At 65.0% G+C, this 55,524-nt stretch carries 54 protein-coding genes and 1 tRNA gene (2 of these 55 only partly in view); 25 read left to right on the plus strand and 30 right to left on the minus strand.

The features are described 5' to 3' along the window. On the minus strand, positions 1-1,112 hold the 5' portion of the coding sequence (locus tag CAF53_RS11420) for a carbon starvation CstA family protein (protein WP_100238109.1). Its footprint begins 937 nt before the window's first position; 1,112 of the gene's 2,049 nt are visible here — the first part of the coding sequence; it begins with the start codon at positions 1,110-1,112; its stop codon lies beyond the left edge, outside the window. A gap of 198 nt (positions 1,113-1,310) precedes the next feature. Between CAF53_RS11420 and CAF53_RS11425 the strand changes: the two genes are divergently transcribed. Beyond that, complete coding sequence (locus tag CAF53_RS11425; RefSeq protein WP_046763570.1) at positions 1,311-1,865, plus strand: 2'-5' RNA ligase family protein; 555 nt, start codon at positions 1,311-1,313, stop codon at positions 1,863-1,865. Between the two features lie 7 nt (positions 1,866-1,872). Here CAF53_RS11425 and CAF53_RS11430 read toward each other — a convergent pair whose 3' ends face one another. The 9 genes from CAF53_RS11430 to CAF53_RS11470 form a co-directional block, all read right to left on the minus strand. Beyond that, entirely contained in the window at positions 1,873-2,175 is a 303-nt protein-coding gene (locus CAF53_RS11430) for an alkylphosphonate utilization protein (RefSeq protein ID WP_046763569.1), read from the minus strand. A 63-nt stretch (positions 2,176-2,238) separates the two neighbouring features. Next, complete coding sequence (gene yihA, locus CAF53_RS11435) at positions 2,239-2,901, minus strand: ribosome biogenesis GTP-binding protein YihA/YsxC (protein ID WP_046763691.1); 663 nt, start codon at positions 2,899-2,901, stop codon at positions 2,239-2,241. A 10-nt stretch (positions 2,902-2,911) separates the two neighbouring features. Further along, positions 2,912-4,615 carry a membrane protein insertase YidC gene (yidC, locus tag CAF53_RS11440; protein WP_100238110.1) on the minus strand — a complete coding sequence of 568 codons (1,704 nt, stop codon included), beginning with the start codon at positions 4,613-4,615 and terminating at the stop codon, positions 2,912-2,914. Between the two features lie 36 nt (positions 4,616-4,651). Beyond that, positions 4,652-4,864, minus strand: coding sequence for a membrane protein insertion efficiency factor YidD (gene yidD / locus CAF53_RS11445; protein WP_046763690.1), 213 nt, complete (start codon positions 4,862-4,864; stop codon positions 4,652-4,654). Further along, positions 4,861-5,337, minus strand: coding sequence for a ribonuclease P protein component (rnpA, locus tag CAF53_RS11450; RefSeq protein ID WP_232307508.1), 477 nt, complete (start codon positions 5,335-5,337; stop codon positions 4,861-4,863). Before rnpA ends, yidD begins: the two co-directional genes overlap by 4 nt. Positions 5,338-5,369: 32 nt before the next feature. After that, positions 5,370-5,504, minus strand: a complete 135-nt coding sequence (gene rpmH, locus CAF53_RS11455; RefSeq protein WP_013848777.1) for a 50S ribosomal protein L34 — start codon at positions 5,502-5,504, stop codon at positions 5,370-5,372. A 305-nt stretch (positions 5,505-5,809) separates the two neighbouring features. After that, complete coding sequence (locus CAF53_RS11460) at positions 5,810-6,580, minus strand: DsbA family protein (protein ID WP_046763567.1); 771 nt, start codon at positions 6,578-6,580, stop codon at positions 5,810-5,812. Beyond that, on the minus strand, positions 6,577-7,929 hold the full coding sequence (locus CAF53_RS11465; protein ID WP_046763566.1) for a M48 family metalloprotease: 1,353 nt from the start codon (positions 7,927-7,929) through the stop codon (positions 6,577-6,579). Before CAF53_RS11465 ends, CAF53_RS11460 begins: the two co-directional genes overlap by 4 nt. Before the next feature lie 163 nt (positions 7,930-8,092). After that, the gene (locus CAF53_RS11470) at positions 8,093-10,741 is read right to left on the minus strand and encodes a ribonuclease E/G (RefSeq protein ID WP_242443422.1); all 2,649 of its coding nucleotides are present in this window, start codon (positions 10,739-10,741) and stop codon (positions 8,093-8,095) included. Between the two features lie 500 nt (positions 10,742-11,241). Here CAF53_RS11470 and CAF53_RS11475 point away from each other — a divergent pair, with 500 nt between their 5' ends. From CAF53_RS11475 to CAF53_RS11495, 5 genes are all read left to right on the plus strand, one after another. After that, complete coding sequence (locus CAF53_RS11475) at positions 11,242-12,210, plus strand: N-acetylmuramoyl-L-alanine amidase (protein WP_046763564.1); 969 nt, start codon at positions 11,242-11,244, stop codon at positions 12,208-12,210. Between the two features lie 58 nt (positions 12,211-12,268). Beyond that, positions 12,269-14,806, plus strand: coding sequence for a transglycosylase domain-containing protein (locus CAF53_RS11480; RefSeq protein WP_100238111.1), 2,538 nt, complete (start codon positions 12,269-12,271; stop codon positions 14,804-14,806). Positions 14,807-15,256: 450 nt separating this feature from the next. Then, positions 15,257-16,384: a peptide chain release factor 2 gene (gene prfB, locus CAF53_RS11485; RefSeq protein ID WP_046763562.1), complete on the plus strand. Its 1,128-nt coding sequence runs from the start codon at positions 15,257-15,259 to the stop codon at positions 16,382-16,384. Then, a complete protein-coding gene (locus tag CAF53_RS11490; RefSeq protein ID WP_100238112.1) occupies positions 16,384-17,118 on the plus strand; it encodes a methyltransferase domain-containing protein in 735 nt (244 codons plus the stop codon). Before prfB ends, CAF53_RS11490 begins: the two co-directional genes overlap by 1 nt. Positions 17,119-17,239: 121 nt before the next feature. Further along, positions 17,240-17,539 carry a PilZ domain-containing protein gene (locus CAF53_RS11495; RefSeq protein WP_046763560.1) on the plus strand — a complete coding sequence of 100 codons (300 nt, stop codon included), beginning with the start codon at positions 17,240-17,242 and terminating at the stop codon, positions 17,537-17,539. A 9-nt stretch (positions 17,540-17,548) separates the two neighbouring features. Here the strand turns inward: CAF53_RS11495 and CAF53_RS27515 are convergent, their stop codons facing one another. From CAF53_RS27515 to CAF53_RS11505, 3 genes are read right to left on the minus strand one after another with little or no spacing between them, the layout of a single operon-like run. Continuing rightward, entirely contained in the window at positions 17,549-17,704 is a 156-nt protein-coding gene (locus CAF53_RS27515) for a hypothetical protein (RefSeq protein WP_197707394.1), read from the minus strand. Between the two features lie 34 nt (positions 17,705-17,738). Beyond that, a complete protein-coding gene (locus CAF53_RS11500; RefSeq protein WP_046763559.1) occupies positions 17,739-18,449 on the minus strand; it encodes a hypothetical protein in 711 nt (236 codons plus the stop codon). A gap of 4 nt (positions 18,450-18,453) precedes the next feature. Next, complete coding sequence (locus tag CAF53_RS11505; RefSeq protein ID WP_100238113.1) at positions 18,454-19,677, minus strand: toxic anion resistance protein; 1,224 nt, start codon at positions 19,675-19,677, stop codon at positions 18,454-18,456. Between the two features lie 220 nt (positions 19,678-19,897). Here CAF53_RS11505 and typA point away from each other — a divergent pair, with 220 nt between their 5' ends. The 3 genes from typA (at position 19,898) to CAF53_RS11520 (ending at position 24,314) form a co-directional block, all read left to right on the plus strand. Further along, positions 19,898-21,718 (plus strand): translational GTPase TypA, encoded by a 1,821-nt coding sequence (typA, locus tag CAF53_RS11510; protein WP_100238114.1) that lies wholly within the window; start codon positions 19,898-19,900, stop codon positions 21,716-21,718. Positions 21,719-21,880: 162 nt separating this feature from the next. Then, positions 21,881-23,203: a NupC/NupG family nucleoside CNT transporter gene (locus CAF53_RS11515; RefSeq protein ID WP_046763556.1), complete on the plus strand. Its 1,323-nt coding sequence runs from the start codon at positions 21,881-21,883 to the stop codon at positions 23,201-23,203. A gap of 61 nt (positions 23,204-23,264) precedes the next feature. Then, the gene (locus CAF53_RS11520; protein ID WP_100238115.1) at positions 23,265-24,314 is read left to right on the plus strand and encodes a DUF1176 domain-containing protein; all 1,050 of its coding nucleotides are present in this window, start codon (positions 23,265-23,267) and stop codon (positions 24,312-24,314) included. Between the two features lie 13 nt (positions 24,315-24,327). Here CAF53_RS11520 and egtD read toward each other — a convergent pair whose 3' ends face one another. Beyond that, a complete protein-coding gene (egtD, locus tag CAF53_RS11525) occupies positions 24,328-25,287 on the minus strand; it encodes an L-histidine N(alpha)-methyltransferase (RefSeq protein ID WP_046763554.1) in 960 nt (319 codons plus the stop codon). A gap of 4 nt (positions 25,288-25,291) precedes the next feature. Then, a complete protein-coding gene (egtB, locus tag CAF53_RS11530) occupies positions 25,292-26,560 on the minus strand; it encodes an ergothioneine biosynthesis protein EgtB (RefSeq protein ID WP_100238116.1) in 1,269 nt (422 codons plus the stop codon). Positions 26,561-26,767: 207 nt separating this feature from the next. Between egtB and CAF53_RS11535 the strand changes: the two genes are divergently transcribed. Then, entirely contained in the window at positions 26,768-28,045 is a 1,278-nt protein-coding gene (locus CAF53_RS11535) for an amino acid permease (protein WP_100238117.1), read from the plus strand. Positions 28,046-28,185: 140 nt separating this feature from the next. Here CAF53_RS11535 and dnaJ read toward each other — a convergent pair whose 3' ends face one another. Both dnaJ and dnaK read right to left on the minus strand, forming a co-directional pair. Beyond that, positions 28,186-29,319, minus strand: coding sequence for a molecular chaperone DnaJ (gene dnaJ / locus CAF53_RS11540; RefSeq protein WP_046763551.1), 1,134 nt, complete (start codon positions 29,317-29,319; stop codon positions 28,186-28,188). Between the two features lie 63 nt (positions 29,320-29,382). Continuing rightward, positions 29,383-31,281 (minus strand): molecular chaperone DnaK, encoded by a 1,899-nt coding sequence (gene dnaK / locus CAF53_RS11545; RefSeq protein ID WP_046763689.1) that lies wholly within the window; start codon positions 31,279-31,281, stop codon positions 29,383-29,385. A 176-nt stretch (positions 31,282-31,457) separates the two neighbouring features. Between dnaK and CAF53_RS11550 the strand changes: the two genes are divergently transcribed. Next, a complete protein-coding gene (locus CAF53_RS11550) occupies positions 31,458-31,931 on the plus strand; it encodes a copper chaperone PCu(A)C (protein WP_100238118.1) in 474 nt (157 codons plus the stop codon). Then, the gene (locus CAF53_RS11555; protein WP_046763549.1) at positions 31,928-32,398 is read left to right on the plus strand and encodes a hypothetical protein; all 471 of its coding nucleotides are present in this window, start codon (positions 31,928-31,930) and stop codon (positions 32,396-32,398) included. Before CAF53_RS11550 ends, CAF53_RS11555 begins: the two co-directional genes overlap by 4 nt. 33 nt (positions 32,399-32,431) lie before the next feature. Here the strand turns inward: CAF53_RS11555 and CAF53_RS11560 are convergent, their stop codons facing one another. From CAF53_RS11560 to gluQRS, 4 genes are all read right to left on the minus strand, one after another. Continuing rightward, on the minus strand, positions 32,432-33,307 hold the full coding sequence (locus CAF53_RS11560; RefSeq protein WP_100238119.1) for a GGDEF domain-containing protein: 876 nt from the start codon (positions 33,305-33,307) through the stop codon (positions 32,432-32,434). A 189-nt stretch (positions 33,308-33,496) separates the two neighbouring features. Further along, a complete protein-coding gene (locus CAF53_RS11565) occupies positions 33,497-34,066 on the minus strand; it encodes a cob(I)yrinic acid a,c-diamide adenosyltransferase (protein ID WP_100238120.1) in 570 nt (189 codons plus the stop codon). 4 nt (positions 34,067-34,070) lie between these two features. Next, entirely contained in the window at positions 34,071-34,304 is a 234-nt protein-coding gene (locus CAF53_RS11570; RefSeq protein ID WP_100238121.1) for a twin transmembrane helix small protein, read from the minus strand. Positions 34,305-34,313: 9 nt separating this feature from the next. Beyond that, positions 34,314-35,195, minus strand: coding sequence for a tRNA glutamyl-Q(34) synthetase GluQRS (gene gluQRS / locus CAF53_RS11575; RefSeq protein ID WP_242443423.1), 882 nt, complete (start codon positions 35,193-35,195; stop codon positions 34,314-34,316). A 123-nt stretch (positions 35,196-35,318) separates the two neighbouring features. On the opposite strand from gluQRS, the gene CAF53_RS11580 reads away from it, so the two are divergent. Beyond that, positions 35,319-35,885 (plus strand): HNH endonuclease, encoded by a 567-nt coding sequence (locus CAF53_RS11580; protein ID WP_046763544.1) that lies wholly within the window; start codon positions 35,319-35,321, stop codon positions 35,883-35,885. A 38-nt stretch (positions 35,886-35,923) separates the two neighbouring features. Here CAF53_RS11580 and CAF53_RS11585 read toward each other — a convergent pair whose 3' ends face one another. Continuing rightward, positions 35,924-36,661 carry a Crp/Fnr family transcriptional regulator gene (locus tag CAF53_RS11585; protein ID WP_046763543.1) on the minus strand — a complete coding sequence of 246 codons (738 nt, stop codon included), beginning with the start codon at positions 36,659-36,661 and terminating at the stop codon, positions 35,924-35,926. A gap of 286 nt (positions 36,662-36,947) precedes the next feature. Here CAF53_RS11585 and murA point away from each other — a divergent pair, with 286 nt between their 5' ends. Beyond that, positions 36,948-38,231 carry a UDP-N-acetylglucosamine 1-carboxyvinyltransferase gene (murA, locus tag CAF53_RS11590; protein WP_046763542.1) on the plus strand — a complete coding sequence of 428 codons (1,284 nt, stop codon included), beginning with the start codon at positions 36,948-36,950 and terminating at the stop codon, positions 38,229-38,231. After that, complete coding sequence (locus tag CAF53_RS11595) at positions 38,224-39,747, plus strand: PAS domain-containing protein (protein WP_100238123.1); 1,524 nt, start codon at positions 38,224-38,226, stop codon at positions 39,745-39,747. The genes murA and CAF53_RS11595 overlap by 8 nt, the downstream gene beginning before the upstream one ends. On the opposite strand, the gene CAF53_RS11600 is transcribed toward CAF53_RS11595, so the two are convergent. From CAF53_RS11600 to CAF53_RS11610, 3 genes are all read right to left on the minus strand, one after another. Continuing rightward, entirely contained in the window at positions 39,692-40,129 is a 438-nt protein-coding gene (locus CAF53_RS11600) for a response regulator (RefSeq protein WP_046763540.1), read from the minus strand. The two genes, CAF53_RS11595 and CAF53_RS11600, sit on opposite strands and share 56 nt — an antisense overlap. 90 nt (positions 40,130-40,219) lie before the next feature. Further along, positions 40,220-40,450, minus strand: a complete 231-nt coding sequence (locus CAF53_RS11605; protein WP_046763539.1) for a hypothetical protein — start codon at positions 40,448-40,450, stop codon at positions 40,220-40,222. Next, positions 40,451-41,068: a DNA-3-methyladenine glycosylase gene (locus tag CAF53_RS11610; RefSeq protein ID WP_100238124.1), complete on the minus strand. Its 618-nt coding sequence runs from the start codon at positions 41,066-41,068 to the stop codon at positions 40,451-40,453. Positions 41,069-41,147: 79 nt separating this feature from the next. Between CAF53_RS11610 and CAF53_RS11615 the strand changes: the two genes are divergently transcribed. Next, positions 41,148-41,465: a 2Fe-2S iron-sulfur cluster-binding protein gene (locus tag CAF53_RS11615; protein WP_046763537.1), complete on the plus strand. Its 318-nt coding sequence runs from the start codon at positions 41,148-41,150 to the stop codon at positions 41,463-41,465. A gap of 137 nt (positions 41,466-41,602) precedes the next feature. Here the strand turns inward: CAF53_RS11615 and CAF53_RS11620 are convergent, their stop codons facing one another. Both CAF53_RS11620 and rlmB read right to left on the minus strand, forming a co-directional pair. Then, positions 41,603-42,358 (minus strand): hypothetical protein, encoded by a 756-nt coding sequence (locus CAF53_RS11620; RefSeq protein WP_100238125.1) that lies wholly within the window; start codon positions 42,356-42,358, stop codon positions 41,603-41,605. A gap of 57 nt (positions 42,359-42,415) precedes the next feature. Further along, positions 42,416-43,156 (minus strand): 23S rRNA (guanosine(2251)-2'-O)-methyltransferase RlmB, encoded by a 741-nt coding sequence (gene rlmB, locus CAF53_RS11625; RefSeq protein WP_046763535.1) that lies wholly within the window; start codon positions 43,154-43,156, stop codon positions 42,416-42,418. 101 nt (positions 43,157-43,257) lie between these two features. Between rlmB and CAF53_RS11630 the strand changes: the two genes are divergently transcribed. From CAF53_RS11630 to CAF53_RS11640, 3 genes are all read left to right on the plus strand, one after another. After that, a tRNA-Tyr gene (locus CAF53_RS11630) sits at positions 43,258-43,344 on the plus strand. Between the two features lie 114 nt (positions 43,345-43,458). Then, a complete protein-coding gene (locus CAF53_RS11635) occupies positions 43,459-45,717 on the plus strand; it encodes a glycoside hydrolase family 3 N-terminal domain-containing protein (RefSeq protein ID WP_046763534.1) in 2,259 nt (752 codons plus the stop codon). 428 nt (positions 45,718-46,145) lie between these two features. Then, positions 46,146-48,005 carry an ABC-F family ATP-binding cassette domain-containing protein gene (locus tag CAF53_RS11640; protein ID WP_100238126.1) on the plus strand — a complete coding sequence of 620 codons (1,860 nt, stop codon included), beginning with the start codon at positions 46,146-46,148 and terminating at the stop codon, positions 48,003-48,005. A gap of 6 nt (positions 48,006-48,011) precedes the next feature. Here CAF53_RS11640 and CAF53_RS11645 read toward each other — a convergent pair whose 3' ends face one another. Both CAF53_RS11645 and CAF53_RS11650 read right to left on the minus strand, forming a co-directional pair. Further along, positions 48,012-49,124, minus strand: coding sequence for an AI-2E family transporter (locus tag CAF53_RS11645; protein WP_100238778.1), 1,113 nt, complete (start codon positions 49,122-49,124; stop codon positions 48,012-48,014). Between the two features lie 42 nt (positions 49,125-49,166). After that, complete coding sequence (locus CAF53_RS11650; RefSeq protein ID WP_100238127.1) at positions 49,167-50,426, minus strand: cytochrome b/b6 domain-containing protein; 1,260 nt, start codon at positions 50,424-50,426, stop codon at positions 49,167-49,169. 215 nt (positions 50,427-50,641) lie between these two features. Between CAF53_RS11650 and CAF53_RS11655 the strand changes: the two genes are divergently transcribed. Continuing rightward, the gene (locus tag CAF53_RS11655) at positions 50,642-51,079 is read left to right on the plus strand and encodes a thioesterase family protein (RefSeq protein WP_046763531.1); all 438 of its coding nucleotides are present in this window, start codon (positions 50,642-50,644) and stop codon (positions 51,077-51,079) included. Between the two features lie 6 nt (positions 51,080-51,085). Here CAF53_RS11655 and CAF53_RS11660 read toward each other — a convergent pair whose 3' ends face one another. Beyond that, entirely contained in the window at positions 51,086-51,469 is a 384-nt protein-coding gene (locus tag CAF53_RS11660; RefSeq protein ID WP_100238128.1) for a DUF983 domain-containing protein, read from the minus strand. 95 nt (positions 51,470-51,564) lie between these two features. Between CAF53_RS11660 and pabB the strand changes: the two genes are divergently transcribed. From pabB to msrA, 5 genes are all read left to right on the plus strand, one after another. Beyond that, positions 51,565-52,743, plus strand: a complete 1,179-nt coding sequence (gene pabB, locus CAF53_RS11665; protein WP_100238129.1) for an aminodeoxychorismate synthase component I — start codon at positions 51,565-51,567, stop codon at positions 52,741-52,743. Between the two features lie 24 nt (positions 52,744-52,767). Then, a complete protein-coding gene (locus CAF53_RS11670; RefSeq protein ID WP_100238130.1) occupies positions 52,768-53,391 on the plus strand; it encodes an aminotransferase class IV in 624 nt (207 codons plus the stop codon). Between the two features lie 136 nt (positions 53,392-53,527). After that, complete coding sequence (locus CAF53_RS11675) at positions 53,528-54,730, plus strand: pyridoxal phosphate-dependent aminotransferase (protein ID WP_100238131.1); 1,203 nt, start codon at positions 53,528-53,530, stop codon at positions 54,728-54,730. Positions 54,731-55,045: 315 nt separating this feature from the next. Then, positions 55,046-55,222 carry a hypothetical protein gene (locus tag CAF53_RS27520; protein WP_197707395.1) on the plus strand — a complete coding sequence of 59 codons (177 nt, stop codon included), beginning with the start codon at positions 55,046-55,048 and terminating at the stop codon, positions 55,220-55,222. Beyond that, positions 55,209-55,524: the start of a peptide-methionine (S)-S-oxide reductase MsrA gene (gene msrA / locus CAF53_RS11685; protein ID WP_100238133.1), read on the plus strand. The gene runs 356 nt beyond the window's last position; the window shows 316 of its 672 coding nt (coding positions 1-316); the start codon lies at positions 55,209-55,211; the stop codon falls past the right edge of the window. The genes CAF53_RS27520 and msrA overlap by 14 nt, the downstream gene beginning before the upstream one ends.

Consider the following 55,524-nt stretch of genomic DNA (forward strand, 5'->3'; position numbering starts at 1 on the left):
ACGAACGCCTCCATCAGCATCGCGCCATAGCCGATGAAGGGTGCATGCGCTTCGCTCGCGATCAGCTTGGGCGTGGTGCCGCTCGAAATGAGCGCATGGAAACCCGACACCGCTCCGCAAGCAATGGTGATGAAGAGGAAGGGGAACAGCCCGCCAGCCCAGACCGGCCCATTGCCGCTCGCAAATGGGGTGACAGCATGCATCTTCAAAGGCGGCGCCATGATGACGATGCCAATCGCCAGCGCCGCGATCGCCCCGATCTTCAGGAAGGTTGACAGATAGTCGCGCGGCGCCAGCAGCAGCCATACCGGCAGCACCGACGCGATCGCGCCATAGCCGATCAATATCCAGCAAAGCTGCACCGGGGTGAAGGTGAAGACCGGCCCCCAGACCGGCGACTGCGCGATGCTCTGCCCATAGACGATGGCCGCCAGCAACCCGACCAGCCCCAGCAGCGACACCTCGCCGATCCGTCCCGGCCTGATCCAGCGCGTATAGGCGCCCATCACCATCGCCAGCGGCACCGTCGCCGCCACGGTGAACATGCCCCAGGGACTTTCCGCCAGTGCCTTCACCACGATCAGCGCCAGCACGGCCAGGATGATCACCATGATCATGAAGGCGCCGAAGAGGGCAATGGTTCCGGCGACTTGCCCCATCTCCATGCGGATCAGCTCGCCCAGCGACTTGCCGTCCCGCCGCATCGAGATGAACAGCACCATGAAGTCCTGCACCGCCCCGGCCAGCACCACGCCCGCGATGATCCACAGCGTGCCGGGCAGATAGCCCATCTGCGCCGCCAGCACCGGTCCCACCAGCGGCCCGGCGCCGGCAATCGCCGCGAAATGATGCCCGAACAGCACTGTCCGGTCGGTCGCGACATAGTCCAGCCCATCGGCCCGCCGGATCGCGGGCGTGGGCCGCGACGGGTCGAGCCGCATCACGGTTCGCGCGATATAGAGTGCATAATAGCGATAGGCGACCAGGAAGCTGCTGACCGCCGCCACCACGATCCACAGCGCATTGACCGCCTCGCCGCGCGACACGGCCACCACCGACAGCGCCACCGCGCCGGCAATTGCGATCAAAATCCATGGGATATGCCGGGTCATCGCTCTCTCTGATCGCCTGTTCGTCCAAAGCCGCCACAGTAAGGCCGGTCCCGGCAAAGACAATCTTCTCTTGTCCGGCGTCTCTTGCCCGGACGGAACGAGGCCCGTCGCGGCGCCCGAAATTTCGGAAGGATTCGCTTCCCGCAAGAAAAGAACATATCATGAACAAAATTCGCCGATTCGCATGGAGACAAGGCCATGGAAAGCCGCCCCAGCCAAAGCCTCTTCCGTCTCTTCTATGCGCTCAAGCCCAGCCTGCTGATCGCGCGCCAGACCGATCATTTCGCGGAAACCATTGCGGGCGACGCCCGGCGCATCGCGGTCGAGCATCAGCATGTGACGCTCGCCATCAGCTGCGATTATGACGATTATCCCTACGCGGTCATCAAGGCGCTGCTGCGCGCGGGTACCGGGATAAAGGCCGAGCCCTTCGATCTGCGGCTGGACCGGCTCAGTATCGGCAATCGATCGGCGGCATTGCGCCCCTCGCATAGCGTGCCGTTGTTGAATGCGCTCCAGCGGCAGATCGCGACGGCCATGAAGGGGGCAGGGGTGCTATCCCGCCCCGGGTGGAGCTTCAGCCCGCATCAGACGCTCTTCTATCGCGATGGCCCGCCGGAGCAGCGGCGGGTCGAAGGCTTCAGCTGGCATGTCGACCAGTTCATGCTGGTGTGCAGCCATGTCGGCCGCACGCACCATGAAACGCTGGCGACCTGGCGCCTCAACGGCAGCGGTCAGTACAAGCTGTTCTGACGGTGCATCAGCGTTTGCGCACGAACTCCGCCCGCAGCACCAGTCCCTTGATGCCATCATGGCGGCAATCGATCTCCTGGGGATCGCCGGTCAACCGGATCGATTTGATCAGCGTCCCGCGCTTCAACGTCTGGCCCGCGCCCTTGACGACCAGATCCTTGATCAGCGTGACCTGATCGCCGTCGTTCAGCAGATTGCCGACCGCGTCGCGGACCTCGACCGTCTCGGCGGCACTGGCCTTCTCAGCGGCTTCTGCCGCGCTGATCCATTCGCCGCTCGCCTCGTCATAGACATAATCATCGTCGGTCATGGCAGCTGTCCTTGTTATCGCATTCCGCGAGCCGTTGGCTGTTCCAGCCAACTTCAGAATGCCTTATCCCTGTGTCACACTTTCCAGCACAGCCGCACGCAGTTCCGGCAGTCCCATGCCCTTCTCGCTCGATGTCGCGATGATGTCGGGATGCGCGGCGGGGCGCTTGCGGATCGCCTCGGCCACGGCCTGCTTCACCTCGGCCAGATGGCTGGCCTTCACCTTGTCCGCCTTGGTCAGCACGATGCGATAGCTGACCGCCGCCGCATCCAGCATGTCGAGAATATCGGTATCGACATCTTTGATCCCATGGCGGCTGTCGATCAGCACCAGCGTCCGCTTCAGCTTCGCTCGCCCGCGCAGATAGTCGTTCACCAGGAACCGCCATTTGCGCACCATGTCCTTGGGCGCGCGGGCGTAGCCATAACCCGGCATGTCGACCAGCCGGAACCGCAGCGGATCGCCCACATCGAAGAAGTTCAGCTCCTGCGTCCGCCCCGGCGTGTTGGACGTCCGCGCCAGCCCATTGCGATTGGTCAGCGCATTCAGCAGCGATGACTTGCCGACATTGGACCGCCCGGCAAAGGCGACCTCATTCACCGCCATGTCAGGCAGGAATTTCAAATCGGGCGCGGATTTGAGGAAGGCGATCGGCCCGGCAAAGACCTTGCGCGCTTCCTCGATAAGGTCGGCCAAATTCTGGTCGGTCGCTTCCTGTTCGTTCACCAATCCGGCCTTATTTCGCTTCTGCGGCGTTCAATTGCGGGTGGCGCTTGTAAAGCCACCATTGCTGCAACATCGACAGGCAGTTGTTGGTGATCCAGTAGACCAGCAGGCCCGCCGCGAAGGGCGCCATGATGAACATCATCATCCACGGCATGATCGCGAACACCTGCTGCTGCATCGGGTCCATCTGCGCCGGGTTCAGCTTGAACTGGAAATACATGCTGATGCCCAGAGCCAGCGCCAGCAGGCCGATGCCCAGGAAGGCAGGCGGCGTGAACGGCAGCAGACCGAACAGGTTCACGATATGCAGCGGATCGGGCGCGGAGAGATCCTTGATCCACAGCGCGAAGGGCTGGTGACGCATTTCGATCGTGAGCTGCAACACCTTGTACAGCGCGAAGAAGATCGGAATCTGGATGAAGATCGGCAGACAGCCGGCGAGCGGATTGACCTTCTCGCGCTTGTACAGCTCCATCATCTCCTGCTGGAGCTTCTGCTTGTCGTCCTTATGTTTCTCCTGCAACGCCTTCATCTTGGGCTGCACCGCGCGCATCGCCGCCATGCTGGCGAACTGGCGCTGGGCGACGGGGAACATCAGGCCCCGGACCACGAAGGTCAGGCAGATGATCGCCACGCCGAAATTGCCGATGACCGTGAACAGCCAGTGCAGCAGCGCGAAGATCGGCTGTTCGAACCAGTAGAACCAGCCCCAGTCGATCGCCCGGTCGAACAGCGGAATGCCCGCCCGCTCATAGGCTTGCAGCGTCTTCACTTCCTTGGCGCCGACGAACAGCCGGTTGGTCTGCGTCACCGCCTTGCCGGGCGCGAGCATCATCGGCGCGAGCGACACGTCGGTCTGATATTGCGTACCCTCACCCTTGCGCATCTGGCCGGTGAAGGCGGCCCTCTGGTCGGGCACCAGCGCGGAGAGCCAATATTTGTCGGTGAAGCCGATCCAGCCGCCGGTCGACTGGAAGCTCTGGGTCGCCGGACCCTTGGCGAGGTCCTTGTAATTCACATCATAATTGGCGGCGCCGTTGAACACGCCCATCGGTCCGACATGGATGGTCCAGGTGTCCGGATCGGCAGAGGGATGCGCCCGGCTGACATAGCCATAGCTTTTCACGCCTACCGCTCCGGCGCCGCTGTTCGACACCTTCTGCTGCGCGGTGATCATGTAATTTTCGTCGATGGAATAGCGGATTTCGAAGGTCTGGCCCGCGCCATTGCTCCACGTCAGCGTGACGGGGCTCGTCGGGGTCAGTTCCTTGCCGCTCGCGGTCCAGACGGCATTGCTGTCGGGGGTCTTGAGACCCTCGCCCTGCCAGCCGAAGCCCGCGAAATAGGCTTCCTTCGTACCGCTGGGGCTGTAGAGGCGGATCGCCGGCGAATCCTTGGCAATCGTCTCCTTGTAGGTCGGCAGCACGATATCATCGATGCGCGCGCCCTTCAGGTTGATCGATCCGGTGATCTTCGGCGTGCGGATGGGCACGCGCGGGCTGTCCCGCAGGACAAGCGCCAGGTCGCGGATCGCGGCGGGGCCTTCGGCGGCCGGAGCGGTGCCGGAAGCATTGAGCGGCGTGGTCTTGCCGCCCTCGATCTTGGTCGCGGGCGGATTGGCGGCGGGGAAGAAATGCTTGGCGACATAAGGCCAGCCGAACAGGATCGCCGCGGTCAGCAGCACCGCCAGAACAATATTCTTCTTGTCGTCCACGCTTATCGGCTCCGCCGTGTCTGTGAAATTCTTGTGTCAGGGGACCGGGTCGTAACCCGAACCGCCCCAAGGGTGGCATCGCATTAGCCGCTTCGTGGCCAGCCAGCTACCCTTCACCGCACCATATTTGCGGATCGCCTGGATCGCATATTCCGAGCAGGAGGGGGCATAGCGGCAACTGGGCGGCAAAATCCGCGAGGGACCAAGCTGCCAGAAACGGGCGATCAGGATGAGCAGGCGGCCGATCACGGCTTTTCCGCTCCGTGTTCCTGCACAGGCAGGAACCCAGTCCCGCCATTGCCTTTTGTCTCTGCCTCTGAACTGGGCTCCTGCCTGCGCAGGAGCACGTCGCTCTTCGGATGAGCCGCTTTCTTGCCGGGGCGGCCGCGAGTATCACCGGCTGGCCGCGACATGACCTTACCCAGCGCCTTCGCCATCTCGGCGCGCAGCAGGCCGAAATCGCGCTCAATCCCTTCGGACCGGCCGATCAGCACATGATCGGCGCCCGCCACGCCATGCAGGGGCAGCAACTCGCGCGCCAGAACGCGAAAACGGCGCTTCATCCGGTTACGGACGACAGCGCCGCCAATCTTTTTCGTGACCGTGATGCCGTAACGCATCGCCGGATCGCCGTCGCCACGTTCGCGCACCAGCAGGACAAAGCCCGGCATGGGGGCGCGCCGCCCACGATTCGCCGCCAGAAAATCGGCGCGCTTGCCCATGACGGCAGGCGCGCTGTTCAGCGGCGCGTCGTTCAGGCGCTCAGGCTCTTGCGGCCGCGCGAACGGCGTGCGCGGATCACATTGCGGCCGCCGGGGGTCGCCATGCGGGCGCGGAAACCGTGACGGCGCTTCCGAACCAGATTGCTCGGCTGATAGGTGCGCTTCATCGTTCATTCCTCAAAAAACTATAAGAATCGGGCGTGACAAAAAAGGGCCGCCGGTCGGGCGGCCGCATGTCAGGGGGCGTCCGATAGGCAAAAGGGGAAGCCGAGTCAATGGCGGAGGAGGGGGGAAGACGCTTTTAAGCATTGTCCACGGACGAGTGCGGTTCGGCCATTTGCGGACGTCGGCAACATCCCTCACCCCAGCGAAAGCGGGGATCCCCTAAGGGCTGGCATGTGCGTTCCCGCCCGCGATCGCAGCTTCCGCGGGGAAGACGGGCCAGAAGCAAGAATCCACCCGAAATCGCCGCTTACTTCCCCCGTGCGGCCGCCACGGCCGCCTTGAGCGCATCATATCCCACCGCGCCGTTCAGCACCTGCTTCCCGATCACGAAGGTCGGCGTGCCGGACGCCTGCAATTTTTGCGCAAGGCCGATATTCGACTGGATTTCCGCATTATATCTGCTGTCCGCAATGGCCGCTTCCGCCGCCTTCGCATCGATCCCGACCTTCGCCGCGGCAGCGAGGATCGTTTCCCGCGTCACCTTCCCCGCCGCATAGAGCGCGCGGTGATAGGGCATATACTGGTTCTTCTCCGCCGCCAGCAGCGACACTTTCGCGGCATCGATGCTCGCGTCGGACAGGATCGGCAGCTCGCGATAGACGACCTTCACCCCCTTGTCCTCACCCACCAGCTTCGCCAGATCGGGCAGCGACGCCCGGCAATAGCCGCAGGCATAGTCGAAAAATTCGACCACCGTCACATCGCCCTTGGCCGCGCCTTCCCACGCCCCCGCATAGGGCGTTTCGATGGTCTGGCGGCTGGCGTCGATCGTGCCCGTCATGCGCTTGGCCTGCAATTTCTCGACCGCCTGCGGAATGATCTCCGGATGCTCCAGAATATAGTCGTGCACGATCTGCTCGATCGCCGCCTTGTCGCTGGCATCGACGCGGCCGGTGCTCTGCGTGCCGAGCGCGGCGCCCGTCGCGGTCGCGGCGATGAAGGCGAAAACGCCAAGGGTCATCAATATGGTCCTGTTGGAAAGCGCCGCGCGAAAGCCGGGCCGCGATTGGTCTGTCATTTCTTCTTTCGCTTCTGCTCGACGGCGGCGCGGGAAACCATGGCGATATCCTGCGCGCGCAGATAGTCAACCGTTCCCGGCTTCAACCCCTGCATCGCCGCGTCCGCGCTGCGCAGCGCCATCTGGTCGTCACCCATCATCGAATAGCGTTCCGCCGTCGCCAGCGCCGCGCGGGGAATATCGCCGCGATGCTCGTAGACGACACCCAGTTGATACCAGGCAAAGGGATTCTCCCGATCCCGCGCGATGGCGTTGCGCAGCACCTTCTCCGCCTCCGCGAAATTGGCGTCATTCTCCGTCGCGATCAGCGCATGGCCGAGCAGCGTGGCGATCAGCGGCTGGTTGGTGAGTTGCACCGCTTCGCGCAAGGGCGGGATCGCATCGACAGGCTTGCCGCTTTCCAGCAGCACCTGTCCCTTCAATTCCAGGAAATAGGGATCGTGCGGCGCGGCGGTCAGCAGCGCGTCGACCTCGCTGAGCGCCTTGTCCGGATAGGCGCTCTTGTGCCAGGCATAGGCGCGCGCATAATGGGCCGGGATCGACTGGTCGCTTTCCGGATATTTGAGCAGGGTCTGATTGGGCTCCGACACGAAGCCGACCAGCTTCGCCTTGATCCGCTCGAACCGCGCCTCCAGCTTCGGGTCCATCGGCTTGTCCCAGGCGGGATCGACCGTATAGACCTCGCGCAGCACATTGATGCGCTCGCCCGACAGCGGGTGGGTGCGGCCATAGCTGTCGTCCTGCGGGATGGCGAGCCGATATTCCTGGTTCTGCAGCTTCTTGAAGAATTCCAGGCTGCCCTTGCCCGAAATCCCCGCCTTGCTGAGATAGCGCGCGCCGGCCAGGTCGGCGGAGCTTTCCTGTGTTCGGGAAAAGGCGAGGAACTTGCCCATCGCCGCCTGCTGTCCCATGCCAAGGATGCCCATGCCCGCTTCGGCACCGCCCGCCGCGATCGCCGCCGCGCCCAGGACCAGGCTGAGCAGCGTGATGCCGGTCGCCTCCTTCATCCCCTCGCCATAGCGAATGACATGGCCGCCCTCGATATGGCCGAGTTCGTGTGCGACCACGCCCTGCACCTGGTTAACGTTGTCGGCCGCCGCGATCAGTCCGCTATGCACCCAGACATATTGGCCGCCCGCGACGAAGGCGTTGATGTCGGGGTCGTTGATGACCAGCACCTGGACATTGCGGGGTTCCATCCCCGCGGCCTTGACCAGCGGCGCGGACATGTCGGCCATGAAGGCTTCCGTTTCCGCATCCCGCAGGATCTGCTGCGCCGCCGCCGGACGCGCCAGCAAAGCGAGGGACGTCAGGGCCACGGCGGCGAGACGAAGCCAGCGGGCATTCATGCCTGGGCGATCCGGCGTGGGAGAGCGGTCCGGGGCAGGGGGGATTGTCGCATCGATGCCAGGGGATGCCATGGCCGGGATGAACTGCCGCTGAAATGAAAACGCCGCCGTCTGACCGTTTGAACCGGCAAGACGGCGGCGTCCTTCATCATCCCGTATCCGTTTACTGACCGAAGGTGCGCTGCCACCAGCCGCGGCGCGGCGCGCCGTCCTCACCCTCGCCTTCACCGGCGGCCTCGGCATCGCTATTCACCGTGACCGATTCGGCCAATTCGGCGGGCGCTTCGGCAACCGGCGCGACTTCGGCGGCGGCTTCCTCGACCACCGGATCGGCTTTCTTGCGGCGGGTGCGCTTGGGCTTGACCGGCGCCTCTTCCGCGACCGGCACGACCTCGGCGACGGCGGCTTCCTCGACCACCGGATCGGCCTTCTTGCGGCGGGTGCGCTTGGGCTTGACCGGCGCCTCTTCCGCAGCCGGGGCTTCCGGTGCGGCTTCGACGGGCGTTTCCACCACGGCCTCTACCGCTTCAGCGGCGGGGGCGGCGGTTTCCTTTGCCTTGCGGGCGCGGGGACGGCGGCGGGTCTTGGGCGCTTCCTCTTCGGCAGGCGCTTCGGCAACCGCTTCCACAACGGGTTCCGGCGCGGCCTCGACCACCTCGGTCGCTTCCTCGGCTTCGGTCACGGCCTCTTCGGCCCCGCCTTCGCCCGCTTCGCGACGGCGGCGTCCGCCCCGGCGACCACGGCGACCACGGCGGCGACCTTCGCCCTCACCCTCGGCGGCAGCCTCGGCCGGTGCGGCTTCGGCTTCGTCCTCGATGTCGGCTTCCTCGTCGGCTGCCTCGGTTTCCTCGGCCCCTTCCTCGCCGGAAGCGTCGGCACGATGCTCGTCGCGCTGGCCGCCGCGACGGCGACGACGGCGACGGCGGCGGCGACCGCCTTCACGGTCCTCGCCCCGCTCGGCGCGATCCTCATGCGCGGCTTCGACTTCCTCGACCTCTTCCTCGTCCAGTTCCTCGACGATATCGAGATCATCTTCTTCCTCGACCATCGGCGTATAGTCGACGACGCGCTCCGGACGCGGCCCGCTGGCCTCGACCGACATGCGCGCGCCCTCGATTTCGCCATCGGGCAGGATCGCGATGCGCACGCCATAGCGCTGCTCGATCTCGTCCAGCTCGTGGCGCTTGTTGTTGAGGACGTAGAAGGCCGCTTCCTGGCTGGCGCGCAGGGTGATGAGGGAGCCGCGACCGCGCGCCGCTTCCTCTTCCAGCATGCGCAGCGCGCCCAGGCCCGCCGACGAAGCGGTGCGGACGAGGCCCGTGCCTTCGCAATGCGGACACTGGCGGGTGGAGGCTTCCAGGACGCCGGTGCGCAGGCGCTGACGGCTCATTTCCATCAGGCCGAAGCCCGAGATGCGGCCGACCTGGATGCGGGCGCGATCGTCCTTCAGCGCCTCCTTCATCGCCTTCTCGACCTTACGGATGTTGGAGTTCATCTCCATGTCGATGAAGTCGATGACGACCAGACCCGCCATGTCGCGCAGGCGGAGCTGCCGGGCGATCTCGCGCGCGGCCTCCAGGTTGGTGGCAACGGCGGTCTGCTCGATGCCATGCTCGCGGGTCGATCTCCCTGAGTTGATGTCGATCGACACCAGCGCCTCGGTCGGGTTGATGACCAGATAGCCGCCGGACTTCAACTGCACGACGGGATTGTACATCGCCGCGAGCTGGTCCTCGACGCTGGCGCGCTGGAACAGCGACACCGCGTCGGCATATTGCTTCACGCGCCGGGCATGGCTCGGCATCAGCAGCTTCATGAAGTCCTTGGCGGCCTTATAGCCATATTCGCCCTCGACGATGACCTCTTCGATATCCTTGTTGTAGATATCGCGGATCGCGCGCTTGATGAGGTCGCTGTCATTGTGGATCAGCGCGGGGGCGTCCGACTTCAGCGTCTTTTCGCGGATCTCGTCCCACAGCCGGGCGAGATAGTCGAAGTCGCGCTTGATCTCCGGCTTGGTGCGCTGGAGGCCCGCGGTGCGGACGATGCAGCCCATGGTCGAGGGCAGCGCCATCTCCGCGATGATCGACTTCAGCCGCTTGCGGTCGGCGGCGTTGGAAATCTTGCGCGAAATCCCGCCGCCATGCGACGTGTTGGGCATCAGCACGCAATATCGGCCGGCCAGCGACAGATAGGTGGTCAGCGCCGCACCCTTGTTGCCGCGCTCCTCCTTGACGACCTGCACCAGCAGCACCTGGCGGCGCTTGATGACGTCCTGGATCTTGTAGCGGCGGCGCAGCGCCATGCGCTTGCGGCGCAGTTCGTCGGCGGCTTCGTCGCCCTTGCCGCGACGGCCCCGGCCGTTCCGGCCAGTGTCGGCGGTTTCGCCGCCCGCTCCTTCGCCTTCATGCTCATCATCGTCATGATGATGGGTGGCCTCGACGACTTCCAGCCCGCCGTCGGACGCTCCGGCATGATCGTCGTCATCGTCATAATCGGCGCGCAGCGCGGCCTCTTCCTCGGCATGCTCGCGCTCCTCGCGCAGCAGCGCCTCGCGGTCTTCACGCGGGATTTGGTAATAGTCCGGGTGGATTTCGCTGAAAGCCAGGAAGCCGTGGCGGTTGCCGCCATAATCGACGAACGCCGCCTGGAGCGACGGTTCCACGCGCGTCACCTTGGCGAGATAGATATTGCCCTTGAGCTGCTTGTGCTCGGCCGATTCGAAGTCGAATTCCTCGATCCGGTTACCTTTGACGACCGCGACCCGGGTCTCTTCCCGGTGGCGCGCATCGATCAGCATACGCATTGTCATTCATTGTTCTCCGGCGTGGACGGCCAGCGGCGCTGGGCCGGGCTGCCACGCGATAGCAGGGGGGCGGCGCGAATTGCTGCATCGCCCGGTTTTGTAGGAAAAGCTGCGCGTCTGCTGCTGGGGCAGGGCCGGACAAGGTGCCGGACACCACCAACCACGCCGCATCGCCCGGAACCGGGGCAAGCGTGGATTGGAAATCATGCCTCATGCAGCGTCAACCTGTTCGTGCATCGTGCCGGACGCTTGGGCGGCCGCCGATGCCATCGTGAAATGCCCCGAAGGGCTGGCGCAATATGGGCGAGCCTCTCAGGAATGTGAATGGGTAGCAGTCAAAATGCACCGGGGCAACGGCCCCTTGAAATATTGTTGCCTGCTGGAACTTCACCGGCAACCGTTGACCATATCATGGTGAAGAAGGCGTTAACCCTCTATTCCGCCCCGCGAAAGGAAAGGATGCCCAACGCCGGCTTCCCCGCGCGAATGCCAGGCGGAAAGGCGGCATGAAATGGGGCTGGACGGCCATGGTCCATGCGTTGCACAAGCGGTTCATGTTCCAAAGTCTTGCGCTCGCAAGCATGATCCTCTCCGGCGCCCCGCTTTCCGCCATCCTTCGCGACGGCGATCGGACGGACATGCGCTTCGATCAACCCGCGCATATGGCGCCGCGCCCGGCCAGGCGTCTCCACAGCATCACCGTTCCGATCCCGCCGGTGGCACGCGGCCTCTCGCTGCCGCCGGTGGAGGGGCCGCGCGATGCCTCCCGGCCGCTGGTGGTGATCGATGCCGGCCATGGCGGCCATGATCCGGGCGCCGTCAACCGCGAAAATGGCGAACGGGAAAAGGATGTGACGCTCGCCATCGCCCAGGCGGTCCGCGATCAACTGGTGAAATCAGGCCGGGTGCGTGTCGCGCTGACCCGCAATGACGATCATTTCCTGATACTCCAGGAACGCTATGGCATTGCCCGCAAGCTGAATGCGGACCTCTTCATCTCCATCCACGCCGATTCGGCGGACGATGCCATCGCCCGGGGCGCGACCGTCTACACCCTGTCCGAAACCGCCTCCGACCGCGAAGCTGCGCGCCTTGCCGCGCGTGAAAACAAGGCCGATGTGCTGAACGGCGTCAATCTGGGTGGCCAGTCCAGTGACGTGTCCTCGATCCTGATCGACCTGACCCAGCGGGAATCGATGAACATCTCGGTCAGCTTCGCCCGCCTGCTCCAGCGGGAGGCGGCGCCCTATGTCCCGTTCCGCAATACGGCGCATCGCTTCGCCTCGTTGATGGTGCTCAAGGCGCCGGACACGCCATCGGTGCTGTTCGAAACCGGCTATATTTCCAACACCGCCGACGCGGCGTTCCTCGCGTCGAAAGAGGGGCAGGCGAACATTGCCCGCGGCGTCGCCCGTGCGATCGAGGTGCATTTCGCGCGCAGGCTGGCGGCGGGCGGGGATGGGGCAGGCGGTTGAATGGTCCGTCGATCCGCTCTGGCGCTAAACGATTTTTGACCCTACAGCCTCGACCATCATGGAAGAGGCTCGCCCAGAAAACGCCGCATCGTCCTTCAGCCAGCGCCTGCGCCGTGGCGCAAGCGACTTTCGGCAGCGTCTCCAGCCCCATTGGAACAAGCGCTGGTTCCGCTGGATCGCGGTCGGCTTGGGCGGGCTGCTGCTGGCCTATGCCGCCTTCTGGCTGCTCTTCGCGCGCGGCCTGCCCGATGCCGCGACGCTGCTGGAATATGAGCCGCCGCTGCCGACCATCGTGCGCGACACCGACGGCCAGCCGGTCCACAGCTATGCCCGCGAACGCCGGGTGCAGCTCCAGTATAGCGACTATCCGCCGCTCCTGATCCGCGCCTATCTGTCGGCGGAGGACAAGACCTTCTTCGAACATCATGGCGTCGACATTCCCGGCTTCTTCGGCGCGGTGTTCGACTATGCGACCAAGATCGGATCGGGCCAGCGCGCGCGAGGCGGCTCCACCATCACGCAGCAGGTGGCGAAGAACCTCCTTATCGGCGACGAATATTCGCCGACCCGAAAGGTGAAGGAAATGATCCTCGCCTATCGCATGGAGGGGGTGCTGACCAAGCAGCAGATCCTCGAACTCTATCTCAACCAGATATTCCTCGGCCGCAACGCCTATGGCGTTCAGGCAGCGGCGCGGGCCTATTTCGACAAGGATGTGGGCGACCTCAAGCTCCACGAAATGGCCTATCTGGCGATCCTGCCCAAGGGGCCGGCCAATTACCGGCCTGAAAGCCCGACCGGCCATGAACGCGCTCTGGAACGCCGCAACTGGGCACTGGGAGAAATGGCCAAGAATGGCTGGATCACGAAAGCCCAACGCGATGAGGCGCAGGCCCAGCCGCTCGGCACGGTGGCGGCCCATGGCTCCAGCTTCGACGCCCGCGCCGGCGGCTATTATATGGAGGAGGTGCGCCGCCGCCTGATCCAGCTCTTCGGCGAAAAGGCGGAAGATGGCCCCAACAGCGTCTATGCCGGCGGCCTCTGGGTGCGCAGCCCCTATGATCCGAAGATGCAGGATCTGACGACGACGGCGCTGCGCAACGGCCTGCTCCGCTTCGACGCGGGCAAGGGATGGTCCGGTCCGGTCGGCAAGGTCGACATGGCGCGCGGCTGGCAGCGCGAACTGGCGGCCAGCTATATCGACGTCGACTATGCCGGATGGCGCGTGGCCGTGATCGTCAACCGCGATTCCTCCGCGGCGCAGATCGGCTTTTCCGATGGATCGACCGGCACGCTGCCCGCCGACGCGGCGCAACTGCCCTATCGCAAGAGCGGCGGTCCGGCCTTCGCCGCGATGAAGCCCGGCGACCTGATCGTGGTGGCGCGCAATGGTTCGTCATGGGCGCTGCGCAACGTGCCCGAAGTCTCCGGCGGCATGGTGGTCGAGGAAACCCATTCGGGCCGCGTCCGCGCCATGCAGGGCGGCTTCGACAATCGCCTGTCCTCCTACAACCGCGCGACGCAGGCGATGCGCCAGCCGGGGTCGACCATCAAGCCCTTCGTCTATGCCGCCGCGCTGGACAACGGCATGACCCCGGCCTCGATCATCGTCGACGGCCCCTTGTGCGTCTATCAGGGCGCGGGCCTGGGCCAGAAATGCTTCCGCAACTTCACCGGCGGCAGCGCCGGGCCGCAGACCATGCGCTGGGGCGTCGAGCAGTCGCGCAACCTGATGACGGTGCGCGCCGCCAGCCAGACCGGCATGGACCGCGTCGTCCGCACGATCAAGGCGATGGGGATCGGGGATTACCAGCCCTATCTCTCCTTTGCCTTGGGAGCAGGCGAAACCACGGTCGAGCGGATGGTGAACGCCTATGCGATGCTCGCCAACCAGGGACGGCAGCTCAGCCCCAAGCTGATGGACTATGTGCAGGACCGGCGCGGCAAGGTGATCTGGCCGCTGCGCTGGCGCGCGTGCGACGGCTGCAACATGGCCAATTGGGACGGCAAGCCGATGCCCCGCTTCGGCTTTGAGGGGCGGCAGGTGATGAACCCGATGACCGCCTATCAGGTCGTGCATATTGCCGAGGGCGTCATACAGCGCGGCACCGCCACGGTCCTGGCAGACCTCAAGCGCCCGCTGTTCGGCAAGACCGGCACCACCAACGGCCCGACCAACGTCTGGTTCGTCGGCGGATCGCCGGACATCGTGGCGGGCGTCTATATCGGCTATGACCAGCCGAGGAGCCTGGGCGGCTGGGCGCAGGGCGGCCGCGTCGCCGCGCCGATCTGGAAGGCGGCGATGACCCCGGTGCTCGAAACCATGCCCAAGACGCCCTTCGTCGCGCCCGCGGGCATCCGCATGGTCACGATCGACCGCCGCTCGGGCAAGCGCGTCTACGGCGTCTGGCCGACCGACGAGCCCAAGCCCGCCGTGATCTGGGAAGCGTTCAAGCCCGAATCCGAACCCCGCCGCTCGATCCGTAAGGAAGAGGTGGCCGCGCAAGACAAGGCCGCCGCCCGCATCGAAGCCACGGTCCAGCGCCACCAGCGCACCGACAGCGACTTCCTGCAGGATCAGGGTGGGATTTATTGAACGCGGGTTAGGGCGGAGTGCTGCCTTCAGCTTTCCTTGAAGCACACGTGCTCCTGCCTCCGCAGGAGCACGTGTGCTGACTGGTGGCAACCGGCCATTCCCCGACCCTGACTCGGAAGAATAGGTAACCCAACCGCAACAGCGTTCCTCAAAAAACATCCTATTTTTCCAACAGCCGCCCATTCAGCCTGTCCTATTCCGCACCCACCGCTCTATCCCGCATCCCTCTTTGAAACGTCCGATAAAAACCCCGCCTCCGCCTACGCGCGGGCAGGCACGCGCGCGCATACAGTGTGAACTTCGCCATAAAATGGCCCATTCCAGCCAATCCTTCCGCGCACGCCGACAAGGATTGAATCTTCCCAAATCCACCGCCCTCGGATAGGGGCAGGGGCTTGATGCGTTTGCCTGTCCTGACGGCCAAGCGCCCCGACATTCTGGAGACCTCCCATGCGCGCCGAAGCGCAGCAATATATCGACCGCATCGACGCCGCGCTGGATCTGCTGCGCCGCTTCCTCGACTGGGACCGCGCCCTTCGCCGCCTTGACGAACTGAACGCCCGCGTCGAGGATCCGACGCTTTGGGACAATCAGAAACAGGCGCAGGAAGTGATGCGCGAACGCACACGGCTCGACGCCGCCATCGGCGCCACCCGCGCGATCGAGAGCGAGAAGACCGATACCGCCGAACTCATCGAAATGGCCGATGCGGAGGGTGACGAGGACATGGTCAACGAAGCCATCGCCTCGCTGAAGGCGCTGGCCGACCGCGCCGACGAGGACAAGATCAAGGCGCTGCTGGCCGGGGAGGCGGACGCCAGCGACACCTATCTGGAAATCCATGCGGGCGCGGGCGGGACGGAAAGCCAGGACTGGGCGGAAATGCTCAGCCGCATGTACCGCCGTTGGGCCGAACGGCGCGGTTACAAGGTCGAGCTGGTGGATTATCAGGCAGGCGACCAGGCGGGTATCAAGTCCGCCACCTTCCTGTTCAAGGGCGAGAATGCCTATGGCTATGCCAAGACCGAAAGCGGCGTGCACCGCCTGGTCCGCATCAGCCCCTATGACAGCTCGGCGCGCCGCCACACCAGCTTCTCCTCGGTGTGGGTCTATCCGGTGATCGACGATAATATCGAGATCGAGGTCAATGAAAGCGACCTCAAGATCGACACCTATCGCGCCTCGGGTGCCGGCGGGCAGCACGTCAACACGACGGATTCGGCGGTCCGCATCACGCACGTTCCTTCCGGCATCATCGTCGCCAGCCAGAACGACCGGTCGCAGCACAAGAACCGCGCCACCGCGATGAACATGCTGAAGGCGCGCCTCTACGAAGCCGAACTGCGCCGCCGGGAGGAAGCCGCTTCGACCGACTATCAGGCCAAGACCGAGATCGGCTGGGGCCATCAGATCCGCTCCTATGTCCTCCAGCCCTATCAGTTGGTGAAGGATTTGCGCACCGGCGTCACCTCCACCTCGCCCGACGATGTGCTGGACGGCGCGCTCGATCCCTTCATGGCGGCCGCGCTCAGCCAGAAGGTGACGGGCGAGAAGGTCGATGTGGAGGATGTCGACTGATGAAGGCTCCGGCGCTGCCGGCCGGAATCCTGCCAGCATGCTTGGCTTTGCTGGCGGGCTGCGGCCCGTTCTCGTCGGACAAGAACAGCGAGCGCCCGGCCGCCGCCCGCGCCTTTCCGCGCGCCGACCGCCCGGTGGCGCCGATCGTCTCGACCCGCTGGTCCAGTGAGGAAGCGCGCGATCGGGTGAACGAAGCCGAGGACATCATGGACCGCGCTGGCATCCGCTCCGGCATGACGGTGGCGGACATCGGCGCGGGCGAGGGCTATTACACCGTGCGTCTCGCCAAAAGGGTCGGCGACAGGGGCCGTGTGCTGGCCGAGGACATCATGCCCGAGGTGATAGAGGCGCTCAGCCGCCGCATCACGCGGGAGGACTGGCGCAATGTCAGCGTCAAGCTGGGCGCGCCGGAGGACCCGAAGCTGCCGGAGAACAGCTTCGACCGTATCCTCATGGTCCATATGTATCATGAAATTGCCGAGCCCTACGCCTTCCTCTGGAATCTCAGCCCCGCGCTCAAGCCCGGCGGCGAGTTGATCGTGGTCGACGCCAACCGGCCGACTGATCAGCATGGTACGCCGCCCCGCCTGCTCGCCTGCGAACTGGCGGCCATGGGTTTCCGGCTGGAGGAACTGGTGCCCAAGCCGACGGCAGGCGGCTATTTCGCCCGGTTCAAGCGGGCTGCCGCGCGCCCCGATCCGGCCGCGATCGTGCCGTGCGCCCTGCGCTCCTGACCGGCCACCGCATTCGGCGCTTTCCCTGATGTGGATTATGGTTAATGGCCAGCCAGCCATGATTCGGCGGACGCCTTAGCTCTCTTCGTGAAGAACAGGGCCTTCGGGAGAGGGACAGGAAATGGTTGAATCGACGGCCGCTGCCGGACAGCGGCGGCACGATCCGCGTCACAAGATGTTCGAGCCGGTGGCGCTGCACTTCGGCGGCATGGCGGCGCGGGCGCATTTCCTGGACCTGTCCTGCTCCGGAGCGCTCGCCCATTGCGAGACGCCGCCGGCGGCCGGCACCTTCCTGACCGTCGAGGGCCAGGGACAGGAAGCCAGCGGCCGGGTGATATGGGCCAATGGCAAGCGCTTCGGCATCCAGTTCAGCCAGCCGCTGACCCAGTCGGCGATGACCGCCTGGATCGAGGGCTACTGACCGGCCGCCTCATTCCCTTTGCCGCCATTTGCGGAACATCGCAGCACCTGTCAGCCCGCCGGCCACCAGAGCCGCAATCGCCCCTCCTGCCGTGGCGAGCGCCCATGCTCCGGCCGCCAGCAGGCCGGTCAGGAAGTCGACGATGATCAGCGTCAGATGGATCATGACGACAATAGAACGGTCCTGAAGGAAAAGGGTTCTACTGACCCAGTTCCTTCGCCTCCTGATATTTCAGTTCCAGGAAACGGTTCTGCACCGCCAGCTTGTCGAGATCGCCGCTCGCCAGTGTCTCGCTCATCCGGGCGATTTCCGCGTCGATGACGCTCAGCCCCTCGATCAACTGCTTTTCCGGCACACGGCCATTGCGTTCCTCGCGCCGCAGCGGTTCGGGGATGGATTGATAGCCGGTGACGAGTTCGGGCAGATGATCGGAGAGCAATTTCCGGATTTCCTGCGCCGCCGGTTCCTGTTCCCCCAGCCGTTCGAGTTGCGGCGCCAGCGTCTCCAGCTTGACGCCGATGCTGTCGACCAGCGTGACCGCGGGGGCGGGCAGGGCCTTGCGCTGGTTTTCCAGCCAGATTTCGGCCTGGAGCGGCAAGGCGGTGAGCGCGGTATCCGCCAGCGCCTCGGTGCGGACGCGCCGCTCGCCGGGCATCGCCCCGATCAGCAGCACCGCCGCCAGCATGACGCCCAGCGCGATCATCACCCCGGTCGTGCCGATCGGCGCGATGAAGCCGGCGAGGGTGCTCGCCACCAGCACGGCCATGATGGCCCAGAAGGCATATTTGACCTTGCGCATCAGCGCCGCGTTGCGCCGTTGCCGGGCACGCGCCGACAGGCTCTGTCCGCGCTCGCTATGGCGGCGCAGCACCGCTTCGGCATCGGCCAGCACGCGGTCGGAACGGCTCATCGCATCAGGCCTCGATCGCACTCAGCAGCGGATTGTCGGCACGGGCCTGTTGCGCGGCCTGCGCCTGCCCCTCGGCCCGTGCGATATAGCCCTTCGACTTCTCGACCTCGTTCGACAGCGTGTTCACCGTCGTCTTCATATTCTCCAGCGCCTTCATCTTGAACGTGTCGATATTGTCCATCGTGTCGTAGATATTCTGGAAGGCGCGTTGCAGCGTCTCGATGGGAATGGTGCTGGACGCCGCCTGCTCGTGGATCTGCGCGGTCTGGGTCTTCAACATCTCGCCGGTCGAATCGATCATGTTCGCGGTCGTCGTGTTGAGCGCGGTGATCTGTTCGAGGACGAGCTTCTGCCCCACCAGCGCCTGTGCCACGGTCACGGCGGTGCGCAGCGCGGCGACAGTGGTGGTGCTGGCGCGGTCCACGCCCTTCACCAGTTCGACATTGTTCTTCTTGACGAGGTCGAGCGCCAGATAGCCCTGCACCGTCACCGCCATCTGCGTCAGCAGGTCCTGCGTGCGCTGGCGGATGTAGAAAAGCGCGCTCTCGCGGATCGCCTTCGCCTTGGCCGGGTCGGTCGAATCCAGTTCCAGCGCCTTCGATTCCAGCCGGGCATCGAGCGTCTTGCTGATATGGATCATCTGCTCCAGACGGCCCATCGTCTGCCACATATTCTGCCGTTCGACATCGATGGCGGCATTGTCCTTGATCAGCACGTCCTTGCCGCTGGCCAGCGATCCCAGGATCGAATTGATGTGGCTCTGCGCGCTTTTGTAGCTGTCGAAATAATCGCGCATCCGGTTGCCGAAGGGGATGAGCCCGAACAGCTTCTTGGGCGCGGTCAGGCTGCCGCGCTTGCCGGGGTCCAGATCCTCGATGGTCCGGCGCAGTTCGGCAAGGTCGACGCCGACCTTGTTGTCGCTGTCCATCGCGCGCACCGGCCGGTCGAGGAAGCGGTTCGAATGCCCGGCGGCCTCCGCGATTTCCTTGCGCCCCATATTGGTAAGCTGGTCGACGCGCTGGCCGAACTCCGGCGAATTGGCGTCCTGCGCGACCAGGTCGTCGACGAAGGCATCGACCTTTTCGTCCAGTTTCGACCTCTTCTCGTCATCGATGGGCACCAGTCCCGCCGCTTTTTCGGGCGCGACCGGCGGCACCGGATCGGGCGGGGTCAGGTTCAGCGTATCGCCTGATGTCGTAGCGGTGGCGGTCGGCGCGGTCGAAGCCATGTCATCTCCCAGGGGCCATCAAGGGTTCGCACTGTTATATGTATATAGAACAGTTCGGCTGCAAGCCTGCGTCGCACGCTAAAGGCCTGCCCCGGCCATTGCAATCGTGCCGCCCGCCCGCAACGCTTGCCGCAACGCGTCATTTCCTGTAGGGGCGCGCGCAAACATCCTGGACAGGCGCGGTGCCCGCCGGGAAAACCCATATCCCGAAGGCAGCTTCATGTCCCTGCGTAATATCGCGATCATCGCGCACGTCGACCATGGCAAGACCACGCTCGTCGACCAGCTTTTCCGCCAGTCCGGCACCTTCCGCGACAATCAGCGCGTCGAGGAACGCGCGATGGACTCGAACGACCTCGAAAAGGAACGCGGCATCACCATCCTGGCGAAGCCCACCTCGGTCGAATGGAACGGCACCCGCATCAACATCGTCGACACGCCCGGCCACGCCGACTTCGGCGGCGAGGTGGAGCGCATCCTCTCCATGGTCGACGGCGTCGTCCTGCTGGTCGATTCGTCGGAAGGCGCGATGCCGCAGACCAAGTTCGTCACCGGCAAGGCGCTGGCGCTGGGCCTGCGCCCGATCGTCGTCGTCAACAAGGTCGACCGCCCCGACGAGCGCATCCAGGAAGTGCTGGATGAAGTGTTCGACCTGTTCGTGACGCTGGATGCCACCGACGAACAGCTCGACTTCCCGGTCCTCTACGCGTCCGGCCGCAATGGCTACGCCAATGAGGATTCGTCGCTGCGTTCGGGCACGCTGGAGCCTCTGTTCCAGAAGATCGTCGACCATGTGCCGCCGCCGGCGCTGGACGTCGATGCGCCGTTCAGCTTCCTGGTGACTCTGCTCGACCGCGACAATTTCCTTGGCCGTATCCTGACCGGCCGCGTCCAGTCCGGCACGCTGAAGGTCAACCAGCCGATCCATGCGATCGATGCCGATGGCAATGTGCTGGAAACCGGTCGCGCGTCCAAGATCCTCTCGTTCCGCGGCCTCGACCGCGTGCCGGTCGATGAAGCGCAGGCAGGCGACATCATCTCGCTGGCCGGTCTGACCGTCGCTACCGTGTCGAACACCATTGCCGACCCGGCCGTCACCACTGCGATCAAAGCGCAGCCGATCGATCCGCCGACCCTGTCGATGCGCTTTGCCGTGAACGATTCGCCGATGGCGGGCCGTGAAGGCAGCAAGGTGACGAGCCGCATGATCCGCGACCGCCTGATGCGCGAAGCCGAATCCAACGTGGCGATCAAGGTCACGGAATCGGATGACAAGGACAGCTTCGAAGTCGCCGGTCGCGGCGAACTCCAGTTGGGTGTGCTCATCGAAACCATGCGCCGTGAAGGCTTCGAACTGGGCATTTCGCGCCCCCGCGTGCTGTTCGGTGAGGATGAGACCGGTGCTAAGACCGAGCCTTATGAAACCGTCGTCATCGACGTGGACGATGAGTTTTCCGGTACGGTTGTCGACAAGATGAACATCCGCAAGGCCGAGATGACCGACATGCGTCCCTCGGGTGGCGGCAAGACCCGCATCACCTTCTCCGCGCCCTCGCGCGGCCTGATCGGCTATCATGGCGAATTCCTGTCCGACACGCGCGGCACCGGCATCATGAACCGGCTGTTCGAGAAGTACGGCCCGCACAAGGGCAAGATCGAAGGCCGCAAGAATGGCGTGCTGATCTCCAATGGCGCGGGCGAAGCGGTGGCTTATGCTCTCGGTCCTCTCGAAGAGCGTGGCATCCTGATGGTCGGCGTGGGCGAGGCGCTCTACGAAGGCATGATCATCGGTGAGAATGCCAAGCCCGAAGACCTTGAAGTCAACCCGATGAAGTCGAAGGCGCTGACCAACTTCCGCGCCAGCGGCAAGGATGACAGCATCCGCCTGACGCCGCCGCGCAAGCTGACGCTGGAACAGGCGATCGCCTATATCGACGATGATGAAATGGTCGAGGTGACGCCGAAGAACATCCGCCTGCGCAAGCGCTATCTCGACCCGAACGAGCGCAAGCGCATGTCGCGGGCCAAGGCTGCCGCCTGAAGCGTCCCATCGGTAGGAAGATCATGCCGCTCCGGCAACGGGGCGGCATTTTTCATGGCATGCCGTCCCGATGTGACGCCTTTGTAACATCGTAAAGCTACTGGCCTCGCCACCGCGTGCTCATTATGGTCGCGCCATTCGTTCTTCCCGCGAAAGCTTTTCATGCACCTTCTCATTGGCCTAGCCGGTATCGCGCTGATCCTTGCCATCGCCGTCGCCCTGTCCTCCAACCGCCGCGCCATCCGGCCGCGGGTCGTGGGCGCGGCGTTCCTGTTGCAGGCGGGCATCGCCCTGCTGGTGCTCTATGTGCCCGCCGGCCGCGCGGTGATCGCGGGCATGTCGCACGGCGTGTCGAACCTGCTCGGCTATGCGCAGGCCGGGACGGACTTCATCTTCGGTCCGCTCGCGAAACCGGAAATCGGCGGCGCCAGCTTTGCCATCGCCGCGCTGCCGGTCATCATCTTCTTCGCCAGCCTGGTGTCGATCCTCTATTATCTGGGCATCATGCAGCAGATCGTCCGCTGGGTCGGCGGCGCGATCGAGAAGGTGACGGGCGTATCCAAGGTCGAGAGTCTCTGCGCCGCCGCCAATATCTTCGTCGGCCAGAGCGAAAGCCCGCTCGTCATCCGCCCCTATCTGGCGGGCCTCACCCCGCCGCAGCTTTTCGCCGTGATGACCAGCGGCATGGCGGGCGTGGCGGGCACGATCCTGGCGGCCTATGCCTCCATGGGGATCAAGATCGACTATCTGCTTGCCGCCAGCTTCATGTCCGCGCCCGGCGGGCTGTTGATGGCGAAGATCATGATGCCCGACGAGCCGGAGCGCGAGCCCGAACTGCCGCTCGGCGATCATCCCGAAGTCGTCCTGCCCGAAAGCCGGATCGGCGACACCGGCCCCGCCGCGCTGCTGCCGGGGGGAACGCCCGGCGAACCGATGCCGCCCGCCACTCATGACGAGGAAAAGCCCGCCAACCTCATCATGGCCGCCGCCCAGGGCGCGCAGACCGGCGTGAAGCTGGCCGTCGCGGTCGGCGCCATGGTGCTGGCCTTCGTGGCGCTCGTCGCGCTGGCCAACGGCATATTGGGCGGCATCGGCGGCTGGTTCGGCTATCCCGGCCTCAGCTTCCAGCAACTGCTCGGCCATCTCTTCTCCCCGGTCATGGTTCTGCTCAACATTCCCTGGAACGAGGCGCAGATCGCGGGCGGCCTGTTCGGTACCAAGGTCGTGCTCAATGAATTCGTCGCCTACATCAATCTGGGCCAGGTGCAGGGCGCGCTGTCGCCCGCGACCATCGCGATCGTCACCTTCGCGCTGTGCGGTTTCGCCAATTTCAGCTCGATTGCGATCCAGATGGCGGTCACGGGCAATCTTGCGCCCAACCAGCGGCCGGTGATCGCGCGGCTGGGGCTCAAGGCGCTGGTGGCGGGCAGTCTCGCCAACCTCATGAGCGCGGCACTGGCGGGGCTGATGCTCAGCCTGCGCTGACCGTTGCGCGTCTATAACGAAAGTTCTACCCGTCGCCGACGAAACCAGCTATGGTTAACCCATGGGGGCGCAACGCATATTCGGGCTGACAGTCATGCTGTCGGCGGTCATGGCGCCGGCTTTCGCGCAAGCGCCGAAGCCGGGCACATTGGAAAGCTACAAGGACTGGACCATCGGTTGCGACAACCGCAACCGGTGCGAGGCGGTGTCCCTGCTGCCCGAGGGAGGCGACTGGCCCGACAGCCCCGTCATGCTGGGTATCAGCCGGGATGCGGACGCGGCCGCCGATCCTGAAATCCGGGTCAGCCGCGATGCCAAGGGGCGGGAGACGCTGGATTTCCTGATCGACGGCCGCAAGGTCGCCAGCGCGGTGAGCGTGGACGGGGAGGCCAGCCTGCAAGGGCCGCAGGCTTCGGCGCTGGCCATTGCCATGGCGCGGGGCGGCGGGATGGAAATCCGTTCGGGCGGCAAGCGCATCGATCAGCCGTCCTTGGCCGGTTCCGCCGCCGCGTTGCGCTATATGGACGCGAGGCAGGGGCGGGCGGGCACCATGGCGGCGCTCGTCGCGACCGGTCCGCTCGCCCGCAGCGCGGTGCGACCTGCACCTGCAATCCCGTCCATCCGGCGCGCGATCATTCCCGCCGGCACGGCGCCACCCGCCCTCTGGCGGGAGGAACTGACGGCCATCGGCGCATTCACCGGCTGCGCCGGCGAGATGAAGGATGCTGCCTCGCCGCCCGACCTGCATCGATTGTCGAAGACAGAGACGCTGATATTGGTGCCGTGCGGCGCGGGCGCCTATAATTTCACCTCCGTCCCCGTGATCGCCACCGGCATTCCCGGCCGCCGGGCCTTCCGCTTCGCCAGCTTCGACTATCCGCCGGGCTGGAGCGAGGACGCGAGCCATCCGATGCTTGTCAACGCGGGTTGGGCGCCGCAGACCTCCACCCTGCAAAGCTATGCCAAGGGCAGGGGGTTGGGCGATTGCGGCGGCAGCGAATCCTATGTCTGGGACGGCACGCGTTTCCGCCTGGTCGAGGCGAGCGCCATGGGCGAATGCCGGGGCGCCTGGCATTGGATCACCACCTGGTCGGCCAGGGTCGTCGAATAGCGGTTGTCCCCGCTCAGCCCGCTTTCGCCAGTATCAGCGAAAACAGGCCTTCACCGTCCGTCCATTCGTGCCGCGGCTCCCATCCGCCCGCGCGCAGCAGCAGTCTTTCGTCGCGCGCGCCATATTTATGGCTGCTCTCCGTATGGATCGTCTCCCCCGCCGCCATGCGGAAACATTGCCCGGCGACATGGAAATGCAACGGCCGCACCGCCACCAGATGCATTTCGATCCGTGCCTTGTCGTCGTTCCAGATCGCGCGATGGGCAAAGCCGTCGATCGGCATGTCCCCCTCCAGCTCGCGATTGATGCGGGCGACCAGGTTGAGGTTGAACGCCGCCGTCACCCCCGCCGCATCGTCATAGGCCGCGATCAGCCGCTCGCGATCCTTGATGCGGTCCATACCGATCAGCAACAACGCATCGTCGCCCAGCAATCGCCGCATCGCCCGCAACAGATCCACGGCGGCCTCCGGCTCCATATTGCCGATGGTCGATCCGGGAAAGAAGCCCAGTCGGGGAAGGCCCTCGACGGCGGCCGGCAGCAGCAGGTCGCGGTTGAAATCGCCCACCACCGGCAACACGGGCAGGCCAGGAAAGGCGGACGCCAGTTCGGCACTGCTGGCGTGCAGGAATTCGCCGCTGATGTCGATCGGCACATAGGCGGCCGGGTCGATGGCGCGCAGCAGATGGGGCGTCTTGCGCGCGCTGCCCGCGCCGAATTCGACCACGGCGCGTCCCGCTCCCACGGCAGCGGCAAAATCGGCCCCATGCTTTTCCAGCAATCCGGTTTCCGCTCGTGTCGGATAATATTCCGGCAGGTCCGTGATCGCCTCGAACAGTTCCGATCCGCGCCGGTCGTAGAACCATATGGGCGGCGTCGCCTTGGGCGTGCGCGACAGCCCCTCCACTATGTCGCGGCGGAAGGCCGGATCGGGCGCGCGCAGGGACAGCGGGGCATACTGGGTCAGCAACATCGCCTTACAGATCCTTTGCCAGCCGCAGTCCGGTGAACTGCCAGCGTTGATGGGGGTAGAAGAAATTGCGGTAGCTCGCCCGGACATGGCCGCGCGGCGTGGCGCAACTGCCGCCCTTCAGCACGAACTGGCCGGACATGAACTTGCCATTATATTCGCCCACCGCGCCCTCGGCGGCACGGAAGCCGGGATGGGGGCGATAGGCGCTACCGGTCCATTCCCACACGTCGCCGAACATCTGCGTCAGCGCCGATCCACCCTCCGCGGCGCGGGCGCGCGGACAGGCCGCGCCGTCGAGCTGGTTGCCGCTGGTCGGCGCGATATTGAGCGCCGCGCTTTCCCATTCCGCCTCGGTGGGCAACCGGAATCCCGCCCAGTGGGCATAGGCATCGGCTTCATAAAGGCTGATATGGGTCACCGGCGCCGCGCGATTGACCGGCTTGCGGCCGTCCAGGCCATAGCGGGTCCATCCCTGCTCGTTGCGTTTCCAGTAGAGCGGCGCCTCGATCCCCTCCGCCTGGACCCAGGCCCAGCCATCCGACAGCCAATGGGACGTGCGCGCGTAACCGCCATCCTCGATGAAGTCGATCCATTCGCCATTGGTTATCAGACGATGGGCCAGCGCGTGGGGATGCAACACCGCCTTGTGGCGGGGGCCCTCGCAATCGAAGGCGAAATCGCCTTTGCCATCGTCGCCGATCTCGACCAGTCCCTGCCGCCCCTCGATCCAGTGGAGCGGGCCCGGGATCGGCGCGGGCAGGGCATTGGGTGCGTCGAACAGCGCGGGTTCTAGTGGGTTCAGGGACAGCAGATGCTGGATGTCGGTCAGCATCAGTTCCTGATGCTGCTGTTCGTGGTTGAGGCCCAGCAGCACCAGCGCCTGCACTTCGGGCTTCAGCATCGGCAGGGCGGTGACCAGCGCCTTGTCGACATGCGCGCGATAGGCGCGAACGTCCTTCAGGCTCGGCCGGGTCAGCATCCCCCGCATCGGCCGGGCATGACGCGGCCCCTCCGCTTCATAATAGCTGTTGAAGAGGAAGGCGTAGCGGGCATCGAACGGCGTGTAGCCCGGCACATGATCGCGCAGTACGAAGGTCTCGAAAAACCAGCTCGCATGGGCAAGATGCCATTTGGCCGGCGACGCGTCGGCCATGGACTGCACCGTCGCATCGGCGTCTGAAAGCGGTGCCGCCAGCGCTTCGCTCAGCGCCCGGACCTCCCGGTAACGGGTGATGAGGTCGATCTGGCTTGGTGCGGTTCGGCTTTTGCCCATCCATGCCCCTCCGATACGGTTGATCCGCTCTCGCAAGGGAATCGCACGAAGGGTGGTTATGTTCCGACTCCGGCCGGGGAAGGGGGGCTTGTCATTTCCGGACGCCGGCTTTGCGATGCCTTGTTGCGAAAATCCCGCGCCCGCCTCCATTGCGCCGCGCGCCGCATAAGGCCATGAATGGCCGATGCGCGAACCCCAGGCTGAGTCATGAACATGCCTCCCTCCACCAGCCGCACCTTGGGTCTTGCCGCCTGCATCGCGCTGGTGATGGGCAATATGATCGGGTCGGGCGTGTTCCTGCTGCCTGCCTCGCTCGCGCCCTTTGGTTGGGACGCGGTGGCGGGCTGGGTCTTCACCATCGCGGGATCGCTGGTCCTGGCCTATGTCATCGCGCGGTTGACGGTCCTGATGCCCGATGCCGGCGGCACGGCGCAGTTCATCACCCGCGCCTATGGCCCGCTTGCCGGTTTCGCGATCGGCTGGATCTACTGGATTTCGGTGATCTTCACCAATGTCACCATCGCCGTCGCCGCTGCCGCCAATCTCAGCAGCATCCTGCCCGCGCTGAACCGCCCGGGCGTCGGAGCGCTGGTATCGATCGCCTTTCTATGGACCACGACCGGCGTCAACCTGATCGGCGCGCGGGCGGTGGGCCTGACCCAGCTCGCCACCACCGCGCTCAAGCTGATCCCGATCGTCGTGGTTCTCATCCTGCTCGCCCTCATGCTGGGCAGCGGCAAGGCGGAGGTCGCACCCTTCCCCGCGCACGGTTTCACCGGCGCCGGGATCACGTCCTCGGCCGCGCTGACCCTCTGGGCCTTGCTCGGCTTCGAATCCGCCAGTGTCGCCGCCGACAAGGTGCGCGATCCCGCCCGGACCATCCCCCGCGCCACGCTGATCGGCACGGCGGTCACGGGACTCATCTATCTGCTCGTCTGCTCGGGCATAGCGCTCACCTTACCGGCGGCGGAAAGCCAGTCCGGTTCTCCCTTCGCTGCCTTCGTCGCTCATTATTGGTCGCCTGGCCCCGCGCATCTAATCGCCGCCTTCGCCACCATCAGTTGCCTTGGCGCCCTCAACGGCTGGACTCTGTTGCAAGGCGAAGTGCCGCTCGCCATGGCGCGGGGCGGCGAACTGCCGCGCTGGCTGGCGGGAGCCAACGCACGCGGCACGCCGGTCCGCGCATTGCTGCTGTCCTGCGCGCTGGGGACGCTGATGCTGATCGCCAACAGCCTGCAAGGGCTGGTCGCGCTGTTCACGGCGATGGCGCTGCTGTCGACCTCGGCCACGCTCTGGCTCTATGTCGGATGCGCGCTGGCGGCGCTCAGGTTCCGGCTGGTGGTTCCGGTGGCGCTGATCGGGCTTGGCTATGCGCTATGGACGCTCTGGGGCGCCGGGCTGGTGCCCAGTGGCGCCAGCTTCCTGCTGATGGCGGGGGGATTTCCCTTTTACGCCTGGGCGCAGCGGGAACGCGGAAACAGGTAAATTTGGCGCTTTGTGCGCCTTGGCGCGGTTTTCGATCTGATTGAATCAGATCGCCGCTCCAAGCCTTTTGTCTGCCACGATTCTCAACCAGCGATCGGTTCCGATCGCTTGGAAATCGCTCTAAAGGAAGCGGGGAGAAATCAATCCCCCCACAATTCCTTGAGCTTGCTGAAGAACCCCGTCGACTGCGGGCATTCCTCGCCCGTCTCCGTCTCACGAAAGGCTTCCAGCAATTCGCGCTGCTTGGCCGTCAGCTTGGTCGGGGTCTCGACATCGACCTGGATCACCAGATCGCCCTGTCCGCGCCCGTTCAGCACCGGCATGCCCGCGCCACGCTGGCGGATCTGCTTGCCCGACTGGATGCCGCTCGGGATCTTGATCTCGTGCCGTTGGCCATCGAGGCCCGGCACTTCGATCACGCCGCCCAAAGCCGCCGTCGTGATGCTCACCGGCGCGCGGGCGAACAAAGTCGTCCCATCCCGCTCGAAGATCGCATGCCGCTTCACATGCAGGAAGATATAGAGGTCGCCCGCGGGCGCGCCGCGTGCCCCGGCCTCGCCCTCGCCCGACAGGCGGATGCGCGTGCCTTCGTCGACACCGGCGGGGATGTTGACGGACAGGGTCTTGGGCTTGTCCACCCGTCCCTCGCCCCGGCACGAGCGGCAGGGGCTTTCGATCACCTGGCCCGCGCCATGGCAGGACGGACAGGTCCGCTCGACCACGAAGAAGCCTTGTTGCGCCCGCACCTGGCCATGGCCGTGGCAGGTGCCGCAGCTCTTGACCCCCGTGCCGGGCTGTGCGCCGGACCCATCGCAGCTTTCGCAAGACGCGGAGACTTCGATCTCGATCTCGGTCTTCTTGCCGTGATAGGCGTCGTCCAGCGTGATTTCCATGTCGTAGCGCAGGTCCGCGCCGCGCCGCTGGGCCTGTCGCCCGCCGCCGCCGAAACCGCCAGCCGCCTGACCGAAGATCGTCTCGAAAATATCGCCCAGGTCGGAAAAGCCACCCGCGCCGCCGCGCCCGCCGCCAAAGCCCGCGCCGCCATTCTGGAACGCCGCATGACCGAACCGGTCATAGGCCGCCCGCTTCTGCGGGTCCTTCAGGCATTCATAGGCCTCGGAAACGGCCTTGAACTTGGCCTCGCTGTCGGCGCAGCCCCCGGTCTTGTCGGGGTGATATTTCATCGCCAGCTTGCGATAAGCGCTCTTGATAGCCCCGGCATCGGCCGTGCGCTCAATTTCGAGCAGTTCGTAATAATCGATTTCGGTGCTCATCTCGCCCCCGGCGTCCCTGCCCCGTCAAGCCCATAACAGTCCTGACGGGGCAAGCACATCAGCTTACGCCTTGTTGTCGTCCACTTCCGAGAATTCGGCATCGACGACATCGTCGTCCGCCTTCGGAGCATCCGCACCCGGAGCAGCCGCAGCCGCCTGCTCCTTCTCATAAATGGCCTGGCCCAGCTTCATGGCGACCTGCGCCAGTTCCTGCGCCTTCGCCTTCATGGCTTCAGCATCGCCGCTCTCGACCGCCGACTTGGTGGCGGCGATCGCGGTCTCGATTTCCGACTTCAGGCCGGCGTCCACCTTGTCGCCATGCTCGGAAAGCTGCTGCTCGGTGGTGTGGATCAGGCTCTCGGCATTGTTCTTCGCCTCGGCCGATTCGCGCTTCTTCTTGTCTTCCTCGGCGAAACGCTCGGCATCCTTGACCATCTGGTCGATGTCGGCGTCGCTGAGCCCGCCCGAAGCCTGGATGCGGATCTGCTGTTCCTTGCCCGTGCCCTTGTCCTTGGCATGGACGTTGACGAGGCCGTTGGCGTCGATGTCGAAGGTGACTTCGATCTGCGGCACGCCGCGCGGCGCGGGCGGAATGCCGACCAGATCGAACTGGCCGAGCAGCTTGTTGTCCGCCGCCATTTCACGCTCGCCCTGGAACACGCGGATCGTCACCGCCTGCTGATTGTCGTCGGCGGTCGAATAGACCTGTGACTTCTTGGCGGGGATGGTGGTGTTGCGGTCGATCATGCGGGTGAACACCCCGCCCAGCGTCTCGATACCCAGCGACAGCGGAGTGACGTCGAGCAGCAGCACGTCCTTGACGTCACCCTGCAACACGCCTGCCTGAATGGCGGCGCCCATGGCGACGACTTCGTCCGGGTTCACGCCGGTATGCGGTTCCTTGCCGAAGAAGTCCTTCACGGCCTCGCGCACCTTGGGCATGCGGGTCATGCCGCCAACGAGGACGACTTCGCTGATCTCGGTCGCCGAAACGCCAGCATCGGCCAGCGCCTTCTTGCAAGGCTCCATGGTCCGCTTGATGAGGTCGGCCACCAGCCGCTCCAGATCGGCGCGGGTGATGTTCTTGACGAGGTGCTTGGGACCGTTCTGATCGGCGGTGATGAAGGGCAGGTTGACTTCGGTCGACTGGGCCGAGGACAGCTCGATCTTCGCCTTTTCAGCGGCTTCCTTCAGACGCTGGAGTGCCAGCTTGTCCTTGGTGAGGTCGATGCCCTCTTCCTTCTTGAAGTCGGCGGCCAGATATTCGACCAGCTTGGCGTCGAAATCCTCACCGCCCAGGAAGGTGTCGCCATTGGTCGACTTCACTTCGAACACGCCATCGCCGATCTCCAGGATCGAGATGTCGAAGGTGCCGCCGCCAAGGTCGTAGACCGCGATGGTCTTGCCGTCCTGCTTCTCCAGCCCGTAAGCCAAAGCAGCCGCGGTCGGCTCGTTGATGATGCGCAGCACTTCAAGGCCCGCGATCTGCCCGGCGTCCTTGGTAGCCTGACGCTGGGCGTCGTTGAAGTAAGCGGGAACGGTGATGACCGCCTGCGTGACCGTTTCGCCCAGATAGCTCTCGGCGGTTTCCTTCATCTTCTGGAGCGTGAAGGCGGAAATCTGCGAAGGCGAATAATCCTTGCCGCCGGCATTGACCCAGGCGTCGCCATTGGGGCCCTTGGCGATCGAATAGGGGACGAGTTCCATGTCCTTCTTGGTCATGGGATCGTCGAAGCGGCGGCCGATCAGGCGCTTCACCGCGAAGATCGTATTGTCCGGATTGGTCACGGCCTGACGCTTGGCGGGCTGGCCGATCAGTCGCTCGCCATCCTTGGTGAAGGCGACGATCGAGGGCGTGGTGCGCGCGCCTTCTGCATTTTCGATGACCTTGGGCTTGCCGCCGTCCATCACGGCGACGCAGCTATTGGTCGTGCCCAGGTCGATACCGATTACTTTTGCCATCTTGTCCTCTTTGAACCCCAAATCACATTCAGCGGTTGACGGCCCCATACCTCACGAAAGCGCCAAGGCAAGGCCGTTTGCGAAAGGGATATAGGCGCGCTTTTGCTTGGCACAAGAAGCTGTGGAGATTAGCTAGTCAATCGACCGGAAACGAGACAGTCACGAAAGCCTTGTCGATGCGCTCTTATTTTACCCCGATCCTCCTTGCACCCCTCGCACTGGCGGCCTGCGGCGACCCCGCGCCCACCTATGTCGACCAGGCCTGGGTGCGCCTCAGCCCCAATAAGGACATGCCGTCCTCCGGCTATTTCATCGCCCATGGCGGCGATGCGGACACGGCGCTGCGCGGCGTGCTGACCGATTACGCGCTCAAGGTCGAGATGCATGAGAGCATGAGCGAGGGCGGCAAGATGACGATGAAGCCGATCGAAAGCGTTCCCATCCCCGCCAAGTCGAAGGTCGCCTTCGCGCCGGGCGGCAAGCATCTGATGCTCTGGGGCGTCAACGACACCGCGATCGGCCGGGGCAAGATGACGCTCACCTTCCTGCTTGCCAATGGCGACCGCCTGCTGGTCGATGCCATCATCGAGAAGCCCGGCGCCGCTGCGCCCGCCAGTGCGCCCAACCCCGACGACCACAAGGCCCATTGACCGCTCGCCCGCTGACGGTGGCGGAGGCCGCTCTCGCCCGATCGGTCTTCGGGCAGGCGATCGATTACGGCCGTGTCAGGGTGCATAATCGCAAATGGTGGCCTTTCCAGCCCAAAGGCGTCACCATGGCGCCCGACGGCGATCTCTGGTTCCATCCGGCGGGAGGCCTGTTCTGCACGGATTTCTGCGACACGCCGCTGCATATCCAGGGGCATTTCATCCATGAGATGACGCATGTCTGGCAGGCCCAGCGCGGGGGTAAATGGTATCTGCCGCTGATGCGCCATCCCTTTTGCCGCTATGGCTATGAGATCGTGCCGGGACGGCCCTTCGATCGTTATGGGCTGGAGCAGCAGGCGGAAATCGTGCGCCATGCCTTTCTGATGCGGCGTGGGGTTCCGGTGGCGGGCAAACCGCCGCTCCCCGTTTATGAGGCGCTGCTACCCTTCGGAAGGGGCATGGGGTGACGGCGCCCGATCCTTCGATCACCGTGTCTCCTGCTAACCATAGGCCTGAGTGGAAGGGCGTTCGGCCCGCCGGATCTGATCCCGCCCGGACCGCTTGGCGCGATGCAGCGCCTCTTCCGCCTGGGCGATCGCCGCCGTCACCGGACCACCGCGCCAGGCGCACAGCCCCGCTGAAAAGCTGATCGGTTGGCCGTTCACCCGGCCGACCGGTTCCTGCCGCATCCGTTCGGCCATGCGGGCAAGCGACCAGCTTGCCTCGTCCTCGATCGCGTCCTGGTAGAAGATCGCGAATTCCTCCCCGCCCCAGCGGCCGATCAGGTCGATGCGGCGTGTCTGCGATGACAGGCGGGCCGCGAAATCGCCGAGCACATGGTCGCCCCCATCATGGCCGAGCTGGTCGTTGACCTGCTTGAAATGATCGATGTCGATGATCGCGATGCAGCCCCGGCGCCGGGCGTGGGGTAGGGTGTCGAGCTGCGCCAGGAAACCGCGCCGGTTGGCGATACCGGTCAGCGGGTCCTCCTGCGCCGCGATGTTGCGTTCATCGATCTCCCGTGCGGGATGCGCGGCCCGGCTCATCCCGGCGAACAGCCTGGCGATGATGTCGCCGACCGTCGGCAGGGTTGGCGTGCCGCCGCGTTCCGGGCGCGGCGCATCGCCCTCATCCCGCGCATCGACCAGCGCGTGGATCGGGTCCAGCAGCGCGCCGATGCCGATCAACGCCCCCGCAGCGCCCGCCATGGTGGCAAGGATCAGGATGATGCACTCCGCCCAGGCGATCCGCCCTGTCGCCAAGCCCCAGCCGATATAGCCCAGCAACGGCATATGGGTGGTGACGAGGCACAGCGCGAAGAGGCGGCGGCGCAGGGAATGCGGAAAGAGGAAGGAGGTCGCGCGGTAGAACTGCATCCCTGAGGCCCGTCGTTGAAATCGCGCTCAAAATTGGCGCGGCGCGTAAATCCAAGGTGAAGGGGAATGGTTAACGGCCGCCCCATGGACGAACCGTGCGGCGCGCGAGTCGAGCCGTTGAGGATGGAGAGGCAGGCCGCGGCCGGCCGCTCGCGGAATGCGGCAATCAAATATCAGAGCGAGCGAATATCAGCGCGAGGCGCCCGGCACCCATTTGACGTCGCCCCCGCCGTTGCCGTTGAGCCGGCGCGCCATCACGAACAACAGATCGGACAGCCGGTTGAGATAGGCCAGCGCCTGGGGATTGAGCGCCGTTTCATCGGTCGCGGCGGTGGCGGCGCGCTCGGCCCGGCGCGTGACCGCCCGGGCGAGATGCACGGCGGCGGCGGCAGGCGATCCGCCCGGCAGGATGAAGCTGTCCAGCGGCGCCAGCTCGGCGTTCATGGCGTCGATCTGGTCCTCCAGCCGCTTGACCTGCGACGCGACGATGCGCAGCGCCCAGGGTTCGTCCGCGCCCTCGGGGATCGGCGTGGCGAGGTCCGCGCCCAGGTCGAACAGGTCGTTCTGGATGGTGGTCAGCCACGCCGCTTCCGGCCCGTCACCGATCGCCACGATGGCCAGGCCGATGGCGCTGTTCGCCTCGTCCACGTCGCCGACCGCCCGCATGCGCGGCGCATGCTTGGGCAGGCGCGATCCGTCGACAAGGCCCGTCGTGCCCGCGTCGCCGGTGCGGGTGTAGATCTTGTTGAGCTTGACCATGGGGTCAGTTGTTGCCCTTCATCAGCAGCAATATGGCGACGATGATCACCGCAACGGCCTGGAACAGGATGCGGTTCATCATCATCCTGTTCTGCTTCAGGCTGGACGAACTGGGGCCGCTTTCCGGCGAGTTGAGCTGTTCCTTGCTCGCCTGCAAGAAGGCGATGATGCCCCGGATCAGCGCGAACAGGGTGGCGCCCATGGCCAGGATCAGGGCAATGACAAGCACGGTGTTCATGGCGTGAATCTAGGCGCTCCCCAGCGAAATGCCAATCGGAAAGCGCGCCTGGCGCAGATCGTCGGCCAGTTGTCGCGGATCGGCGCCCTGCGCCCGCAGATCGGCGAGCGCGATCGAACCGTCGCGCTTGGCAAGCCGCCGGCCATCCGGCCCCACCAGTAGAGGATGGTGGATATAAGTGGGCGAGGGGAGGTCGAGCAGCGCTTGGATCAAGCGGTGGATATCGCTCGCCCCCAGCAGATCGTCGCCGCGCAGCACATGGCTGACCCCCATCGCCGCGTCGTCCAGCGTGCAGGAGAGGTGATAGCTGGCCGGCGCATCCTTGCGCGCAAGCACGACGTCGCCCGCCAGCAGCGGTCTCGCTTCCACCGCCCGCGTTCGATCGGAATGAAGGGATGCAGCGTCCCAATGCAGGGTTCCGGCCCGCTCGACGGCGCGCGCCATGTCGATCCGCCAGGCATGCGGCTCGCCCGCCGCTATCCGTTGCGACCGTTCCGTTTCCGCCAGTCCGCGGCAGCTTCCGGGATAGGCCGGCCCTTCCGGCCCATGCGGCGCGCTGGCGCTGGCGGCCCATTGGGCCTGGATGTCCGCGCGGGTGCAGAAGCAGGGATAGAGCAGCCCCATCCTCTTCAATCGCCCCAGTGCGGCCTCATAATCCCCCAGCCGCGCCGATTGGAACATGATCTCGCCGTCCCAGGCGACGCCAAGCCAGCGTAGATCCTCCATGATCCCCGCGACATGCTCGGGACGGCTGCGGGTGCCGTCTATGTCCTCGATCCGCAGGCGGAAGGTGCCGCCCCGGACCCGCGCGAAGTCCATCGCCAGCAATGCCGACCAGCCATGGCCGATATGCAACCTACCGGTGGGGCTTGGCGCGAACCGAGTCACCATATGCTGTGGTTGATGCGATTGAATCATACAGGCCCTTGACGGGGTAGGGGTGTTAATGCTGTCATGCGCCCGTCACGTTTCTGGTCGATCAGAGCGGCGGCGAAAGGGATTGAAGGGTAATATATGTACCATCCCGACCTGATACGACATCCGGAAAACTGTCCGGCACTGGTTCTGAATGCGGACTACACGCCCCTAAGCTATTATCCGTTGAGCCTCTGGCCCTGGCAAACCGCCATCAAGGCGGTTTTTTTGGATCGTGTGGACATCGTCTCCAGCTATGAACGGGAAGTGCACAGCCCAAGCTTGCAGATGAAGATCCCCTCGGTGATCGCGCTCAAGCAATATGTGAAGCCGTCGGAACATCCCGCCTTCACCCGTTTCAACCTGTTCCTGCGCGACAAGTTCGCCTGCCAATATTGCGGTTCGCCCAGCGACCTGACCTTCGACCATGTGATCCCGCGCCGCGCGGGCGGCCGCACGACATGGGAAAATGTCGCCACCGCCTGCTCCCCGTGCAATCTCAAAAAGGGCGGGCGCACGCCCAAGGAAGCGCATATGCAACTGCATGTGACGCCGATCCGCCCGACGAGCTGGCAGTTGCAGGAACATGGCCGCGCCTTTCCGCCCAACTATCTGCATGAAAGCTGGCACGACTGGCTCTACTGGGACGTCGAACTGCTGGCCTGACGGGACATCCTGCGCGCGTTCCAGCCCGCATCTCGGTATCAGTTCAGGGACGGAACCCAGTCCAGATCCATATCCTTGTGCCGGTTGGTATAATGGCCGATTTCCTCCAGCCGCGCCAGGTCGAGCAGCGTGATCCGCCCATTCGCCCGGCCGATCAATCCTTCCTGCTCCATCCGCCGGATCATCCGGTTCACATGGACGGAGGTGAGGCCGATGGCGTCGCCAATCTCCTCCTGCGTCAGTTTCAGGTCGAAGCTGTCGACGATGCTGTCGTCCGTCACCCGCAGCCGGTCGAAGATATCGAGCAGGAAGGAGGCGACCCGCGCCTTGGCAGAGGTCCGCCCCAATGAGGCGAGCCGGTCCGTCAGCGCGACGCGCTCCGCATTGGAGAGCAGGAACAGCAGGGCCGCGACCCGCGGATATTCCTCCAGCAGCCGCCGCAACGCATGTTTGTCGAACGGACAGATGATCGCGTCGGACAGGGCCACCAGCGATTCCGGCGCCTTGCTATATATGGTGCTGGCCGACCCGATGAAATCGCCAGGGAAATAGACGCGCAGGATCTGCCGGCTGCCATCGGGCAGGATGACGAAACTCATCACCCGTCCCTCGCGCAGGACGAACAGTTCCGTGACCGTATCGTTGACGCGCTGGATCATCGCGCCCCGCTTCACCTTGCGGGGATTTTCCTCAAGCCGGGTCAGCGCTTTCCTTTCTGCATCGGACAAAGGCACATGCTTCGCCAATCTGTCCGCGAAACAACTTGTTGCCACCAAACACACCTTCTTGCTTACATTGTCGTTACGATGGCAAAACGCCCCACGCGTCTTTTGGCTGCATTTCCGCAAGTTGCACTAAACTCGATCAATAATGGGCGGGCGAACGCACAAATGTTTCAGGGCGGCGTCAGAGTCTGTGCGGAAATGCGCGGAAGAGCGGGCTCGCGCGGGGCATGGGGCCGATAGGCGCATTTCCAAACAGGCTATCGGAAAAAGCGCGCCGCCCTGGCAATGGCAAGCCGACGCCTTGCGAAAACCGCAATTAGCGGTAAGAACCCAGCCGATGGACCGCATTCACATCCGCGGCGGCAAAGCGCTCAACGGCCGCCTTCCCATTTCCGGCGCAAAGAACGCCGCCCTGACGCTGCTGCCTTGCGCGCTGCTGACCGACGAGCCGGTGACGCTGCGCAACCTGCCGCGCCTCGCCGATGTCGACAGCTTCGGCCATCTGCTCAACCAGTTGGGCGTCTCGACCATGATCGAGGGCGCTCGGCCGGAGGATTTCGGCCGCGTCATGACGCTGCGCGCGGGCCGCGTCACCTCGACCGAAGCGCCCTATGACATCGTGCGCAAGATGCGCGCGTCGATCCTGGTGCTGGGCCCGCTGCTCGCCCGTGCGGGTGAGGCGCGGGTGTCGCTGCCGGGCGGCTGTGCCATCGGCAACCGCCCGATCGACCTGCATTTGAAGGCGCTGGAAGCGTTCGGTGCGAAGATCGAGATCGCGGCGGGCTATGTCCGCGCCAGCGCGCCCGACGGCGGCCTTCCCGGCGGCCTCTACACCTTCCCGGTGGTGTCGGTCGGCGCGACCGAAAATGCCCTGATGGCGGCGGTGCTCGCCAATGGCACCTGCGTCCTGGAAAATGCGGCGCGCGAGCCGGAGATCGTCGATCTGTGCAAGCTGCTGATCGCCATGGGCGCCGAGATCGAGGGCGTGGGCGGCGACAAGCTCACCATCCACGGCAAGCCCCGCCTGCACGGCGCGACCTACAGCGTCATGCCGGACCGGATCGAGGCGGGCAGTTACGCTTGCGCCGCGGCGATCACCGGCGGTTCGCTGGAATTGGCGGGGGCCTGCGCCGACGACATGCACGCCATCCTCGCCGCGCTGCGCGATGCGGGCGTCCATGTCGAGCAGATCAAGGACGGCATCAAGGTTGCGTCGGACGGCAGGCTCCGCCCGCTCACCATCTCCACCGCGCCCTTCCCGGCCTTTCCGACCGACATGCAGGCGCAGTTCATGGCCATGCTGACGCTGGCCGACGGCGCGTCGGTGCTGACGGAGACCATCTTCGAGAACCGCTACATGCACGTTCCCGAACTGGCGCGCATGGGTGCGGACATCAGCGTCAATGGCCGCACGGCGATCGTGCGCGGCGTCGACCGGCTGGTCGGTGCCCCCGTCATGGCGACCGACCTGCGTGCCTCGATGAGCCTCATTCTCGCCGGCCTCGCCGCCGAGGGAGAGACCCAGGTCAACCGTGTCTACCATCTCGATCGCGGCTATGAGCGGCTGGAGGAAAAGCTTTCCGCTGTCGGCGCCGACATCGAACGCGTCAGCGATGGCTGACGGCAGCGGCCTCGAGGCGGATCGCGCAGCGCTCATTGCGCGCTACGATCTCGATGCCGGCGGCTTTGCCACGCTCGACCAGATCACGGATTTTGCCGCCGCGCTGTGCGACGCGCCCATCGCGCTGGTCAGCATCGTCGAGGCGGACCGGCAACGTTTCCTGGCCCGCACCGGCGTGGATGTGGAGGAAACGCCACGCGATGTTTCCTTCTGTGCGCATGCGATGCTGGACGATGCGATCTTCATCGTGCCCGATACCGGCCTCGACCCGCGTTTCGCCGATAATCCGATGGTGACGGGCGCGCCCTTCATCCGCTTTTATGCCGGCGCTGCACTGGTCGACGGTGATGGAATGCCGCTTGGCGCGGTGAGCGTTCTTGACACCCGCCCGCGCCCGGGGCTGACCGATCTTCAGCGCCAGGGCCTGTCCCTGCTTGCCCATCAGGTCATGGTCGAGCTGGAAGGGCGGCGCCGCGACCGGGAAGTGATCGCCCGCCAGGCAAGGGACGCGCAGGCGGTGGCGGAAAGCGACCGCATGTTCCGTACCCTGGCCGACACCATGCCGCAAATGGTGTGGTCGGCGCTGCCGGACGGCTATAACGACTATTTCAACGCGCGCTGGTATGAATTTGCCGGGGTCGCGCCGGGTACGACCGATGGCGCGGGGTGGAGCGCCTTGTTCCATCCGGACGACCAGCCGATCGCCTGGAAACGCTGGCGGCACAGCCTGGAGACGGGCGATCCCTACGAGATCGAATATCGCATGCGCCACCATAGCGGGGACTATCGCTGGACGCTGGGACGCGCGCTGCCGATCCGGGACGGGGAGGGCACGATCATCCGCTGGATCGGCACCTGCACCGACATCAACGACCAGATACTGATGGTGGAGGAACGCGAGGTCATCGCGCATGAACTGTCCCACCGGATCAAGAACATCTTCTCGGTGATTTCCGGCCTCATCGGCCTGTCGGCGCGCGAACATCCCGAAATCCGCGTGGCGGCGGACGACCTGCGCGACCGGATCATGGCGCTGGGCCGCGCCCATGACTTCGTCCGCCCGCACGGTCCCAATTCGCAGCCGGATCATGGCGAGGGGCGGCTCTGGGGCATACTCGACCAGATTTTCGCGCCCTATCGCGACGCGGACGGCGCGCGCATCCTTTTTTCCGGCGAAAATCCGGCGATCGATGATCGTTCCGCCACGCCCCTGGCCTTGCTCTTCCACGAACTGGCCACCAATGCCGCCAAATATGGCGCGCTCTCGGTGCCCATGGGCAAGGTGCATATGCTGGTGACGGGAGAGGATGGGGAAATCCGCATCGACTGGCGGGAGGAAGGGGGGCCGTCCGCCGTCTCCACCACCCATCAGGGCTTCGGCAGCCGGCTGATGCAACTCAGCATCGAACGGCAATTGGGCGGACGGATGACCCGCGACTGGCGGCCCGAAGGCCTCAGCCTCAGCCTCTGGATTCCATTGGCATCCATGATCCGCGTGCCGACAGGAACGGCGTGAAGCCGGCAATTTCGGCGGTTTCCAGTTCCGGTTTGTCGGTGGCGGCCAGATGCAGCGTCTCGATGATGCTGTGCGCCCGGAAGGGCTTGGTGATGACACCCATCGCCGCTTGCGATGCGTCGCCGATCTGCGCGGGATTGGCGGTCACATAGATGACCCGAATGCCGAATTGGCTGGCCAGTTCGACGCCGATGCCCGGACCGGTAGGGCCGTCGCGCAGGTTGAGGTCGACCAGCGCTATGTCGCAATCGCCCGCCGCTTCCAGCGCCGCCTGACGGTCAGCCGCTATGGCGCCGACCAGGAAGCCCGCGTCCTCGACGATATGTTCGATTTCCAAAGCGACGAAAATCTCGTCCTCGACGATCAAGACCTTTTTGTTCATCCCAACGCCCGTGCAACTGGAGCCGGTAAATGCACAAAAGGGCCACAGGTTCCGCAATTGCCCAAAAAAATCGTGGTGCATCACGACATATTATTGCTGGGTCGTATCGGCCACGCTGCTCCAGACCGTCTCGAATGCGCTGCCCCGCATCAGCAGGACGGACGCCGGATAGCCTGCCTCGCTCGCCTTTCGCGCCGTTCCGGTGGCGCTTTCCACCGCCGCCTCGCACGTCGGGAAGGGGCCGTAATAGCGGTTGTCGAGATTGATCTTCCACACGCCCTCATGTTCCAGGACGATGTAGCGGGCGTGGGGCAAGGGCACTTAAAGAACCTCCGTATTATAATGGTGCCAGGCCATGATCGCTGCGGCGCCGCGATGCGGGCGCCAGCCTTCGGCAAGATCGCGGGTCAGCTTTTCGCTCGGCCGCTCGGGCAGGCCCAATATGCGCCCGACCTCGATCTGCACGGCCAGGTCGCCGGCAGGCCAGATGTCCGGCCGCCCCTCCGCGAACAGCAGGTAGATTTCCGCCGACCAACGCCCGATGCCCTTGATCCTGACCAGTTGGGCAATGGCCTCCTCGTCCTCGGCGTGCAGGGCGTGCAGGTCGAGTTCGCCGCTCACCACCAACTCGGCCAGGCTGCGGGCATAGCCCTGCTTCTGCCGCGACAGGCCGCAAGCCCGCAAACTGTCGAAATCCCGCGCCAGCAGGGTGTCGGGCGCGCAACCCTCGCCCAGTTCCGCCTCCAGCTTGCGCCAGACCGCGGCGGCGGCGGCGACGCTCACCTGCTGACCCACGATGGTGCGCAGCAAAGTCTCATAGCCGGGCGCACGGACGCGGGGCAGGGGATAGCCGACCCGCGCGATCGCCGCCGCAAAGCCGGGTTCCCGCGCGGCGATCGCATCCAGGCTTGCCCGCAACTGATCCGCTGTCGTCACCATTTAATCGCTGTCCAGCCCTTGATTTCCCCTCGTCGCTCCGACATGAGCGGCAGGAAAAAATTTTGAGGGACCGGGGTACATGGCGAAACTGATTGTGGTCAACCGTTCGGGCGAGGAGCAGGCGGTCGAGGGTGCGAACGGCCTGTCGGTGATGGAAATCATCCGCGACAACGGCTTTGACGAACTGCTGGCCCTGTGCGGCGGCTGCTGCTCCTGCGCTACCTGCCACGTCTATGTCGATCCCGCCTTCGCCGACAGCCTGCCGGCGGTGAGCGAGGATGAGAATGATCTGCTCGACAGCTCCGATCACCGCAACGAAACCAGCCGCCTGTCCTGCCAGCTCACCTTCAGCGATTCGCTGGACGGCCTGCGCGTCACCATCGCGCCGGAAGACTGAGTCCAACCGGCCGTTCCTTCTCCCTTGGAGGGATAAGGATACGCAGCCTTGCTGAGCGCGGCGAAGCTAGGCGCAGTTGGATGAGGGGGGAGTGGGCATCGTGCCCACGCGATCCTGTGGATCGCACACCCTCCCGTCTACGGCCTGACCCGTAGCGTGGCGGCAGGCGCCTCGCTGGTGAGCGGCGTCACCTTCCAGACGATCCGCTTGCCCTGCGGCACGGCCTGCGCGCCGTCTTCCTGGTTCTGGCTGACGATCTCCGCATCGGTGGTGAGGGTGAAGATGCCGTCAAGCGCCTTGGCCGCGTCGCCCGTGCTGCTGCCGCCCATCGGGTTCTGGCTCTTGTCATAGCCGTTGGAATAGCCCGGCGCCTTCACCCGCACCCGGTCATCCCCGCGCAATTCCACCGCGACGAAGGGCAGCACGATCTGCGCATCGCTGTTGAAGGGGAAGAGGAACGCGTGGGTCAGCCTGCCGCTGATCGCATAGTCGATCTCGAAACGGTGATTGCCCATATAGCGGACGGCGCGAAATCCCTTTTCCTTCGAAAGCGCCGCCGCGATCGTCTGCATCTGCTGCTCGTCGCCCTTGTCCTGCTTGGCGTCGAAATGCTCGTCGGGCGCGGCCGGCGTCTTTTTCTGCAAGGCGGTGCGCAGCGTGCTCGGCTGGTCCTTGGGCGTGCCGTCGTCCAGCGGCTCGTCCGGGCCGCTGCCGGGCGGGCTGCCCAGCCCCTTGCCCAGATCGGTCGCCAATATCTCGCCCTTATAGGTGAAGCTGAAGCTCCGGTCGGCGCGGATGTCGAGCGTCGATTCGAACTTGCCCGGCGTCACCAGGCAGGCCGAGAGCAACAGGCTGGCCGCCAACCCGCAAACAGCACGCAGAAGAACGGCCATATCCAACCCCCTATGCCCAACCCCCTATGTCCAACCCCCTGTCAGTCCCTTGACCGGCTACCGGCTGGCGGCCGCATAAAGGGCGATCGCCGCGGCATTGGACACGTTGAGGCTTTCCATGCGCGGGCTGATCGGCAGTTTAGCCAAAATGTCGCAATGCGCCATACTGTTGTGGCGCAACCCTTCGCCCTCGGCGCCCAGCACCAGCGCGACCCGCGACGTACCGATCGCCTCGCCCAGTGTCTGTTCCGCCTCGCCGTCGAGGCCGATGCGCCAGTAACCGGCCTCCGCAATCTCATCCAGCGCACGGGCCAGGTTCACCACCCGCACCCAGGGCACGATTTCCAGCGCGCCGGACGCCGATCGCGCCAGCACCCCCGATTCGGGCGGCGCATGCCGGTCCTGCGTCACGATGCACAGCGCGTCGAACGCCGCCGCCGACCGCAGGATCGCGCCGACATTATGCGGGTCCGTCACCTGGTCCAGCACCAGCACGGGCCTGTTGTCGTCCTGCCCCGTCTCCAGCACGTCGCCCAGCCAGACATCGTCCAGCGGCTCGACCTCCGCCACGATCCCCTGATGCGGCGCGTCCGCCGGCACCATCCGGCCCAGATCGGCCACATCGGCATAGACGATGGGCAGGACCGGCGGCAGGTCGAGCGCATTCAGCGCGTCCCGCGTCCCCCATATCTTGCGCACCACCCGGTTCGGATTGGCCAGCGCGGCGATGACGGCATGCCGTCCATAAAAGCGGGGAAAGGTCCCTTTGGCCTTCCCGGTGCGATTTCCTCTTTTCATGACGCGCTCTTTTCACATTGCACCATTGACAGGCAAGTCTCCTTTCGCCATTGGAGCGCCCTCCAGCCGATCGGGGGCTTCCCCGAAACGGTGTGGCGACTGGACAGGTGGCCGAGTGGTTAAAGGCAGCAGACTGTAAATCTGCCCGGGTTTCCCGTACGCTGGTTCGAATCCAGCCCTGTCCACCATCGCTCCCCCGGCCGTATTGATCGGCCTTATGGCTCAGCCCATCTCTCCGCCGGTTGCTTGCCCGCCTTGACGGGATAGATGCGGTTCATCCGACATCTGCTACATTTCCCCTGATGACCATCGACCGCCGCGCCGTCCTGACCGCCGCCCTTGCCGGCTTCCTGACCCTTCCGCTCCCTCGCCGCGCCCTCGCGGCGAGCGAGGTGGAGCGCGTCGACGACCTGATTGCGCGCATGACCATAGAGGAAAAGGCAGGCCAGATGACGTGCCTTGCCGACAGCTTCCGTCCCTACAACCCGCCCAATCCGCAAGTCGGCATCCAGAATGAAAAGCAACTGGCCGACGAAATCCGCAAGGGCCGCGTCGGTTGCCTGTTCAATGGCATCGGCGTAGCGGGCGCCCGCCGCGCGCAGGATATCGCGCTCAAACAGAGTCGCCTTGGCATCCCGTTGCTGTTCGCGGGCGACGTCATCCACGGCCTCAAGACCATCTTCCCCGTGACCCTGGCCGAATCGGCGAGCTTCGATCCCTCGCTCGCCGAAAGGACGGCGCGCGCCATGGCGGTCGAGGCCACGGCGGCGGGCCTGCACCTCACCTTCGCGCCGATGGTCGACGTCGCCCGCGACCAGCGCTGGGGCCGCGTGGTCGAGGGGGCCGGAGAGGATGTCTATCTGGGCAGCCTCTTCGCCGCCGCCCGCGTGCGCGGCTTCCAGGGCCGCGACCTGCGCCGCGACGACAGCCTGCTCGCCTGCCCCAAGCATTTCGCCGCCTATGGCGCGGTCGCCGGGGGCCTCGAATATGGCAGCGTCGACATCAGCGACGAGACGTTGCGCGAAACCCATCTGCCCCCCTTCGGTTCGGCCTTCGCGGCGGGTGCGCTCACCACCATGGCGGCCTTCAGCGAGATCAACGGCGTCCCTGCCACCGCCGACCGCGACCTGCTCACCGACACGCTGCGCGGCGAGATGAAGTTCCGCGGCTTCGTCTTCTCCGACTATACCGCCGACGAGGAACTGATCGCCCACGGCTATGCGGAGGATGAACGCGACGCCACCCGCCTCGCCATCCTCGCGGGCGTCGACATGTCGATGCAGAGCGGCCTCTATATCCGCCACATCCCCGATCTGGTGAAGAGCGGCGCCGTGCCGATGGAGACGGTCGACGTCGCCGTCCGCCGCATCCTCTATGTCAAGACCGCCATCGGCCTGTTCGAAAACCCGTACCGCTCGCTGAATGAAGAGGCGGAAAGGACCCGCATCTTCACGCCCGCCCACCGGGCGCTGGCGCGCGAGGCCGCCACCCGCTCGATCGTGCTGCTCCAGAATGATGGCGTGCTGCCGCTCGATCCGGGCAAGAGCCAGACCATCGCGCTCATCGGCCCCTTCGGCGAAGACACCATGAACGTCTATGGCCCCTGGGCCTTTTACGGCGACAAGGGGAAGGGCGTCGACATCGCCACCGGCCTGCGCGCCGCCATGCCGGACCCGGCCAGATTGCTGATCGCGCCGGGCAGCGGCATATTGACGCCCATCGACGGCGGCGTCGCCAAGGCGGTGGAAACCGCCAAGGCCGCCGATATCGTCATCCTCGCTCTGGGGGAATCGCAGGACATGTCGGGCGAGGCGCAATCGCGCACCGCCATCGAACTCCCCATCGTGCAGCAGGCGCTGGCCGACGCCGTCGCCGCCACCGGCAAGCCCGTTATCGTCCTGCTCCGCCATGGCCGGGCGCTCGCGCTGCACGATGGTGTCGCCAATGCGCAGGCGGTCCTCGCCACATGGTTCCTCGGCTCCGAATCCGGCCATGCCATCGCCGACATTCTGTTCGGCAAGGAAAACCCCTCCGCCAAGCTCCCGGTCAGCTTCCCGTGGGAATCGGGGCAGGAGCCTTTCTTCTATGACCGCAAGTCGACCGGCCGCCCGGTGATCGACAACCGCACCGAATATCGCTCGCGCTACACCACCACCGACAACAGCGCCCGCTACCCCTTCGGCCATGGCCTCAGCTACAGCGACTTCACCCTCGACCAGCTCAAATTCTCCGACACCGCGCTCCGCTGGGACGCGGCCATCGGCATCACCGTGCGCGTCACCAACAGGGGGCAGCGCAAGGGCAGCGAAGTGGTCCAGCTCTACATCCGCGACCGCGTCGCGAGCCGAACCCGCCCGATCCGCGAACTCAAGCGTGTCGAACGCGTCACGCTGGCACCGGGGGAAAGCAGGACACTCCGCTTCTCCCTCTCCCGCATCGACCTGGAATTCGTCGGCGCAGGCAACCGGCGAATCGCCGAACCCGGCGCGTTCGACCTGTGGATCGGCCAGTCCAGCGTCGGCGGCCTGCAGGGGGCCTTCACCCTTTATGCGCAGGCCTAGCCATTCCCTGAGGATCGCTGGCGCAACGTGCGTTGGATCAGGACCACCTAACCTCCCGTTCGCCCTGCGCTTGTCGAAGGGCCCTGCTTCTTCAAAAGAAGACAAGGGTTTCGACCGGCTCAGCCCGAACGGCGAGAGGTGATCCCGATTTGACGCAGCACGCTCAAAACGCTGTCCTACACGCCCCACCCCATGCCATAATCCCACCGGCTCCTTCCCACCGTCAACCCATCCCACCCCGCACCAGGCGGGCTGCGTCCACGCGCCCATTCCGCAAAAATTCTCCTATTGCGAAATCCGCACCACCCGTCCGCACCCACGCAAATGCGTCAGCCTCAACGGCGTGAACTTCGCAAACGACGGGCAAGCTGCAAAACTCCACCCCACCACCTTCACCACGCCTTGCACCTCTGCTAGAGGCCCGCTCCATGCTCAATCTGAACGGCATCACCGTGCGCCTGGGCGGCCGCACCATCCTTGATCGCGCCAGCGCCGCGCTGCCGCCGCGCAGCCGCGTGGGCCTCATCGGCCGCAACGGCGCGGGCAAATCGACGCTGATGAAGGTGATGATCGGCCAGCTCGACCCGGACGAGGGCAGTTGCGACATGCCCCGCGACACCCGCCTCGGCTATATCGCGCAGGAAGCCCCCAGCGGCACCGCCACCCCCTTCGACACCGTCCTTGCCGCCGACAAGGAACGCGCCGAATTGATGGCGGAGGCGGAACATACCGAGGACCCCGACCGCCTCGGCCATATTTACGAGCGGCTGAACGCCATCGACGCCTATACCGCCCCGGCCCGCGCCGCCCGCATCCTGGTCGGCCTCGGCTTCGACGAGGAGATGCAGGGCCGCCCGCTCGACAGCTACTCGGGCGGCTGGAAGATGCGCGTGGCGCTGGCTGCGCTGCTCTTCTCCAACCCCGACCTGCTGCTGCTCGACGAACCGTCGAACCATCTCGACCTCGAAGCGACGCTGTGGCTGGAGAATTTCCTCAAAAGCTATCGCGGTACCGTGGTGGTCATCAGCCATGAGCGCGACCTGCTCAACAATGTGGTGGATTATATCCTCCATCTGGAAGGGGGGAAGGTCACGCTTTACCCCGGCGGCTACGACGCCTTCGAACGCCAGCGCGCCGAACGCCTGGCGCAACAGGAGGCCGCCCGCGCCAAGCAGCAGGCGGAACGGGAGAAGTTGCAGGATTATGTCGCCCGCAACTCGGCCCGCGCCTCGACCGCGAAACAGGCCCAGTCCCGCGCCAAGGCTCTGGCGAAGATGCAGCCCATCGCGGCGGCCATCGAGGACCCGACGCTCCATTTCGGCTTCCCCAGCCCGCCGGAACTGCGCCCGCCGCTCATCACCATGGACATGGCGGCTGTCGGTTATAACGAAACCCCTGTCCTGCGCCGCGTCAACCTGCGCATCGACCCCGACGACCGGCTGGCGCTGTTGGGGCGCAACGGCAATGGCAAGACCACGCTGGCCCGCCTGATCGCGGCGCAGTTGAAGCCGATGGAAGGCGCGATGAACGCCTCGGCCAAGATGAATGTCGGCTATTTCACCCAATATCAGGTGGAGGAACTGGACGTCGGTGACACGCCGCTCGAACATATGAGCCGCGTGATGAAGGGCGCCACCCCCGCCGCCGTCCGCGCCCAGCTCGGCCGCTTCGGCTTCTCCGGCGAGCGCGCCACGCAGAAGGTCGGCTCCATGTCGGGCGGCGAAAGGGCACGGCTTGCGCTGGCCCTCATCACCCGCGACGCGCCGCACCTGCTGATCCTCGACGAACCGACCAACCATCTCGACGTCGACAGCCGCGAGGCGCTGGTGCAGGCGCTCAACGAATATTCGGGCGCCGTGGTGATCGTCTCCCACGACCGCCACATGATCGAACTGGTCGCCGACCGGCTCGTGCTGGTCGATGGCGGCACGGCGCAGCCCTTCGACGGCAGCCTCGAGGATTATACCGACATCATCCTGCGCAAGGCCGACGGCAACGGCGACGCGCCCAAGGCCGATCGCAAGGCGGAAAAGCGCAACGCCGCGCAATGGCGCGAAAAGCAGAAGGTCGCCAAGAACGCCGTCAGCAAGGCCGAAAAGGAAATGGCGACGCTCTCCGCCGAGCGCAGCCGCATCGATCAGGCGCTGTTCGACCCCAAGGCCGCCACGGGCGCGGAAGCGAAGATGACCATGACCCAGCTCATGGTGAAGCGCTCGGAAGTCGAGAAGAAGCTGGAGGCGGTCGAAGAAGTCTGGATGGAAGCCAGCGCGGCGCTGGAGGAGCTTTGAGCTTTCTCAGGCGCTGACATTTTCCTCCGTCAGCGGCCCTTCCAGCCCATCGGCCCCGCTGCGCATCTTGGTCACGATGTTCCAGGTGGCGATGAACAGCGCGGCGATCACCGGCCCGATGACGATGCCGTTGAAGCCGAACAGGTCGATGCCGCCCAGCGTCGTGATCAGCACCACATAATCGGGAATGCGCGTATCCCGACCGACCAGGACCGGGCGCAGGATATTGTCGACCATCCCGATCACGAACATGCCGCAAAAGGCCAGGATCAGGCCACTCACCCACGCCCCGGTGACGAACAGATAGATGGCGACCGGTACCCATACCAGCCCGGTCCCCACCGCCGGGATCAGCGAGAAACAGCCCATCAGCACGCCCCACAGCAGCGCCCCCGGCAATCCCAGCGCCCAGAATATGATGCCTCCGATCAACCCCTGCACGATGGCGACGACGATGCTGCCCTTGATCGTTGCGCGGGTGACGATGACGAACTGGTTGATCAAGGCCCGCCGATGGGCGGTCCGCATCGGCGCCGCTCTGTCCACCATCGCCGCAAGCCGCGGCCCATCGCGCAGCAGGAAGAAGGTGAGGTACAGCATCACGCCCAGCGCCATCAAAAAGCTGAACGCGCTCTGCCCGATCTGCAACGCCTGGGTCGCGACCGTGCGAAAGCTCGACGCGATGCCTTCGCTCAACATCTCGCGTACGGTTGCGAAATTGGTGATGCCCAACCGCTCCAGAAAGGCGGCCGCCCATCCGGGCAGGCTCGCCTGGAACTGCGCGAACATGCGGGCGAAGTTGATCTCACCCGATTGTACCTTGGCGGCGAAGATGGTGGCTTCCTGCGCCAGTGCGATGGACAGGATGATGGCAGGAACGATCACCAGCGCAATGATCAGCAACAGGGTCAGTGCGGCCGAACTGTTGCGCCGCAGAGGCATGATCCGCAGCAATGCCTGGTTGACCGGGGCAAAGAGGATGGCGGCGATCACGCCCCACAGGATCGCGGCGAAAAACGGTTCGATCACCAGGGCGAAGGCGATCGAGACGATCAGCACGAAGCCCAGAAACACCCCGTCCTCTATACGCGCGCTCGGCGGCTCCATTCTGCTGTCCATGACACCGCTTTGGCAGAAGTCCGGAGCCGAATCCATGCCCGCTTATTCCGCTTTGGCACTGAATCCGAAGTGGACGGCGACCTTGGGATCAAGTCCCGCGCCGCTCTCGCCATTGCCCACGCCAAAGGGCGCGCGGGCAATGGTGGCCGATCCAGAAACCCTCCGCGTCTTGCCCGTTCCGGATAGGGAGAAGCGGATGCTCTGCGGCTTGCTCACGCCCTTCAGCGTCAGCGTGCCCGATGCGCGATAGCCGTTCGCGCCCGTCCTTTCCGCGCCCTTGGCAGTGAACACCGCCTTGGGATGGGCGGCCACGCCGAAGAATTCGTCCCCCGCCAGCATCCCGTCCTTGTAGCTGTCGCCGACACTGGCGCTTGCCAGATCGATCTCGACGCGAATATCGGCGCTGTCGGGATGATCCGGATCCATCGCGATCTTCGCCGTCCATCTGGAAAAGCCGCCGCTGATCGTCTCGCCGCCATTCCCGACGGAAAAGCCGATCGTCCCGCCCGGCTGCACGGCCCAGGACGATGGCGGCCCGACCGGTTCTCCGGCCGCGACCGCATTGTCCGCCTCGGACGGAACCGCCGCGTTGTCGGTATTGCCAGGGACATCGGCGCCAAGGACGTTGGCGACAGTGGCCGGCGCTTCCTCCTCGGCCGCGGTCGGCGCGCTCGGCACAGCCATGGCCTGGGGCATCGCCTTGGGCGCGGAGGCCGGCAGAATCGCGCGCCCCAGCAGGAAGCCAACCGCGATCAGCGTGGGCAAGGCCACCAGCCACAGCGGCGACCGCGCCGGCATCATCCGCCACAGCAAGCCGTCGCGCATCAGGAAATGATGCCGTAACGCCCCTGCGACATGCAGGGCGAGCAGGGCGATGCCGATCCATGCCAGCACCGCATGCGCGGCGGAGGCCGGATCATTGGCGCTCATCGGCAAGGGCAGATGGGGCAGGGGAACGGTCCCGAATATCAGCGTCGGCACCTTCACCTTCGCGGTCGACACCAGCGCCCATCCGGTCAGTGGCGCCCCCAGCATGAAGAGATAGAGCCCCGCATGCACCGCCTTCGCCAGCGCGCCTTGCCAGCCGCCTTCGACCGGCGCGGGACGCGGCTTCCAGTAGCGCACGACGATGCGCGCCAGGGTCAGGCCAAGGATCGAAATGCCGATCGACTTGTGCAACTGGAACACCGCGAACCCGCGCGCGCCCAGATCCTCCAGCGCCCACCCCACGGCGATCTGAAAGGCCAGCAGGGCGGCGATCGCCCAGTGCAGGAAAATGGCAATCCGACTGTAGCGTTGCATGAGGCCCCCGTGAACGAAAAGCAGGAGCGAACGCTATGCTGCGTCTGCGGTGAAGTCCATGGCCGCGCTGGGAAACGATCCGTTCCCCAAGCCGAACGATCGCCTTCGCACCTGTGTCATAAAGGTCGCAGTCCGATCAATTTCGACCCGAAGATTGCATCCCCGCCGCGAGGGGTTAAGAGCATAGGATAAACAGGACATATGGAAAGCAGGACATGGCCAAACCCGAATCCTGGCGTCTGAGCCCGGAAGCCTATCGTTTCGTCACCAGCATCGACACCCGCTTCCAAGACATCGATACCATGGGCCACGTCAACAATGTGGCGATCTCGGGGATCTTCGAAACCGCCCGCATTCGTTTCCACCACCATCTCGGCCGCCATCCGCAGGAGCAGGGCGTGCGTTGGCTGGTCGCCAACGTGAACCTCAACTTCGTCGAGGAAGCGCATTTCCCCTATCCGTTCGAAGTGCATTGCGCGATCGGCCATATCGGCCGCACCAGCTGGACGATCAGCTCGGCGGGTTTTCAAAAGGGGATGTGCGTCGCGACCTGCGACACGACCGTCGTCACCCACGGCTCCGAAGGACGCCGCAGCATCGACGAAACGCTGCGCGAGGCGATGGAACGCAATTTCATCATCCAGCCGGAATAAGACGGTTCAGGCGAACCCGTCCATCCTGCGGGACCATATGAAGGCGATGACCGCGCCCTTCACGGGCTGGATCATCGCTACCGCCAGCAGGATCGCCAGCCCCGGCCACAGCACTGCCTGAATGGCCAGCGGAACCGATAGCGCTGCATTCACCTCGATCATCAGCGGCACCAATATGTGCCCCAGCAGCAGGATGACGATATAGGCAGGGAAATCGTCCGCGCGCGCAAGGTTCCAGGCCTGGCCGCAATGCCCGCAGGCGGGACTCGGCTTCAGGAAACCCGTGAACATCCGCCCCTCGCCGCAGGCCGGGCAACGGCCGCGCAAGGCCAGCGAAAGCGCCGGGCCGAAGGGGCGGGGGGCGTCGTCGGAGGAGGGTGGGCCGTTCATGCCGCCCGTCTCTATGGCCCGCGTGCCGAAGGCGCAACATGCTAGATAGGCGGACAAGCCTTCCGCGCCGCCAAAAGATCGTTAAGAGAACCCCCATGCGCCTGCCGGGACCGACCGAAGCCTTTGCCCTGTTCGACGATGCCCGGACGCGCGCTCCCGCGCCCGCGCGCCTGTATCGTGATCCGGTGTCGGTGATTGCCGCATATCGGCTGGAGGATGTCCAGCCCGCGCTCGACCGCCTCGCCGAAGCGGGGGAGGCGGGTCTCCATGCCGCCGGCTTCATCAGCTATGAAGCCGGCCTCGCGCTGGAGGATCGCCTACGTCCGCTGGCCGCCCGTCATCATGCCGATATGGCGACAACGCCGCTGCTCTGGTTCGGCCTGTTCGAAGGGGTACGCCTGATCGCACCCGGTGCCATGCCGGACCTGCTGCCCGATCCCGCCCTGGCCCAGGTGGAGTCCGTTCGTCCGTTGATCGATGAGGCCGCCTATCGCGCCGCCTTCGCGCAGGTGCAGGACTATATCCGCGCCGGCGACATCTATCAGGTGAACCTGACCTTCCCCTGCGCCGCGCGTTTCAGCGGCGACCTCATGGCGCTTTATGCCGCGATCCGTCCGCGCCAGAATGCGGGCTATGGCGGTGTGATCCGCACCGGTGCCCACAGCATCCTGTCCTTCTCGCCCGAACTCTTCTTCACCAACGTCCGCGGTCAGCTCACGGCTCGCCCGATGAAGGGTACCGCCCCGCGCGACGCCGATCCGGCCGGCGATGCCACCTTGCGCGAATGGCTGGAAAGCGATGCCAAGCAGCGCGCCGAAAACCTCATGATCGTCGACCTGCTGCGCAACGATCTCTCGCGCGTCTCGCGCGCCGGTACGGTCACGGTGCCCGACCTGTTCAAGGTCGAAACCTATCCCACTGTCCATCAACTGGTATCGACCGTCCGCGCCCGCCTGCTGCCGGGCCTGTCGCCGGTCGATGTGCTGCGCGTCCTCTTTCCCTGCGGCTCGATCACCGGCGCGCCCAAGGTTCGGGCGATGGAGATTATCGATGCCGTCGAACCCCATGTGCGCGGCGTCTACACCGGCTCCATGGGCTGGATCGATCCAGAGGGAGACGCCGCCTTCAATGTTGCCATCCGCACCATTTGCGTCGAAGAAGGCAGTCCGGAGGGGCGCCTGGGTCTGGGTTCGGGAATCGTCGCGGATTCGGAAAGTCATTCCGAATGGGCGGAATGTCTGGCCAAGGGGCGCTTTCTCACACCGATAGCATGAGCGCAGGGAGCGTGATGGGTTTCAATGGCATTGGCTGACGGACGGTTCGACCTGCTGGAGACGATGGCTTTCGATCCCGTCGACGGCGTCCGGCTGCTGGAAATGCATCTGGAACGGCTGAAGGCCAGCGCCACCGCGCTTGATTTCGCCTTCGACCGCCATGATGTGCGCAATGAGCTTCAGGCCGCGACCTTTCGTTTGCGGGAGCGCAGCCGCCTGCGCCTGCTGGTGTCGCGCAGGGGGTCGGTCGCCATCGAAGTGCGCGAACACCGCACCTGGCCGCACGCGATCATGCAACTGGCCTGCGTGCCCCGCAACGCCCCGGCCAGCGACCCGCGCCTGGCCCACAAGACGACCGACCGCTCGCTCTATCGCGACGCCCTGAAACGCGGCGGCACCTATGAAGTGGTGATGACCGACGAGCAGGGCTACCTCACCGAAGGCAGCTTCTCCTCCATCTTCGTCGAGCGTGGCGACAAGCTGCTGACCCCGCCGCTTCGTCGCGGGCTGCTGCCCGGCATATTGCGCCGCAGCCTGATCGAAATGGGCGAGGCAATCGAGGAGGATCTGCGCCCGCGCGACCTTGAAAAGGGCTTCTTCATCGGTAACGCCGCGCGGGGTATGGTGGCGGCATCGCTGGTCCGTTGAACCAGCCGGATGGCATCGGGATGAACCGAGGCCAGACATAGCGAACTGGCGGTTGCCCGATCTTTCGTTGCGCACTAAAGGACGCCGCGTCCGCCCTTATTGCGGGCCTTGGGGATTCTTCAGAAAGACTATTACCATGAGCCAGACTTCCGCAGCCCTCGGTCGCATCCAGCCCTCCGCCACCCTGGCAATGAGCGCGCGCGTGAATGCCCTCAAAGCCGAAGGCGTGGACGTTATCGGCCTTTCCGCCGGCGAACCCGATTTCGACACGCCAGACTTCGTGAAGGAGGCCGGCATCGAGGCGATTCGCAAGAACCTGACCCGCTATACCGACGTCGATGGCACGGCCGACGTCAAGGAAGCCGTCGCCTTCAAGTTCAAGCGCGACAATGGCCTGGTCTACAAGCGTAGCCAGATCAGCGTGAATTCGGGCGGCAAGCACACCCTGTTCAACGCGCTGGTTGCGACCGTCGATGCGGGCGATGAGGTCATCATTCCGGCGCCCTATTGGGTCAGCTATCCGGACATCGTGAACTTCGCGGGCGGCACGCCGGTCTTCATCGAAGGCCCGGCGTCGCAGGGCTACAAGATCACCGCCGCCCAGCTCGAAGCCGCGATCACGCCGCGCACCAAATGGGTGATGCTGAACTCGCCCTCCAACCCTTCGGGAGCGGCCTATTCGGCGGCGGAACTGAAGGAACTGGGCGGGGTGCTGCTGCGTCACCCGCATGTGCTGGTGATGACCGACGACATGTACGAGCATGTCTGGTACGCGCCGACCCCCTTCGCCACCATCGCGCAGGTCTGCCCGGACCTCTACGATCGCACGCTGACGGTCAACGGCTGCTCCAAGGCCTTCTCCATGACCGGCTGGCGCATCGGTTTCGCGGGTGGCCCCGAATGGATCATCAAGGCGATGGGCAAGCTCCAGTCGCAGTCGACCAGCAACCCCTGTTCGATCAGCCAGGCGGCCGCCGCCGCGGCGCTGACCGGCCCCCAAGACTTTCTGGAAGAACGCAACGCCGCCTTCAAGAAGCGTCGCGACATGGTCGTCGCCATGCTGAACGATGCGCCCGGCCTCGACTGCCCCACTCCGGAAGGCGCCTTCTACGTCTATCCCGATGCCAGCGGTTTGATCGGCAAGACCACGCCGAAGGGAGAGGTCATTAACAGCGACGAGGCGCTGATCGGCTATTTCCTCGACGAAGCGAAGGTCGCCGCCGTCCATGGCGCCGCCTTCGGCCTCTCGCCGGCCTTCCGCATCAGCTATGCAACCTCGGAAGAGGTGTTGAAAAAGGCCTGCACCCGCATCCAGGAAGCTTGCGCCGCGCTGAGGTGATCAGATGATCCTCCCCATCCTTGATGGGGAGGATCATCTGCCTTGCAAATGGTGGAGGGGAAACAGCGCCAGGCCAATCCTGGTCCCCCCAATCGCAAATTCGGAAACGGAATTTTTCCGCCGTGCCGTCTTGCAGATGGATCGGCGGGCGCTATATCCCGTTTCGAACCGAAACTGGCCTTCTCCCTCGGTCGTCCATCGTCCCCGGTGACGCATTGGTCGAAGCTGCCGTTGCGCAGCATGCATCCGGGGCTAGGCCGCGACATTCATTGCCGTCCGCCTGTGGCGGCCAAGACGACCGAAGGGAAGAACGCCATGACGGCATTCTTGAAATCCGACCTGTTCCTGCGCTTTCTGGGCGGGTTCGCGATCGGTGCGATCGGTGTTTTCATACTCCAGCCGGATGACGATCATTCGGCGCTGACCAGCCCGGCGATGGCCGCATCGGCCAGTGCCACCCCGGCTTCGACCGCGGATAATGCGGCACTCTGACGGCATCGCCCTGGCTTTTCTGGCGGCGTTAGCCGTCGCTTCCCCGCTGCGTGCCGAACGCCCGATTTTGGCTCCTGTCCCGGCCATCGATGCCGCGCCTGGCAGCAAGCTTGAAACCGCAATCTTCGCGGGCGGCTGCTATTGGGGCGTGGAAGGCGTGTTCTCGCATGTGAAGGGCGTCCATCTCGCCGTGTCGGGCTTCGCGGGTGGTCCGCGCGACCGCAAGGTCGATTATGAGCGGGTCAGCCAAGGTGACACCGGCTTTGCCGAATCCGTCCGCGTCACCTACGATCCGAGGCAGG

Origin of the sequence: Sphingobium sp. LB126 (genome assembly GCF_002795205.1) — a bacterium.
GTDB lineage: Bacteria > Pseudomonadota > Alphaproteobacteria > Sphingomonadales > Sphingomonadaceae > Sphingobium > Sphingobium chungbukense.

Bases quoted from the DNA above. Each gene is read 5' to 3' on its own strand.
- CAF53_RS11425 (WP_046763570.1), top strand. From the start codon at position 1,311: ATGGAAAGCCGCCCCAGCCAAAGCCTCTTCCGTCTCTTCTATGCGCTC.
- CAF53_RS11430 (WP_046763569.1), bottom strand. From the start codon at position 2,175: ATGACCGACGATGATTATGTCTATGACGAGGCGAGCGGCGAATGGATC.
- rnpA (WP_232307508.1), bottom strand. From the start codon at position 5,337: ATGGGCAAGCGCGCCGATTTTCTGGCGGCGAATCGTGGGCGGCGCGCC.
- rpmH (WP_013848777.1), bottom strand. From the start codon at position 5,504: ATGAAGCGCACCTATCAGCCGAGCAATCTGGTTCGGAAGCGCCGTCAC.
- CAF53_RS11460 (WP_046763567.1), bottom strand. From the start codon at position 6,580: ATGACAGACCAATCGCGGCCCGGCTTTCGCGCGGCGCTTTCCAACAGG.
- CAF53_RS11465 (WP_046763566.1), bottom strand. From the start codon at position 7,929: ATGAATGCCCGCTGGCTTCGTCTCGCCGCCGTGGCCCTGACGTCCCTC.
- CAF53_RS11470 (WP_242443422.1), bottom strand. From the start codon at position 10,741: ATGACAATGCGTATGCTGATCGATGCGCGCCACCGGGAAGAGACCCGG.
- CAF53_RS11475 (WP_046763564.1), top strand. From the start codon at position 11,242: ATGAAATGGGGCTGGACGGCCATGGTCCATGCGTTGCACAAGCGGTTC.
- CAF53_RS11480 (WP_100238111.1), top strand. From the start codon at position 12,269: ATGGAAGAGGCTCGCCCAGAAAACGCCGCATCGTCCTTCAGCCAGCGC.
- prfB (WP_046763562.1), top strand. From the start codon at position 15,257: ATGCGCGCCGAAGCGCAGCAATATATCGACCGCATCGACGCCGCGCTG.
- CAF53_RS11490 (WP_100238112.1), top strand. From the start codon at position 16,384: ATGAAGGCTCCGGCGCTGCCGGCCGGAATCCTGCCAGCATGCTTGGCT.
- CAF53_RS11495 (WP_046763560.1), top strand. From the start codon at position 17,240: ATGGTTGAATCGACGGCCGCTGCCGGACAGCGGCGGCACGATCCGCGT.
- CAF53_RS27515 (WP_197707394.1), bottom strand. From the start codon at position 17,704: ATGATCCATCTGACGCTGATCATCGTCGACTTCCTGACCGGCCTGCTG.
- CAF53_RS11500 (WP_046763559.1), bottom strand. From the start codon at position 18,449: ATGAGCCGTTCCGACCGCGTGCTGGCCGATGCCGAAGCGGTGCTGCGC.
- CAF53_RS11505 (WP_100238113.1), bottom strand. From the start codon at position 19,677: ATGGCTTCGACCGCGCCGACCGCCACCGCTACGACATCAGGCGATACG.
- typA (WP_100238114.1), top strand. From the start codon at position 19,898: ATGTCCCTGCGTAATATCGCGATCATCGCGCACGTCGACCATGGCAAG.
- CAF53_RS11515 (WP_046763556.1), top strand. From the start codon at position 21,881: ATGCACCTTCTCATTGGCCTAGCCGGTATCGCGCTGATCCTTGCCATC.
- CAF53_RS11520 (WP_100238115.1), top strand. From the start codon at position 23,265: ATGGGGGCGCAACGCATATTCGGGCTGACAGTCATGCTGTCGGCGGTC.
- egtD (WP_046763554.1), bottom strand. From the start codon at position 25,287: ATGTTGCTGACCCAGTATGCCCCGCTGTCCCTGCGCGCGCCCGATCCG.
- egtB (WP_100238116.1), bottom strand. From the start codon at position 26,560: ATGGGCAAAAGCCGAACCGCACCAAGCCAGATCGACCTCATCACCCGT.
- CAF53_RS11535 (WP_100238117.1), top strand. From the start codon at position 26,768: ATGAACATGCCTCCCTCCACCAGCCGCACCTTGGGTCTTGCCGCCTGC.
- dnaJ (WP_046763551.1), bottom strand. From the start codon at position 29,319: ATGAGCACCGAAATCGATTATTACGAACTGCTCGAAATTGAGCGCACG.
- dnaK (WP_046763689.1), bottom strand. From the start codon at position 31,281: ATGGCAAAAGTAATCGGTATCGACCTGGGCACGACCAATAGCTGCGTC.
- CAF53_RS11550 (WP_100238118.1), top strand. From the start codon at position 31,458: ATGCGCTCTTATTTTACCCCGATCCTCCTTGCACCCCTCGCACTGGCG.
- CAF53_RS11560 (WP_100238119.1), bottom strand. From the start codon at position 33,307: ATGCAGTTCTACCGCGCGACCTCCTTCCTCTTTCCGCATTCCCTGCGC.
- CAF53_RS11565 (WP_100238120.1), bottom strand. From the start codon at position 34,066: ATGGTCAAGCTCAACAAGATCTACACCCGCACCGGCGACGCGGGCACG.
- CAF53_RS11570 (WP_100238121.1), bottom strand. From the start codon at position 34,304: ATGAACACCGTGCTTGTCATTGCCCTGATCCTGGCCATGGGCGCCACC.
- gluQRS (WP_242443423.1), bottom strand. From the start codon at position 35,195: ATGGTGACTCGGTTCGCGCCAAGCCCCACCGGTAGGTTGCATATCGGC.
- CAF53_RS11580 (WP_046763544.1), top strand. From the start codon at position 35,319: ATGTACCATCCCGACCTGATACGACATCCGGAAAACTGTCCGGCACTG.
- murA (WP_046763542.1), top strand. From the start codon at position 36,948: ATGGACCGCATTCACATCCGCGGCGGCAAAGCGCTCAACGGCCGCCTT.
- CAF53_RS11595 (WP_100238123.1), top strand. From the start codon at position 38,224: ATGGCTGACGGCAGCGGCCTCGAGGCGGATCGCGCAGCGCTCATTGCG.
- CAF53_RS11600 (WP_046763540.1), bottom strand. From the start codon at position 40,129: ATGAACAAAAAGGTCTTGATCGTCGAGGACGAGATTTTCGTCGCTTTG.
- CAF53_RS11610 (WP_100238124.1), bottom strand. From the start codon at position 41,068: ATGGTGACGACAGCGGATCAGTTGCGGGCAAGCCTGGATGCGATCGCC.
- CAF53_RS11615 (WP_046763537.1), top strand. From the start codon at position 41,148: ATGGCGAAACTGATTGTGGTCAACCGTTCGGGCGAGGAGCAGGCGGTC.
- CAF53_RS11620 (WP_100238125.1), bottom strand. From the start codon at position 42,358: ATGGCCGTTCTTCTGCGTGCTGTTTGCGGGTTGGCGGCCAGCCTGTTG.
- rlmB (WP_046763535.1), bottom strand. From the start codon at position 43,156: ATGAAAAGAGGAAATCGCACCGGGAAGGCCAAAGGGACCTTTCCCCGC.
- CAF53_RS11635 (WP_046763534.1), top strand. From the start codon at position 43,459: ATGACCATCGACCGCCGCGCCGTCCTGACCGCCGCCCTTGCCGGCTTC.
- CAF53_RS11640 (WP_100238126.1), top strand. From the start codon at position 46,146: ATGCTCAATCTGAACGGCATCACCGTGCGCCTGGGCGGCCGCACCATC.
- CAF53_RS11645 (WP_100238778.1), bottom strand. From the start codon at position 49,124: ATGGACAGCAGAATGGAGCCGCCGAGCGCGCGTATAGAGGACGGGGTG.
- CAF53_RS11650 (WP_100238127.1), bottom strand. From the start codon at position 50,426: ATGCAACGCTACAGTCGGATTGCCATTTTCCTGCACTGGGCGATCGCC.
- CAF53_RS11655 (WP_046763531.1), top strand. From the start codon at position 50,642: ATGGCCAAACCCGAATCCTGGCGTCTGAGCCCGGAAGCCTATCGTTTC.
- CAF53_RS11660 (WP_100238128.1), bottom strand. From the start codon at position 51,469: ATGAACGGCCCACCCTCCTCCGACGACGCCCCCCGCCCCTTCGGCCCG.
- pabB (WP_100238129.1), top strand. From the start codon at position 51,565: ATGCGCCTGCCGGGACCGACCGAAGCCTTTGCCCTGTTCGACGATGCC.
- CAF53_RS11670 (WP_100238130.1), top strand. From the start codon at position 52,768: ATGGCATTGGCTGACGGACGGTTCGACCTGCTGGAGACGATGGCTTTC.
- CAF53_RS11675 (WP_100238131.1), top strand. From the start codon at position 53,528: ATGAGCCAGACTTCCGCAGCCCTCGGTCGCATCCAGCCCTCCGCCACC.
- CAF53_RS27520 (WP_197707395.1), top strand. From the start codon at position 55,046: ATGACGGCATTCTTGAAATCCGACCTGTTCCTGCGCTTTCTGGGCGGG.